This window comes from Flagellimonas flava, assembly GCF_900129665.1.
Classification (GTDB): domain Bacteria; phylum Bacteroidota; class Bacteroidia; order Flavobacteriales; family Flavobacteriaceae; genus Flagellimonas; species Flagellimonas flava.
Genome location: NZ_FQWL01000002.1, coordinates 115,344 through 173,014, shown reverse-complemented (window position 1 = coordinate 173,014; position 57,671 = coordinate 115,344). Strand labels below are relative to the sequence as shown.

Annotated in this window: 51 protein-coding genes (2 of these 51 cut by a window edge); 35 read left to right on the top strand and 16 right to left on the bottom strand. The window is 41.3% G+C overall.

Going from position 1 to position 57,671, the window contains the following annotated elements:
• Positions 1-386 carry the 5' end (the start) of an IPT/TIG domain-containing protein gene (locus BUC10_RS06570; RefSeq protein ID WP_073177591.1) on the bottom strand. 1,174 nt of this gene lie to the left of the window's left edge, so the window shows 386 of its 1,560 coding nt (coding positions 1-386); its start codon is at positions 384-386; the stop codon falls past the left edge of the window.
• Between the two features lie 329 nt (positions 387-715).
• Between BUC10_RS06570 and BUC10_RS06565 the strand changes: the two genes are divergently transcribed.
• Entirely contained in the window at positions 716-1,771 is a 1,056-nt protein-coding gene (locus tag BUC10_RS06565; protein WP_073177589.1) for an NAD(P)/FAD-dependent oxidoreductase, read from the top strand.
• Here BUC10_RS06565 and BUC10_RS06560 read toward each other — a convergent pair.
• Positions 1,759-2,151 carry a DUF983 domain-containing protein gene (locus tag BUC10_RS06560; protein WP_073177586.1) on the bottom strand — a complete coding sequence of 131 codons (393 nt, stop codon included), beginning with the start codon at positions 2,149-2,151 and terminating at the stop codon, positions 1,759-1,761. The two genes, BUC10_RS06565 and BUC10_RS06560, sit on opposite strands and share 13 nt — an antisense overlap.
• A 98-nt stretch (positions 2,152-2,249) precedes the next feature.
• On the opposite strand from BUC10_RS06560, the gene BUC10_RS06555 reads away from it, so the two are divergent.
• The 6 genes from BUC10_RS06555 (at position 2,250) to BUC10_RS06530 (ending at position 11,293) form a co-directional block, all read left to right on the top strand.
• A complete protein-coding gene (locus BUC10_RS06555; RefSeq protein ID WP_073177584.1) occupies positions 2,250-4,160 on the top strand; it encodes an ABC-F family ATP-binding cassette domain-containing protein in 1,911 nt (636 codons plus the stop codon).
• A gap of 137 nt (positions 4,161-4,297) precedes the next feature.
• The gene (locus BUC10_RS06550) at positions 4,298-5,182 is read left to right on the top strand and encodes a leucine-rich repeat domain-containing protein (RefSeq protein ID WP_073177582.1); all 885 of its coding nucleotides are present in this window, start codon (positions 4,298-4,300) and stop codon (positions 5,180-5,182) included.
• A gap of 155 nt (positions 5,183-5,337) precedes the next feature.
• A complete protein-coding gene (locus BUC10_RS06545; RefSeq protein ID WP_073177580.1) occupies positions 5,338-6,474 on the top strand; it encodes an efflux RND transporter periplasmic adaptor subunit in 1,137 nt (378 codons plus the stop codon).
• Entirely contained in the window at positions 6,471-9,761 is a 3,291-nt protein-coding gene (locus BUC10_RS06540; RefSeq protein ID WP_073177578.1) for an efflux RND transporter permease subunit, read from the top strand. Before BUC10_RS06545 ends, BUC10_RS06540 begins: the two co-directional genes overlap by 4 nt.
• The gene (locus BUC10_RS06535; protein WP_073177575.1) at positions 9,762-11,081 is read left to right on the top strand and encodes a TolC family protein; all 1,320 of its coding nucleotides are present in this window, start codon (positions 9,762-9,764) and stop codon (positions 11,079-11,081) included.
• Positions 11,082-11,107: 26 nt separating this feature from the next.
• Positions 11,108-11,293: a CPXCG motif-containing cysteine-rich protein gene (locus tag BUC10_RS06530; protein ID WP_073177571.1), complete on the top strand. Its 186-nt coding sequence runs from the start codon at positions 11,108-11,110 to the stop codon at positions 11,291-11,293.
• Between the two features lie 5 nt (positions 11,294-11,298).
• Here BUC10_RS06530 and BUC10_RS06525 read toward each other — a convergent pair whose 3' ends face one another.
• The gene (locus tag BUC10_RS06525) at positions 11,299-12,387 is read right to left on the bottom strand and encodes a LytTR family transcriptional regulator (RefSeq protein ID WP_073177569.1); all 1,089 of its coding nucleotides are present in this window, start codon (positions 12,385-12,387) and stop codon (positions 11,299-11,301) included.
• 236 nt (positions 12,388-12,623) lie between these two features.
• Here BUC10_RS06525 and BUC10_RS06520 point away from each other — a divergent pair, with 236 nt between their 5' ends.
• The 8 genes from BUC10_RS06520 to BUC10_RS06485 all read left to right on the top strand — a co-directional run bounded on the left by BUC10_RS06520 (position 12,624) and on the right by BUC10_RS06485 (position 17,066).
• Positions 12,624-12,992 (top strand): hypothetical protein, encoded by a 369-nt coding sequence (locus BUC10_RS06520; RefSeq protein WP_073177567.1) that lies wholly within the window; start codon positions 12,624-12,626, stop codon positions 12,990-12,992.
• A 7-nt stretch (positions 12,993-12,999) separates the two neighbouring features.
• Positions 13,000-13,563 (top strand): YceI family protein, encoded by a 564-nt coding sequence (locus BUC10_RS06515; RefSeq protein WP_245812792.1) that lies wholly within the window; start codon positions 13,000-13,002, stop codon positions 13,561-13,563.
• The gene (locus tag BUC10_RS06510) at positions 13,560-13,943 is read left to right on the top strand and encodes a hypothetical protein (RefSeq protein ID WP_073177565.1); all 384 of its coding nucleotides are present in this window, start codon (positions 13,560-13,562) and stop codon (positions 13,941-13,943) included. The genes BUC10_RS06515 and BUC10_RS06510 overlap by 4 nt, the downstream gene beginning before the upstream one ends.
• Before the next feature lie 12 nt (positions 13,944-13,955).
• Positions 13,956-14,801, top strand: coding sequence for a DUF5777 family beta-barrel protein (locus BUC10_RS06505; protein ID WP_073177563.1), 846 nt, complete (start codon positions 13,956-13,958; stop codon positions 14,799-14,801).
• A gap of 10 nt (positions 14,802-14,811) precedes the next feature.
• Positions 14,812-15,093 (top strand): hypothetical protein, encoded by a 282-nt coding sequence (locus BUC10_RS06500; protein WP_131819057.1) that lies wholly within the window; start codon positions 14,812-14,814, stop codon positions 15,091-15,093.
• Between the two features lie 69 nt (positions 15,094-15,162).
• Positions 15,163-15,612: an OB-fold protein gene (locus BUC10_RS06495; protein WP_073177558.1), complete on the top strand. Its 450-nt coding sequence runs from the start codon at positions 15,163-15,165 to the stop codon at positions 15,610-15,612.
• Entirely contained in the window at positions 15,605-16,159 is a 555-nt protein-coding gene (locus BUC10_RS06490) for a YceI family protein (protein ID WP_084732577.1), read from the top strand. Before BUC10_RS06495 ends, BUC10_RS06490 begins: the two co-directional genes overlap by 8 nt.
• On the top strand, positions 16,149-17,066 hold the full coding sequence (locus tag BUC10_RS06485) for a DUF5777 family beta-barrel protein (protein ID WP_073177556.1): 918 nt from the start codon (positions 16,149-16,151) through the stop codon (positions 17,064-17,066). Before BUC10_RS06490 ends, BUC10_RS06485 begins: the two co-directional genes overlap by 11 nt.
• Here the strand turns inward: BUC10_RS06485 and BUC10_RS06480 are convergent.
• A complete protein-coding gene (locus tag BUC10_RS06480; RefSeq protein WP_073177555.1) occupies positions 17,063-18,061 on the bottom strand; it encodes a helix-turn-helix domain-containing protein in 999 nt (332 codons plus the stop codon). The two genes, BUC10_RS06485 and BUC10_RS06480, sit on opposite strands and share 4 nt — an antisense overlap.
• 233 nt (positions 18,062-18,294) lie before the next feature.
• Here BUC10_RS06480 and BUC10_RS06475 point away from each other — a divergent pair, with 233 nt between their 5' ends.
• From BUC10_RS06475 to BUC10_RS06440, 8 genes are all read left to right on the top strand, one after another.
• Positions 18,295-19,395: a DUF2911 domain-containing protein gene (locus BUC10_RS06475; RefSeq protein ID WP_073177553.1), complete on the top strand. Its 1,101-nt coding sequence runs from the start codon at positions 18,295-18,297 to the stop codon at positions 19,393-19,395.
• A 160-nt stretch (positions 19,396-19,555) separates the two neighbouring features.
• Positions 19,556-20,320 carry a 2-keto-4-pentenoate hydratase gene (locus tag BUC10_RS06470; RefSeq protein WP_073177551.1) on the top strand — a complete coding sequence of 255 codons (765 nt, stop codon included), beginning with the start codon at positions 19,556-19,558 and terminating at the stop codon, positions 20,318-20,320.
• Positions 20,317-21,090 (top strand): IclR family transcriptional regulator, encoded by a 774-nt coding sequence (locus BUC10_RS06465; protein ID WP_073177549.1) that lies wholly within the window; start codon positions 20,317-20,319, stop codon positions 21,088-21,090. Before BUC10_RS06470 ends, BUC10_RS06465 begins: the two co-directional genes overlap by 4 nt.
• Positions 21,087-22,535: an aldehyde dehydrogenase gene (locus BUC10_RS06460; protein WP_073177546.1), complete on the top strand. Its 1,449-nt coding sequence runs from the start codon at positions 21,087-21,089 to the stop codon at positions 22,533-22,535. Before BUC10_RS06465 ends, BUC10_RS06460 begins: the two co-directional genes overlap by 4 nt.
• A 19-nt stretch (positions 22,536-22,554) precedes the next feature.
• Positions 22,555-23,622 carry an amidohydrolase family protein gene (locus tag BUC10_RS06455; RefSeq protein WP_185116256.1) on the top strand — a complete coding sequence of 356 codons (1,068 nt, stop codon included), beginning with the start codon at positions 22,555-22,557 and terminating at the stop codon, positions 23,620-23,622.
• A 2-nt stretch (positions 23,623-23,624) separates the two neighbouring features.
• Positions 23,625-24,881: a kynureninase gene (gene kynU, locus BUC10_RS06450; RefSeq protein WP_073177542.1), complete on the top strand. Its 1,257-nt coding sequence runs from the start codon at positions 23,625-23,627 to the stop codon at positions 24,879-24,881.
• A gap of 5 nt (positions 24,882-24,886) precedes the next feature.
• Positions 24,887-26,230 carry an FAD-dependent oxidoreductase gene (locus BUC10_RS06445; protein WP_245812791.1) on the top strand — a complete coding sequence of 448 codons (1,344 nt, stop codon included), beginning with the start codon at positions 24,887-24,889 and terminating at the stop codon, positions 26,228-26,230.
• Positions 26,230-26,640, top strand: a complete 411-nt coding sequence (locus BUC10_RS06440; protein WP_073177538.1) for a RidA family protein — start codon at positions 26,230-26,232, stop codon at positions 26,638-26,640. The genes BUC10_RS06445 and BUC10_RS06440 overlap by 1 nt, the downstream gene beginning before the upstream one ends.
• A 25-nt stretch (positions 26,641-26,665) precedes the next feature.
• Here the strand turns inward: BUC10_RS06440 and BUC10_RS06435 are convergent, their stop codons facing one another.
• The 5 genes from BUC10_RS06435 to BUC10_RS06415 all read right to left on the bottom strand — a co-directional run bounded on the left by BUC10_RS06435 (position 26,666) and on the right by BUC10_RS06415 (position 31,909).
• Positions 26,666-27,487 (bottom strand): GNAT family N-acetyltransferase, encoded by an 822-nt coding sequence (locus tag BUC10_RS06435; protein ID WP_073177536.1) that lies wholly within the window; start codon positions 27,485-27,487, stop codon positions 26,666-26,668.
• Between the two features lie 35 nt (positions 27,488-27,522).
• Positions 27,523-27,933 carry an ACT domain-containing protein gene (locus tag BUC10_RS06430; protein ID WP_073177534.1) on the bottom strand — a complete coding sequence of 137 codons (411 nt, stop codon included), beginning with the start codon at positions 27,931-27,933 and terminating at the stop codon, positions 27,523-27,525.
• 9 nt (positions 27,934-27,942) lie between these two features.
• Positions 27,943-28,173, bottom strand: coding sequence for a CBU_0592 family membrane protein (locus BUC10_RS06425; RefSeq protein WP_073177490.1), 231 nt, complete (start codon positions 28,171-28,173; stop codon positions 27,943-27,945).
• A gap of 22 nt (positions 28,174-28,195) precedes the next feature.
• The gene (locus tag BUC10_RS06420) at positions 28,196-30,811 is read right to left on the bottom strand and encodes a DUF5916 domain-containing protein (RefSeq protein WP_084732576.1); all 2,616 of its coding nucleotides are present in this window, start codon (positions 30,809-30,811) and stop codon (positions 28,196-28,198) included.
• A 207-nt stretch (positions 30,812-31,018) separates the two neighbouring features.
• The gene (locus BUC10_RS06415) at positions 31,019-31,909 is read right to left on the bottom strand and encodes a LysR family transcriptional regulator (protein ID WP_073177487.1); all 891 of its coding nucleotides are present in this window, start codon (positions 31,907-31,909) and stop codon (positions 31,019-31,021) included.
• A 136-nt stretch (positions 31,910-32,045) separates the two neighbouring features.
• Here BUC10_RS06415 and BUC10_RS06410 point away from each other — a divergent pair, with 136 nt between their 5' ends.
• The gene (locus BUC10_RS06410; RefSeq protein ID WP_165614870.1) at positions 32,046-34,010 is read left to right on the top strand and encodes a fasciclin domain-containing protein; all 1,965 of its coding nucleotides are present in this window, start codon (positions 32,046-32,048) and stop codon (positions 34,008-34,010) included.
• Between the two features lie 266 nt (positions 34,011-34,276).
• Here BUC10_RS06410 and BUC10_RS06405 read toward each other — a convergent pair whose 3' ends face one another.
• The 5 genes from BUC10_RS06405 to BUC10_RS06385 form a co-directional block, all read right to left on the bottom strand.
• On the bottom strand, positions 34,277-34,897 hold the full coding sequence (locus tag BUC10_RS06405) for a hypothetical protein (protein WP_222843715.1): 621 nt from the start codon (positions 34,895-34,897) through the stop codon (positions 34,277-34,279).
• 129 nt (positions 34,898-35,026) lie between these two features.
• The gene (locus tag BUC10_RS06400) at positions 35,027-35,836 is read right to left on the bottom strand and encodes a glycosyltransferase family A protein (RefSeq protein WP_073177481.1); all 810 of its coding nucleotides are present in this window, start codon (positions 35,834-35,836) and stop codon (positions 35,027-35,029) included.
• A 276-nt stretch (positions 35,837-36,112) separates the two neighbouring features.
• A complete protein-coding gene (locus BUC10_RS06395; protein ID WP_073177478.1) occupies positions 36,113-37,015 on the bottom strand; it encodes a LamG-like jellyroll fold domain-containing protein in 903 nt (300 codons plus the stop codon).
• Positions 37,016-37,282: 267 nt separating this feature from the next.
• On the bottom strand, positions 37,283-39,451 hold the full coding sequence (locus tag BUC10_RS06390; protein ID WP_073178824.1) for a M1 family metallopeptidase: 2,169 nt from the start codon (positions 39,449-39,451) through the stop codon (positions 37,283-37,285).
• Positions 39,452-39,513: 62 nt separating this feature from the next.
• Positions 39,514-40,335: a LolA-like protein gene (locus tag BUC10_RS06385; RefSeq protein ID WP_131819056.1), complete on the bottom strand. Its 822-nt coding sequence runs from the start codon at positions 40,333-40,335 to the stop codon at positions 39,514-39,516.
• Positions 40,336-40,415: 80 nt separating this feature from the next.
• On the opposite strand from BUC10_RS06385, the gene BUC10_RS06380 reads away from it, so the two are divergent.
• The 10 genes from BUC10_RS06380 (at position 40,416) to BUC10_RS06335 (ending at position 53,085) form a co-directional block, all read left to right on the top strand.
• The gene (locus BUC10_RS06380) at positions 40,416-41,258 is read left to right on the top strand and encodes a helix-turn-helix domain-containing protein (protein WP_073177473.1); all 843 of its coding nucleotides are present in this window, start codon (positions 40,416-40,418) and stop codon (positions 41,256-41,258) included.
• 78 nt (positions 41,259-41,336) lie between these two features.
• The gene (locus tag BUC10_RS06375) at positions 41,337-42,854 is read left to right on the top strand and encodes a serine hydrolase domain-containing protein (RefSeq protein ID WP_073177470.1); all 1,518 of its coding nucleotides are present in this window, start codon (positions 41,337-41,339) and stop codon (positions 42,852-42,854) included.
• Positions 42,855-42,869: 15 nt separating this feature from the next.
• A complete protein-coding gene (locus BUC10_RS06370; protein WP_131819055.1) occupies positions 42,870-43,577 on the top strand; it encodes a hypothetical protein in 708 nt (235 codons plus the stop codon).
• A 2-nt stretch (positions 43,578-43,579) separates the two neighbouring features.
• On the top strand, positions 43,580-45,067 hold the full coding sequence (locus BUC10_RS06365; protein WP_073177463.1) for an amidohydrolase family protein: 1,488 nt from the start codon (positions 43,580-43,582) through the stop codon (positions 45,065-45,067).
• Between the two features lie 67 nt (positions 45,068-45,134).
• Complete coding sequence (locus BUC10_RS06360) at positions 45,135-45,959, top strand: AraC family transcriptional regulator (protein WP_165614869.1); 825 nt, start codon at positions 45,135-45,137, stop codon at positions 45,957-45,959.
• 91 nt (positions 45,960-46,050) lie between these two features.
• Complete coding sequence (locus BUC10_RS06355) at positions 46,051-47,196, top strand: DJ-1/PfpI family protein (protein ID WP_073177457.1); 1,146 nt, start codon at positions 46,051-46,053, stop codon at positions 47,194-47,196.
• Between the two features lie 11 nt (positions 47,197-47,207).
• Positions 47,208-48,575: a hypothetical protein gene (locus BUC10_RS06350; RefSeq protein ID WP_073177454.1), complete on the top strand. Its 1,368-nt coding sequence runs from the start codon at positions 47,208-47,210 to the stop codon at positions 48,573-48,575.
• Positions 48,576-48,743: 168 nt separating this feature from the next.
• On the top strand, positions 48,744-49,778 hold the full coding sequence (locus BUC10_RS06345; RefSeq protein WP_073177451.1) for a S41 family peptidase: 1,035 nt from the start codon (positions 48,744-48,746) through the stop codon (positions 49,776-49,778).
• Positions 49,779-49,782: 4 nt separating this feature from the next.
• Positions 49,783-50,244, top strand: coding sequence for a DoxX family protein (locus BUC10_RS06340; RefSeq protein ID WP_073177448.1), 462 nt, complete (start codon positions 49,783-49,785; stop codon positions 50,242-50,244).
• A 9-nt stretch (positions 50,245-50,253) separates the two neighbouring features.
• The gene (locus tag BUC10_RS06335; protein ID WP_073177446.1) at positions 50,254-53,085 is read left to right on the top strand and encodes a M16 family metallopeptidase; all 2,832 of its coding nucleotides are present in this window, start codon (positions 50,254-50,256) and stop codon (positions 53,083-53,085) included.
• A gap of 45 nt (positions 53,086-53,130) precedes the next feature.
• On the opposite strand, the gene BUC10_RS06330 is transcribed toward BUC10_RS06335, so the two are convergent.
• The gene (locus BUC10_RS06330) at positions 53,131-54,066 is read right to left on the bottom strand and encodes a TolB-like translocation protein (protein WP_073177443.1); all 936 of its coding nucleotides are present in this window, start codon (positions 54,064-54,066) and stop codon (positions 53,131-53,133) included.
• A 2-nt stretch (positions 54,067-54,068) separates the two neighbouring features.
• A complete protein-coding gene (locus tag BUC10_RS06325) occupies positions 54,069-56,240 on the bottom strand; it encodes a S9 family peptidase (RefSeq protein WP_073177440.1) in 2,172 nt (723 codons plus the stop codon).
• Positions 56,241-56,663: 423 nt separating this feature from the next.
• On the opposite strand from BUC10_RS06325, the gene BUC10_RS06320 reads away from it, so the two are divergent.
• Positions 56,664-57,671, top strand: partial view of an amidohydrolase family protein gene (locus BUC10_RS06320; protein WP_073177437.1) — the 5' portion only. 69 nt of this gene lie beyond the right edge of the window; the window shows 1,008 of its 1,077 coding nt (coding positions 1-1,008); the start codon lies at positions 56,664-56,666; its stop codon lies off the right edge, out of view.

The following is a 57,671-nucleotide window of genomic DNA, read 5'->3' as shown; positions in this document are numbered from 1 at the left end:
GGCTCCAATACGTCAAAATCTGTTGAGCTTTCCACTGTTTCCCCGTCTACGGTAACTGAAATGGGTCCGCTTTCTGCATTGTTTGGGACAACCACCTTAAGCGAAGTTGAAGAGACTTCATTAATTGTGGCCGACGTACCGTTAAACTCCACCGTGTTGTCTTCAATTGTGGAGCCAAAATTGGACCCGGAGATAGTCACTTTTATTCCAGGAGTACCTTGTGTTGGCTCAAATTGGGTAATGGTGGGTGGGTTGACTTTTGGATCATCATCGGTTATGCCAGAACCGTCATCCGTTGGCGGTGTTGTTCCGTCATCCGAGCCGCAAGCAATATAAAATAAGGTAAGCAGCACAAGAATGACATAGGTAAAAGTAGGTTTTTTCATAATAAACTGTTTTAAATGAACCTAAATAAACCATAAACGGCCCTGCCTTGCACCTCTAAATTCACGAATGCCCCTTTTCAATTGACGGATGGATGTTTTGGATTGACTCTTGGATAATTTTCAATTTTGGATTTTCAATTGTTTACATTCTTTCCAAGAACCAAGAACCAAGAACCAAGAACCAAGAACCAAGAACCAAGAACCAAGAACCAATTTTTGCTATCTTTCCCACTTCCTTAAATCGAAAAATCTAACAATACAAGAAAGAATTCAACCTATTGCCCTTCACCCTTTTTAATAATCTCACTAGGGATTAATATTTTTGCACCATGCACGACTATTTGATAGTAGGCCTGGGCCTGGCTGGAATCTCTTTTTGCGAAACCTTGGAAAAAAATGGAAAGACCTTCCATGTTATTTCCGATAATTCCCAGCAATCTTCCCTAGTGGCCGGAGGGCTCTATAACCCTGTCATCCTAAAAAGGTTTACTATGGCGTGGAACGCAGGGGAGCAAATGGGGGGAGCCTTGCCCTTTTACCGCCAGCTAGAGCAGAAACTGGAGGTGAAACTGGATTATAAATTGAGGGTTCTAAGACGCTTCGCTTCCATTGAAGAACAGAACACTTGGTTTGAGGCAGCGGACAAACCCGGATTGGATAGCTTCCTATCAACAGACATTCAGCAAAATAAAAACCCCCACCTGAATGCTCAGTTTGGTTTTGGTGAAGTGCTCCACACCGGTCGTATCGATACGGCCGCACTCTTGTCTTCCTACACCCAATATTTGAAAGATAAGGGAATTTTAACCCTTCACCCTTTCGTCTTTGATCATTTTAAAGCGTTTTCCGACCACATTTCGTATAACAACGTTAAGGCCAAGCGAATTGTCTTTTGTGAAGGCTACGGGCTTAAAAACAACCCATTTTTTGGCTATTTACCCTTAAATGGCACCAAGGGAGAGCTTTTAACCATCAAAGCACCGGATTATAGGGAAGAAAATGTCATCAAATCCGGCGTGTTTACCATCCCCATGGGGAATGATATGTATCGGGTTGGAGCTACCTATAAGTGGAAAGACAAGACCAATACTCCTACCAAAGAGGCCAAATCAGAACTCTTGGAAAAGTTGAAAACTTTTTTAAAATGTGATTTTGAAGTGGTGGATCATGTAGCTGGGATTAGACCTACAGTTGTGGACCGAAGGCCTTTGGTCGGGCAACATCCAGAACATGGAAATCTCTATGTGCTAAATGGTTTTGGTTCAAGGGGTGTGCTAATTGCGCCCTATGCTTCAGAACAATTATATTGCCATATTGAAGAGGGCCGACCCTTGGATTTGGAAATCGATTGCCAAAGGTTTACAAAAAAATACTATTCCAACTGACCCTTAACCGCTGGAGGTTCGTACTTAAAAAAGAAATTGATCCAAATATTTCGGGACAATCGTACAATGATAGGGAGAAAGACCACCAAAGTGAGCACAATGGCAATAAAGGTGTTTACCAGCGAAGTACCCAAAACCAGAAAGGAAATTACAAATGCCGCTGCGGCAAAAGCAATCCCTACACCATAGCTCACATACATGGAGCCATAAAAGAACGAAGGTTCAATTTTGTACTTGGTGCCGCAATGCGAGCAACGCTCATGCATCTTGAACAATTGGGAAATGGCATAAGGATTGGTGTTTTGGTACATGCTCTCCTGATGGCATTTGGGGCAACTTCCTGTTAAAATACTGTAGAGTTTGTTTCCTTTTTTTAACATTTGCAAGGCTTTTGACAAAAGTAAGATTTGCAGTTGTTTTTACGGTTCAACGGTAATACCAAAAGTTGATTTTAACATAATGAATTTTTATTATAAGTATGCTTAATATCCATAACCTTTCAGTTGCTTTTGGGGGCGAATATCTTTTTGAGGAAATCGCCTTTCGTCTCAACGGCGGTGACCGGGTGGGGCTTATTGGCAAGAATGGAGCTGGAAAGTCGACACTCTTAAAGTTGCTCTCCAAGGAAATGGCCCCGGACTCGGGAACAATTGCCACCGAAAAGGATATTAGGATCGGTTTCTTAAAGCAGGACATTGATTTTGAACAAGGGAGAACGGTACTTGAAGAATCCTATCAGGCATTTGCCGAAATCAAGGCCCTGGAGATGCAATTGGACAAGATTAACCAAGAACTTGCGGAACGGACCGACTACGAGAGTGAGTCCTATAACCAATTGATGGTGGATCTCACGGAAGTAACCCATAGATACGAGATTCTTGGAGGATACAACTATCAAGGAGATACTGAAAAGGTATTGATAGGACTCGGATTCAAAAGAAAGGATTTCGATAAGCTTACCGATACGTTTTCCGGCGGATGGCGAATGCGGATTGAACTGGCCAAATTGTTGTTGCAAAACAATGATGTACTGCTATTGGATGAGCCTACCAACCACTTGGACATCGAATCCATTATTTGGTTGGAGCAATTTCTGAAAAACTACTCAGGAGCGGTGGTTATTGTCTCGCACGACAAGATGTTCTTGGACAATGTTACCAATAGAACCATAGAGATCTCGTTGGGTCGAATCTATGATTATAACAAACCCTACTCCAAGTTTTTGGAATTAAGGGGAGAGATTCGAGAGCAACAGCTGAACGCCCAAAAAAATCAAGAGAAACAAATTCAACAGACCGAAAAACTCATAGAAAAGTTCAGGGCGAAAGCGACCAAAGCTTCCATGGCGCAATCACTTATCAAGAAATTGGATAAAATTGACCGAATCGAAGTGGACGAAGAAGACAACAGCGTCATGAACGTGCGTTTCCCGGTCTCCGTTACCCCAGGAAAGGTCATTGCGGAACTGGAAAATCTGTCCAAAAGCTATGGGGAGAATGAAGTACTGAACGGAATCAATCTGTTGGTGGAACGAAGTAGTAAGACTGCCTTCGTGGGTCAAAATGGACAGGGAAAGACAACCTTGGCCAAAATTATGGTAGGGGAACTGGACCATGAGGGGATGGTGAAGATTGGACATAATGTGCAAATAGGGTACTTCGCCCAAAATCAGGCCGAGTATTTGGACGGGAACAAGACCATTCTGGATACCATGATCGACGCTGCGAATGAAAAGAATCGGAGCAAGGTCAGGGATATTTTGGGCTCTTTTTTGTTTAGGGGAGATGAGGTGGACAAATACGTTAAGGTGCTCTCAGGAGGTGAGCGTAACCGATTGGCCTTGGCCAAAATGTTGTTGCAACCCTTTAACGTGCTGGTCATGGATGAACCTACCAACCACTTGGACATTAAATCCAAGAACGTATTAAAGCAGGCGTTGCAAAATTTTGAAGGGACTTTGGTACTGGTCTCCCACGATCGTGATTTTCTTCAAGGGCTCACGGATAGGGTATATGAGTTCAAGGATGGAGGTATAAAAGAATACCTAGGCGATATCGATTTCTATCTGGAACAGCGCAAAGCTGAGGATTTTAGAAAAATAGAAAAGGGCGAACAACAAATTCAAGTAAAGAAGGAGAAGCCCAAGGCAAATGACTACCAGACCCAAAAAAAGCTTAAGTCCCTAAAGAATAGGCTTAGTGGAGTGGAAAAGAAAATTTCGCAATTGGAAAAGGACATTGCGACCATAGATCATGAATTATTGATGGATTATGACTCCACCATTGCCAAACCGGGCTTTTTTGATGATTATCAAGGGAAAAAGGACAATTTGGAGACCTTGATGGAGGAATGGGAAAAACTCTCTAACGATATGGAACAACTGGACTAATACCTTTTTCGGAGTCCTACACCACGCTTTTAGACCACTTTACAACATTTTTCCAGAGCTACACCTAAATAATTTGTAGGGTTTTGGCTTCTCATCGTTATTTGTAAGTAAATTCTTATGAATTGAAATAATTGTTCATGATAAGACAAGCGATTTACTGCCTTTTTATGCTCGTTTTGGGAATTGGAATCTCATATGGTGAAGTTTCCCAAAAGGAGAAAAACGCATTGTTGGACCTTTACCACAACACCAACGGTGAAAATTGGAAGGCATCCTGGGATTTGAATGCCCCGGTAAGCACCTGGAAAGGTATAGAGGTTAAAGAAAATCGTGTTGTTGGGATTAATTTGTTCATGAATAACTTGGAGGGAGTGCTTCCCGAGAGTATTGGGAAGTTGAAGTACCTAACACATTTAAACCTTGCTTTTAATGGTATTACGGGAGTATTACCGAAAGATATCGTTAAACTAAAGAGCCTAAAAGTACTTCGTTTGGAGATGAACCGTATTAAAGGTTCTATTCCGTTGGGAGTTGGGCAAATGCAGGAGCTAAGGGTATTTTCCATGTTTAATAATTTCTTGAGTGGCTCCATACCCAATACCTTCGGAGAATTGGAACACCTGAGGGAACTCAACCTATCCAGCAACAACCTTAGGGGTATTATTCCGGCTTCTATTGGCAATTTGACCAAACTGGAAGCTCTTGGACTCTTTGAAAACAATCTTGAGGGATCCATTCCCGAGGAAATGGGCAATCTTTCCGAATTGAAGGAGTTGGTCTTGGCCAACAATCAATTGGGCGGTGAGATACCGTCTGAATTTGGGCAATTGGCCAGCCTTAAAATATTACAATTACAGAATAATCGGTTCAACTCGTATAAAGGACTCCAAGAAATGGACACAAAACAGTTCTTGGTCTTTGATACCGATGAAAAATCATTAAATCCAAAATTCAACGAACTGCAATTGCAGCGCACCCGAATGGCGGATACAAAATTTGAAGATGTTGACGAAAATGAGTAGTTAGTTATACTTTAGTTTGTTTGGTTTGGGGATACAGGCGTGTATCCCCTTTTTTGTTTCCACATATTTCTTTTTACGTTAACATTTTATGAAATATTTAACCAAGCAAACCTTCCTTAGCCAATAGCTTTGCAGGGACTAATTCGCTCCTAAACATGCGCAAGCTCATTATTTCGGCCGTTGCTGGCGGCATTGTAATCTTTTTGTCCATATTTCTTGCCAAGCTTATTGTGGGAAGCAAGAAAAGTCGAAGACCACAATCCCAAAAAGTGGTCAAAACCGTATTTGTGGACACGGTACGCAACGCAACCATCCCTATTGTAGTTCCTGCAAATGGAAATCTAAGGGCGAAAAAACGGGTTGAACTGTTTTCCGAAGTACAGGGTGTTTTCAGACAGGGAAGCAAATTGTTTCGGACCGGACAGGAATATGCCGCGGGCCAGACCCTGATACGAATCGATGCCAATGAGTATTATGCCTCTGTCCAATCGGCAAAAAGCAATCTGTACAATCTATTGACATCCATAATGCCTGATTTGAGGTTGGATTATCCTGAAATATATGCCAAATGGCAGGACTACCTCAATAATTTTGATTTGGACAAAACCACTCCAAAACTTCCGGAAATGGCCTCTGAAAAAGAAAAATTCTTTATTTCGGGAAGGGGGGTGATTTCCAGTTACTACAACGTCAAAAATTTGGAACAACGACTTTCAAAATATACAATATCTGCCCCTTTCGGAGGGGTGCTCACAGACGCCTTGGTCACAGAGGGAACCTTGATTCGTGTAGGACAGAAATTAGGAGAGTTTATCAATATAGGAGTGTACGAATTGGAGGTTGCCGTGAGCAAGACTTACGGAGACTACTTAACCGTGGGCAAGCGGGTTGAACTTTCCAATCTGGAGAAAAGCCAAACCTTCATGGGCAAGGTAATAAGGGTGAATGGTCGGGTAGATCAAAATTCACAGACCATTACTGTATACATTGAAGTAAGTGGCGATAACTTGAAAGAAGGACAATACTTGGAAGCGAATTTGGAAGCCAAAGAAGAGCCAGATGCTATTGAAGTAGATAGGTCCTTGCTGCTGGAAAACAATCAAATCTTTGTGGTTCGCGATACCATATTGGATGTCATCGATGTACATCCTGTGTATTTTACCGACAGGACCGTGGTCCTAAAAAATGTACCCAATGAGGAGGTTATCGTATCTAGGCCGGTTTCTGGAGGTTATGCAGGAATGGAGGTAAAGGTTTTTGATGCCAACAACAGCAAAAGAACCAAATCGTGAGAAAGGTAATAGCCTATTTTATCAAGTACCATGTTGCGGTCAATGTGATCATATTGGCCTTCTTCATCTTTGGGATTGTGGGAGCCTTGTCCCTAAAATCCTCGTTTTTTCCTTTGGTCGATTCCCAGAACATTGTCATTAACATTGCCTATCCCGGAGCTTCGCCATTGGAGGTTGAAGAAGGGATTGTGCTAAAAATAGAGGACAATCTAAAAGGTTTGCAAGGAGTAGAGCGTGTTACCTCTACCTCTAGGGAAAACAGCGGAAACATCAATGTGGAGATTGAAAAAGGAAGGGATATAGACTTCATGTTATTGGAGGTCAAGAACGCCGTGGATCGGGTGCCCACATTTCCTGTAGGAATGGAACCATTGATCGTGTCCAAGCTAGAAGCGGTTCGCCCAACGATTAGTTTCGCGGTCTCTGGGGAAAACATACCGCTTGCAACATTAAAACAGATTGGGCGACAAATTGAAAATGATTTACGGGCCATAGATGGGATTTCCCAGATAGCAATTTCTGGTTATCCGGAAGAGGAAATTGAAATTGCGGTAAACGAAAACAGCCTTTTGGCTTATAATCTTTCCTTTAATGAGGTGGCCCAAGCAGTTTCCAATGCCAATATTTTGGTGACCGGGGGAAACATTAAGACCAACGCAGAGGAATATTTGATTCGAGCCAATAACCGCTCTTACTACGGGGATGAACTCTCCAATGTGGTTGTAAGGGCTGATGCATCCGGGCGATCTGTCCGATTGAAGGATGTGGCCATCATAAGGGATCGATTTTCGGAAACCCCCAATGCTTCCTACCTAAATGGCGAACTATCTGTAAATATAACGGTAACCAGCACCAATACGGAAGACCTAATTGGTTCTGCTGAGCAGGTGAAGGACTATGTCGCAGATTTTAATGAAAGATACTCCAACGCCCAGTTGGAGGTTATCAGCGATCAATCAAAGACATTGACCCAACGTACGGACCTTCTTACCGAAAATGCAATCATCGGGATGGCGTTGGTACTTTTGTTCCTCTCGTTATTTCTGAATACCCGATTAGCTTTTTGGGTGGCATTTGGACTTCCGGTTGCGTTTTTAGGGATGTTCGTTTTTGCCCCCATGCTCAATGTGACCATCAACGTGCTATCCCTATTTGGGATGATCATTGTGATAGGGATTTTGGTGGATGACGGGATTGTTATCGCTGAAAACATCTATCAACACTATGAAAAGGGTAAAAGCCCCATACGTGCGGCCATAGATGGGACAATGGAAGTGATTCCGCCAATTCTATCCGCGATAATTACCACAATTCTGGCGTTTTCACTCTTCCTTTTTCTGGATGGGCGAATTGGGGATTTCTTTAGCGAAGTATCAGTAATCGTTATTTTGACCTTGGTCGTTTCCCTAGTTGAAGCATTGATTATTCTTCCGGCCCACTTGGCGCATTCCAAAGCCTTGAGACCAAAAAGTCAGGACCCAACCTCCGGTCTGGGAAGGATATTTGCCAAGCTTAGGGTTATAAATAAATTAGGGGATCAGGCCATGGCATACATGCGCGATAGGTGGTATAGTCCTGTGTTACGATTTGCCTTGAACTATAAATTTCTAACGTTTTCCTTTTTCTTCATGGCCTTGGCATTGACCTTTGGTTCCATTGGGGGCGGGATTATAAGAACTGCATTTTTTCCAAGGATTGCCAGCGATAGGATTGCCGTTGAACTTCAGATGCCAAATGGTACCAACGAGAAAGTTACGGATTCCATTATCACCCTTATTCAGGATAAGGCAGAAATTGTAAACCAACAACTTACTGAGGAATATTTGCAGGGCTCGGACAAGATGCTATTTGAAAATATGCTAAAAACACTGGGTCCAGGTTCTTCAACGGCGACGCTGATCATTAATTTGTTGCCTGGAGAGGAACGCCCTGATGAGATTGTTGCCAGTTTGGTAACCGGAAAGTTACGGCAGTTGGTAGGACCGGTTATTGGTGTGGAAAGTCTGATTTATGGCTCTGGCGGAAACTTTGGGGGAGACCCGGTTTCAGTTTCACTTTTGGGGAATAATATTACTGAGTTAAAGGCAGCGAAAAATGAGCTTAAAACAGCCATGTTGAACAACTCACTGCTAAAGGACGTTGCTGACAACGACCCAGCAGGTATCAAAGAAATTCGATTGCAGCTCAAGGAAAATGCGTATTTGCTCGGTTTGGACTTAAGAACGGTCATGAATCAGGTTAGGGCCGGATTCTTTGGGTCTCAGGCCCAACGATTTCAACGAGGACAAGATGAAATTAGGGTTTGGGTGCGCTATGATCGTACCAACCGATCTTCACTTACTGATTTGGACGATATGCGCATTTTAACGCCTTCGGGTGATAGGATTCCGTTAAAGGAGATAGCAACCTATTCTATCGAAAGGGGAGATGTGGCCGTCAACCATTTGGACGGACAAAGAGAGATTCAGATATCATCGGACTTAACAGATCCTGAGACCACCAGCGGTACCGATGCCATGGCATGGATTCGAACTGAAGTCATGCCAGATATTCTTTCAAGATACCCTTCAATCACCCCTTCCTATGAAGGCCAGAACAGGGAATTCAATAAATTCAACAATTCACTAAGATTTGCGGGATTGACCGTGTTGATTCTGATTTTTATCACCATAGCCTTTACGTTTAGAAGCTTTAGTCAGCCTTTGTTGTTATTGCTTTTGGTTCCTTTTAGCCTTACTGCGGTTGCGTGGGGCCATTGGATCCACAGCTTTCCAATCAATATTTTATCACTTTTGGGAATTATAGCGTTGATCGGAATTATGGTCAATGATGGCTTGGTGCTGATCGGGAAGTTCAATAATAATCTAAGGAGCGGACTTAAATTCGACGAAGCCATTTATGAGGCAGGACGATCTAGGTTCAGGGCCATATTCTTAACATCCATTACCACAATAGCCGGTTTGGCACCGCTTCTTTTGGAGAAAAGTAGGCAAGCACAATTTCTAAAACCAATGGCACTATCCATTGCCTACGGTATTGGATTTGCTACTATCCTCACTTTAATAATGCTTCCGATTTTCCTTGCTTTTGGAAATAATGTAAAAGTTGGAATTAAACAGCTCTGGACAGGTAAAAAAGCATCACGGGAAGAGGTGGAGCGCGCCATAAGGGAGCGAACTGAGGAAGAGAACATGGCAGATGAAGGACTGTATCAACAAAATGGAAGTATTCAACATAACGGTACCCAAGAGAAAGAAGCTTCACAAGTTTTAGAAGGCACAACATAAATGAGACGCATACTTTTTACGCTACCCCTGTTTTTATTCACTTTTATCGGTTTGGCACAGGAACAAATGCTTGGCAAGGAAGAGGCCATAGCAATGACGCTTGCCAACAACCTCGGTATTCAGGTAGCAAGGAACACACAAAAAATAGATGAGAACAATGCCAATATCCTAAACTCAGGGTATCTGCCTTCTGTAACTGCAAACGCGGGCGGGAGCATAGACAAGCAGAATACCGAGGGACAGCTTGCCAATGGAGAAACCCGAACAGCGGATGGGGTTGAAACACGGAGGTACAATGCTTCGGTAAATGTAAACTACACCCTTTTCGATGGTCTGGGCAGGTATTACGACTATAAAAGCTTTAAGGAACGCTCGCTCCAATCCGAACTTGAAGTGCGGCAGACCATTGAAACTACGGTCCTTCAACTGTTCACGGTATACTATGAGGTGGCAAGATTGACCGAAAACACGCAAAATTTGGAGCAGGCTTTGGCTATCTCAAAGGATAGACTGACGCGGGCCCGCTATCAATTTGAATACGGACAGAATACCGGTCTTGATGTACTTAACGCCGAGGTTGATATAAATACTGATAGTATTAATCTGTTGAATTCACGTCAGCAGCTGCGGAACACCATGAGAGATCTCAACCTAATTTTGAATCGAGAACTGTCTACTGCATTCTCGGCAGATACTACGGTGAACTTTGTGTCTGGCTTGGAGATGGAGAATATGCATAATGAGGCGAAGACCAACAATGTACGACTTCAGATTGCTGATCGGCAAATGAATATCAATCAACTTAATATCAAATCGGCCCGTAGCGCATTTTTGCCTACCATTGGTTTGACCGGTTCCTATGGTTGGAATGAGTCCAATAACAACAGTCCCTTGGCATTTACCGTGCAGAACTCTTCTACCGGTGTTTCTGGAGGGATTAATCTAACTTGGAGCCTTTTTGATGGTGGTAGGGCCATAACGGGTATCAAGAACGTCAAGATTGGATACGAGAACCAAGAGCTACTACAAAAACAAATTAAACTTGAGGTGGAGCGGGATATCCGAAATGCATGGGATAGTTACACCAATGCGTTATATGTATTGGAGGTTCAAGAAAAAAACCTGCAGACTACCCTGAATAATTTCAATAGGACCGATGAGCGCTATAAACTGGGTCAGATTACCTCCATTGAGTTCCGACAGGCCCAACTCAATCTTTTAAATGCGGAATTAGCTCAAAGCCAGGCCAAATATAGCGCCAAGTTGGCGGAATTACAGATGCTTCAAGTTAGTGGGCAACTGTTGAATGTTGAGTTTTAGTGGTGTAATTCGTTTCTGTTTCAACCATGTTTGAACATTTTTTTCAATGTCCGTATTGCTGGGAGGAGATTTCTTTTCTTCTGGATACTTCAGTTTCCCAACAGTCCTACGTTGAGGACTGTGAGGTATGTTGCAATCCGATCGAAGTTAGTGTCCGTTGTGCTCAAAGGGAATTGACAGACTTTCAGGCAAGGGAGTTGGGTCAGGGATAATTACCTCAAAGGTTTAGCCATTGTTTGAACTCGGCAGCCTTGTTTTTACTGATAATGATATTTTGCTCAGAATCTGGATTGACCAAAATTTTCAATTGGTTGTTCCCATAGCGTACAATTTTGTCGATACTGGAAATGGCAATGATAAACTGCCTATTGGCCCGGAAGAAATGGGCATTGTCCAATTGGGAAAACAGCTCGTCCAAACTGGAATTGGAGGTGGTCCTTCTTCCGTCAAAACAAACTACGTAGGTAATTGTGTTTTCGGTATAGATTTGGGCAATCTCTTCTGTGGGTATTGGGAGAAGTTCGTTTCTCACATAGGTTAAAATTCTTCTTTTGGATTGTTGATCGGAACTTTCTTCTTGATTTACCTTTTGCTGGTAATCACCAACAGCTCGATTCAATTTGGACAGATTCACCACTTCATCCTCCAACTGTTGGTTTTTCAACTCCAATCTTTTTTCATACTTGCTTCCAATCCATCGTACTGTTAGTACATAGGAAAGGACAACAATAAGTCCCATGACCAGGAAAATGAGATAAAATCGATTTTTTAGTTCATTCAGCCGGAGGTGGATTTTATCTAGTCCAACATGGACCGCCACAATCCAATCTGTCCCGGCAACAGGATACAAATGAATGACCTCAGATTCGTTTTCAAGGTTTGCCGTTCCAATTTCGTCCATTCGTGTTTTTAATTGCTCGTAAAAACTGGTAAGGGTCAGCTCCTCTGTCACGGAAGAAACAAAAGATTCGGATGCCCCGGCCATTTGCCCCACATTTTTGATGTCTGGATGACAAACAATTTTCCCGGACCAGTCCAAAATACTTAGATAGCCAATATCTTGATCAGTTTCCTCCAAACTCTGCTGCACATTTTGTATCACTTTTGCTTTATCTGGATTGGTGTTCATCTGATGACTTACCAGGGTGGCGAAGGTCTTCGCTTCATTTTTACTGAACTCCATATAGGTTTGCAAAAGTGTAAGTGTTCCTGACTTGTTTAAGTAATGGAGCGCAATGCTGGAAATGAGCGCATAAATCAACGCTATGGAGATAAAAGTGAGGAAATAGAGCCGGTCTTTTCGCATGGGGTCAATGCCAATTTTTTTCTCAAGATATAATGATTTTGCAAGCCTGCAAAAATCGGTTCAAGGAATGTAATGTTCCTTTAAAGTGTCAAATTCCCTTTAAGGCCAAAAATTCCCTGTTAAACCCTAATATTCCCCTTCACCAACATTTTGTCGATTTAAAACTTTGATTATCACGTGCTTTGATTTTATCAAACACAAAAGACAATTATCATTAACCCTTTAAAAATTTAATCATGAAAAAGAGTTTGATTTACTTTTTAACCATGACATTCATGGTTGTTGTTGCAAGTTGCTCCAGTGACAGTGAGGAAGATCTGGTGCCAACCGATGATGACCCTACAAACGGAACAGTAACCTATGAAGACAATATTAGTTCTTTAATTGGTGGAAGTTGTTTGGGGTGCCATTCTTCGCCTCCCACGAATGGGGCTCCGTTTTCATTGACCACCTTTTCCGATGTGGAAAGCAGGGCCAGTGGGATTTTGACCGCCATAAGTAGACAGACAGGTGAACCAAGGGCAATGCCCCCTGGTGGAAGATTGCCACAATCCACAATAGACCTAGTAGACGCATGGATTGACCAAGGAACCCCTGAAAACTAATTTGGAAATGCCAAAACAGATGTTGAAAGGAGTATTAGGTTTTGTATTGGTTTTTCTTGGATTGATTGGTGTAAATGCCCAGGAAAAATACATTGATAAGAATGGGATAATCATTTTTGAAGCCTCTGAGAAGTTGTTCGAGGAGGTGAAGGCCACCAATGAGACCGTTACCACCATTTTTGATGCCCAGACCAATGATATAGCTTCCTTGGCCCTTGTAAAAGCCTTCCGATTTAAAAATGCGTTGATGCAGGAACATTTCAACGAGAACTATGCGGAATCCGATAGTTACCCCAAGGCAATTTTCAAAGGAAAGTTGGTCGATTTTAAGTTGGAGGAACTTCAAACTGAAAGCTCTAAAGTTAATCTAAAGGGCAAACTAGCCTTCCACGGCAAGGATAAGGAGATTGAAACCATTGTCACCGTGCAACGAGCTGGTGATAAGTTGGCAATACTTGGTGATTTTATAGTTACTCCGGCAGATTTTGATATCAAAATACCGAAAATAGTTCGGAATAAAATTGCCAAGGAAGTGCAGGTGAAGATTGATTTTAAACTCGCCAAGAAATGAATCGCAGGAAATGGACTTTCGCAGTATTGGTTGCTTTTTTCACTCTCGCCATGGTTTGGCTCGGCTACGCATTCCTCTCGGGCGAGCATAGGAGTATTTCAGAAGAAGAAGCGGTCTTTGACCTCTCCGCTGAACAGCTATTCATGGATTGGAACAGGGAAGGCGGAAAGCGCTTTGTTGATCAAACCATTATAGCGTCCGGGACAATTACCGAAATGGAAAAGAATTCAGTCATACTGGACAACAAGATACAGGTCAACTTCATTGATATGGCATTGGAGCTCTCAAATGGGGATTCCCTGGCTATAAAGGGAAGGTGTGTAGGCTATGACGACCTGCTAGAACTTGTTAAAATAGACCAGGCAAGCATCGTAAACTAATCAAATAAACAAATGAAAAACATACTTTACACAGTGCTGCTGTTACCTTACTTGGTGTTGGGCCAGGATGCACTCCTTGATGAAATAGATACCGAGACCCCGCCAGATTATGAAACCGCGGCTTTCAAAGGGCTGAAAATTGTGAATTTCGAATCCACCAAAATGGTCTCGCAAAAAGAGCTCTATTTTGTGGTTTCTCACCGATTTGGAACCATTAAAACCGGAATAGAGGATTTTTTTGGACTAGATCAGGCGGTAACTCGGCTGAATCTTATTTATGGCATTACCGACGGTATTAACATCGGACTCTCCAGAAGTTCCTTTCAAAAAACCTATGAAAGTTCGCTAAAACTTAGGTTGCTACGTCAGAAAATTGGAGGTATGCCGGTTACTGTGGTACTCCATAACAGCGTGCTCCTGAACACTTCGCTAAGTGAGGAAACCTTGCCTCTTTTGGAGTTCAAACATAAGCTGGCGTATGCGTCCCAGCTATTGATTTCAAGAAAAGTGAGCAAAGACTTTTCGTTTCAGTTGGCACCCACTTTTTTCCATAACAATTTTGAGGCCTTAGACGAACAGGATAATTCGCAATACGCCCTTGGGATTGGTGGAAGGCACAAGCTGACAAAGCGATGGAGCCTGAATGTGGACTATGGACTCCATTTTAACAGAAGCGAGAACTCGCCCTTTAAAAACCCACTTTCCATAGGATTCGACCTGGAGACAGGCGGACATGTGTTCCAATTGCATTTCACCAATGCCCAACCCATGAATACCAATTATTTCTTGGGTCAGGCAACCGGAGACTGGGGTGAAGGGGATATTTTCTTTGGATTTAATATATCACGTGTTTTTTAAAACTGCCACCATGAAAAAAAGCTTAGCAAGAATTATAGTGGAACCGGGATTTTGCATGGATTGCGGTTCGGAAATGGTAAAAGAATTGATGGGCATTGATGACATCACAAATGTATTTGCCTATCCCATGGAATCACTGGTCGTTTTTCAATTCATAAAGGCCAACGAGCTGTCCTTGGCGCTCAATAAACTAATGGAAATGGGTCATCCCCCCACGGGTGATACCATCAAGGAAGAAAATTATGTGCCGCCACTATGCCGATGTAACGGTATGGGAAGCAATGCGGCTTAAGGCTTTTGAAAAGGGAAATTAGATTTAGTAGATTTGGCCCGGGGTTGTATTGCTATGCCCCGGGCTTTAATGAAAGTAACATTGGGTAACGTAAAAAACATCTTTGGGGCAAGATTTTGGTTCATTGTCCTAGTTGTGGCCTTAGTGGCTTCCGGACTCTGGTTTTATTTCAATCCTATTGAAAAAGATATGGCCAAAGTGGAACCCGAGTTTTTTTACAAAGCGCCCGATCTGATTTCGACCTTGACCGGAGACCAATCGGCCCAAAAAAATATCAAAGCGGAAAAAGTGGTGGAAATCACTGGTGCTGTGAAAGAAGTCAACGACCGAAACGACCGCATCACGATAATTCTAAGGGCGGGTTTGGAGGACCACCCGGCGGTGATTTGTGATATGCTGAAAGGGGAGCGAGAGTCTGTCAGGAAGCTCCAAATGGGGGATACCGTAAAAGTAAAGGGGATATATAAAGGATTTTTAAAAGACGCAATTTTTTTGAATTGTGTAATCGTCGATGAGTAAAGTAAACAAGCTTTTTCCTGTTTTTATGTTTTTTGCCATGTTTGCGCATGGTCAGGAATCTGCTAGGGTTATTGCAAGACAAGGCCAGGTCTCGTTCTTTTCATATACCTCGGTAGAGCATATCAAGGCAGAGAATAATCAGGTGTTGGGCATCATTGATTTGACATCAGGGGAAATTGCGGTGAGCATGCTCATGAATGCCTTTATCTTTGAAAAGGCATTGATGCGGGAACATTTTAACGAGAGCTATGTGGAATCGGATATTTATCCAAAAGCCTCTTTTGAGGGTCAGATTCAAGGGTTTGATTCCGGTTTGGAAGGTGAACAAACGCGCATTGTGAAAGGAAACTTTTCCATGCATGGCGTTACAAAAGTTTTGGAAATTAAGACGAAAATAGAACGCAAAGACCAGATTTTTGTACTGTCCGGAACCTTTGAGGCACTGGTACAGGATTATCAAATTAAAATACCGCCCTTGTTGGCCGGTAATATAGCAAAGACGATTTCAGTGGATTTTAGATTTGAATGCGAACCTTATGCGAATTAGGGCAGTTTTTACTTTTTGGACGCTTGTGGTTATGGCCGTTCCGGTTTTGGGACAGGAAGGCTTGCTGGATATTTTGGAGCAGGAGCACAAGGATACGGTTCCTACCTATGTATCCGCAACTTTTAAAACGACCAGAATTACCTATGGGCATTCCGTGGAAACCCGTAAAAAGGGAATTTTGGAAATCATGCTGTCCAACCGTTTTTGGAATACTCCGGCCTTGCAATCCCAAAGTTTTGGAGTGGATAAAATGAACGCCCGTATTGCGCTGGAATATGGTATCAGTGATCGGTTGTCCACAGGGTTTGGTGGATCCACCTGGGATGGACTCTTTGATGGTTATCTCAAATATCGTTTGGTTCGCCAACGACCTAAGGGAGAGGGTTCCCCGTTCAGCATTACTATTTTTCAAAATGCGAGTTATTTTAGTGAAGGCCTGATCCTGCCCGATGTTGATGATAGCTTTTCCAATAGATTATCATATACCTCCCAGTTGCTCATCGCCAGAAAATTTGGCCCCAATTTCTCCCTGCAGTTGACACCTACCTTTGTACATAGGAGTGTTCGTTACGGTGATATTGACGCCCGTAACCATATGGCCCTGGGGATTGGCGGCAGATATAAGCTAAGCCATCATGTGTCTTTGGTGTCCGAGTACTACACGGTTTTCAATCCATTGGACAGTTTTGATACCTATGGTCCATTTGGGTTAGGGGTGAATTGGGAAATTGGGGATGTCATGCTTCAATTTATGTTGACCAATGCCCCGAGTATGGTGGAAGATTCTTTTATAACGGGAACAAAGAACAACTTCAACTTTAAAAACCCCAACCTCAATTTCGGATTTAACTTCACCTATGTGCTTCACCTGAAACGCAAACTGAAAGGGTTAAAGCAAAAGGACTAAAGTCCTTGAGCCATCTTCTGTTGGTATTCACGCGGAGACATATCAGTTTCTTTTTTAAATACCGCATAAAAGGTGGAAATATTCTTAAAGCCTACATCGTAAGCCAATGTCTCTATCTTATCGTCCTGATTTAGATTGTGCTTAAGTTTTTCCAGAATATCCTGAATTCTAAAACTATTGATGGCTGCATGGAACGATTTGCCATATACTTCTTTGATCGCTTGGGTGATAATATACTTGGGTATACCTAGTTGTTCCGAAAACGAATGTAGGGAGAAAGAAGCCTCCCTATAGTGCAATCCTTGCTCCAGTGTCTCAATAATTAGACGTGCTGTTTCTGGGTCCACGCCTTGCTTTTTTTCTAAACTTGACAGTTTTGGGGCATACTTTAAAAAAAAGAAGAACATAAAGCATATCACAAGTGAAGCAATTGCGGTCCCCAAAGAATAGGACTCGTTGTACGGAATGATGTAGGGTAAGGTAAATGCGGCAAAAAGGAATAGTAAACAAACAAATAATACATGTTCCCATTTTCGTTCCTGATGGCCTATTCCCGATTTTCTTTGGGATTGCAATCTCCACGAGGCCAGTAGGTACATTCCCATGCTTGCCAAACACAGAAGGTACAAAAGGGAAACATAGTAAGGAAAACCTATCAAAAGCGATAAGCCTATTACTGGGAACACTAGGTGCAGCAATTGTGTGGATATCTTGGACTGGGAGTTTTTTCCCAAGATTGGCCTATAATAGTTGTAAACGAAAGGCCCAATCATTGAAAACCCTACAAAGCCCCAGACCAAAAACCATAACTGCAATTTTGGATAGAGCAAAAAATAGAAAGCGGACTTTGAAATTCGTAAGGTGATGGCCAATAACAGTAGAATCAGGGCGGTTTTTTTAATGGTGCCTCCTTTGGAAACAAAAAATAGGTAAGCAACCATAAAAAACGACATGCTAGCGGCAACGGACGTGAACACAATTAGGGCCAAATACATGGTATAAAACTATAATTATAACTAAAGATAAATTTATGACCTTTCAATTTGTTGATAGGTTTAGTATGAATCGCAACCTTCCTTCATTTTTGATGACTTGCAAATTAGCTCTTGATTGGTCTTGGTCCGATGTCATTGCCCTGTTAAAATTATCATAATCTTATTCTGCATTTTCAAAATCTAGAGGTTCTCATAACGATTGGAGCATAGCTTGGCGCATCAAACCCTTTAAGATGAAAAAAATAGTATTGGGCCTTTTGGGCCTGTTTACCATGTCCGGTTTTGGGCAATCCAATCCCTTTCACACGATGACCTACCCAACATCTAGCCCAATGGTGGTTGAAATGCAACGTTTGGGAGTCACAGAAATCACTATAAGCTATCATAGTCCTGCACTTCGGGAGCGTGATGTTTGGAACAATCCGGATGTCATTCCGCAGAACGGCACTCCAATGGCATGGCGGGCCGGTGCCAACATGAATACCATCATTGAATTTGGCACGGACGTTACCATTAATGATAAGCAATTAGAGGCAGGTGCCTATGGTTTTCATGTAATTCCCAGGGAGAATACCTATACCCTGATTTTTGCCCATAACAGCAATCAATGGGGTAGTTACTATTTGGATATGGAAAATGATGTCGCACTCACCATAGACGTGAACAGCGCAACCTGTCCAAATACGGAGCAGCTCGACTTTGAGTTCATCGACCGAAAAGATGACAGCGTTGTGGTGGCACTGGAGTGGGGTACCAAAAGGTTACCGTTCACTGTTGGTGTAGATTTGAACAAAACGGTTGTAGAAAGCTTTAGAAATGAACTTAGGGGAATAAACACCTATCGTTGGGAAGCTTGGGACGATGCAGCCAATTGGTGCTTGCAACATGATACCAACCTTGAGGAAGCGCTCACCTGGGCCAACCGTTCCATAGATGGTGGATATAATGGCTTTGCGGCCAATAAGAACCTCTCCAACTTAACAACCAAAGCCCGACTACTGGATAAACTGGGTAGGGATGAGGAATTGGCAAGTACAGTTTCTGAAGCCAGTAAGTTATCAGCGCCAGCCTACGATTTCAATGGGTTTATTATCTTTTTGTTGAGGCAAAAGCAATATGAGCAAGCGTTGGCCATGAGTACCTCTAGCCTTGAACAGCACCCAGATACGTGGTATTTGCAGCTGAACAAGGCTATAAGTCTATATCATACCAAGAAAAAGGGCAAGGAAATGTTGCGACTTCTAGATAAAGCCCATAAAGGTGCTCCAGATAATTTCAAATCCAGAATCGAGGAAATTTCCGGGGAAGTAAAAGATGGCACTTATGGGATATAGACATGAAACTATAGTTGTTTAAGCTTTTGTAATTTAATAGAGCCTCCTGATCAGGAGGCTTTTTTTATGCTTTTTGCTTACCTAAGTTTAACCTTAATTTTTTTGAATCCTGAGAATTATATTCCTAAATTTATCACATAATGAAACCTTATTTCATTTAATGAAACACAATAATCTAGCCCATAATCTATATGAGGCGGTAAAGCTTCGTCTCCCTATTACTCAAGTTAAGTATGGAAACGAACTGGGCCTTGAGGATGCTTATGCAATCCAGCAACAGATCATTGATCTTAAGTTGGAGGAAGGGGAGCAGCTGTCCGGAATAAAAATGGGCTTTACCAGCAAACCCAAAATGGAGCAGGTTGGGGTCAATGCCCCCATTTGGGGAAGGCTAACCAACACAATGATGATCCCGAATGATGGGGTGCTACATCTTAACAACTATATACGACCAAGGGCAGAACCCGAGATAGCCTTTCTTTTAAAAGAAGACCTTACTATGGAACATTGCGGTCTACCACTGGAAGATTTGGCTTCCGGCGTAGCGGTTGCCATGGAAATCTGCGATTCCAGATATAGGGATTTTAAGTTTTCGCTTTGGGATGTGATTGCTGACAATTGCTTTGCGGCTGGATATGTTCTTGGCCAATGGAAAACTCCAGAAACGGGTATTTCTGATATAGCAATGACCTTGAATTGTAATGGTAAAACTATGGAATCGGGTAATTCGAATAGTATTTTGGGCAACCCGTTGACATCTTTATGGGAAGCCATCAAGCTAACAACTCAGTATGGTTTTGGCCTAAAAAGGGGCATGGTTGTTTTGGCTGGTGCGGCCACTCCTTCCATTTACCTTAATAGTGGTGACAAGGTTGAGGTAACGGCAGAACAATTGGGAAGCGTAAATATAAAGGTTGAGGCATGAAATCCTTGAAAAGTTCAGTCAACAAAACCTTTGCTATACTGGAGCACTTTACGATAGAGAAACCGGAATGGAGCGTTACCGAGCTGGCAAAAACAATGGATTCCAGTAAAAGTACCGTATATCGGTTTTTGTCCGACATGGAAAAAAGTGGAGCCATGTACCAAGATCCAGATTCAGGGAAATATGGATTGGGCTTAAAACTTTTTGAGCTCGGAAATCGGGTACGCATTCAGTCAGCTTTTGTGGACAGGACCCATCCAGAACTGGTAAAAGTTGCCGAGAATATTACAGAAACGGTTCATATTGCTATCTTACGGAATAAGCAGGTCTATTATGTGGATAAGGTGAAAAGCCCTCAGGGATTAACCATTAATTCCTCAATCGGTTCTTCAAAGCCACTACATTGCTCCAGCTTGGGTAAGGTGTTACTGGCGTTTTCCTTTTCTGGTTATCAAGAAATAAGGTCAAAAAACATCTTAGGTCCAGATTTGGAACGGTTTACGGATAACACTATCGCCGACCACTTTGATTTGGAAAATGAACTTATAAAAATCAGGGCCCAGGGGTATGCCATTGATAGAGAGGAGTATGAGATTGGGCTGATTTGCGTTGGGGTTCCCATTTTCAACCAACGAAATGAAATTGTGGCCAGTTTAAGCGCGGCGGGACCGGCAAACAGATTTAAAATCAATGAACTCAAAAATTATGTAGAAATCCTTAAATCCGGTGCGGATAGGATTCGAGGAAAAATAGGGGAATTTAAACCATGAAGACGATTTTGAATTACATAGGAGGGGAGTTCACTAAGCCAAAAGGCAATAGCTATTTGGATGTATATGATCCCTCCAATGCCCAGGTGTATGCAAAGGTCCCAGATTCAGATGAAGCGGACATGCAAGCCGCCATAGCCGCTGCTGAAAAGGCTTTCCCCTCTTGGTCTGCAACCTCTTTGGAAGAACGGCATGAGTTTTTAATGCGAATTTCCAAACGCGTAGAAAAGGATTTGGAAGAATTGGCATTGGCAGAAAGCATGGACAACGGAAAACCGCTAAAATTGGCGAGAACGGTTGATATTCCGAGAGTAGCATCAAATTTTAGGTTTTTTGCGACGGCACTTATGCAATTTTCCTCGGAATCCCATGAAATGAATGGGCAGGCCATTAATTATACCCTTCGAAGACCGCTTGGGGTGGTAGGATGTATTTCCCCATGGAATTTACCCTTATACCTTTTCAGCTGGAAAATAGCGCCTGCTTTGGCAATGGGGAACACTGTTGTTGCAAAACCCTCGGAAGTGACCCCAATGACAGCATTTTTGTTGGCTAAAATCTGCGATGAGGTTGGATTGCCCAAGGGCGTTTTGAACATTGTGCATGGGCAGGGAACCAAAACAGCTGCTGTTCTGAGTACACATAAGGCTGTAAAGGCAGTTTCCTTTACCGGGAGTACCAAGGTGGGCGTTGACATTGCAACTAAAGCCGCACCCCTCTTTAAAAAACTTTCCCTGGAAATGGGTGGAAAAAACCCCAATATCATTTTTGCCGATTGCGATTATAATAAAATGCTCCAAACTACCCTCAGGTCCTCTTTTGCCAACCAAGGTCAGATTTGTTTATGTGGTTCTAGAATCTACATTGAAAAATCGATATATGAAAAGTTCAAAACCGATTTTGTACAAAAGACCAAAGCATTAAGGATTGGACATCCTTCTGAGGAGGATTCGGATTTGGGCGCCATTGTTTCCAAGCCTCATTTTGACAAAATCATGGGGCACATAAAATTGGCAGAACAAGAAGGGGGAAGAATACTATGCGGTGGAAAGCCGGTTCACCCGGATGGAAACACAGATGGATGGTACATTGCTCCCACCATTATTGAAGGATTGGTTTCAGGCTGCATAACAAACCAAGAAGAAATTTTTGGTCCAGTGGTTACCCTTACACCTTTTGAGGGCGAACAAGAGGCCTTGGACCTCGCTAACAATAGTGATTACGGGTTGTCGGCAACAATTTGGACCCAAAATTTGGGAAGGGCGCATCGCGTTGCACGTGACCTGGAAGCTGGGATAGTCTGGGTTAATACCTGGCTCCTAAGGGATCTAAGAACCCCATTTGGTGGAATGAAAAATTCAGGAGTGGGAAGGGAAGGTGGTCTTGAAGCACTTCGTTTTTTCACTGAACCTAAAAATGTTTGTATAGATTATTCTAAAACATAAAAGCATAAGCACAGAAACTATGAGAATCAATGGTCATTCGCACTTGCTTCCCTATCCGGAGCAGATTCCATCCTACTTAAAGGAAAAGGAGATTTTTTGGATTGATGAGGACAGGGAATACATGCTACAGAAGGATTGGAAGCGCCCGGTTACTGATTCCAGCTTTTTTCTCAATGAGAAATTGGAATGGATGGGAAAAAACGAGATTGATCATGCTGTGGTCCTTAATCTTTCCCAATTGTATGGCAATGGGCTTCGCATTCATGATATGAAATATGCGCTTCGTTTTCAAAACGATTTTAATGCCCAGGTCCAAAAGGATTATCCTACCAAGTTTACCTGTGGTTTTGTGGTTCATGCCGGATTCATTGATGGGGCTTGTTGGGAGATAGAGCGTTGTGTGGAAGAGCTGGGTCTTCAGGTACTTTGCCTGCCCACCCACTATATGGATTCTATTGGCACTTGGCGAGGAATTTTTGATAAGGAAACAGCACCCATCTTTGAATTGGCCAATAAGTATGAACTGGCCATAGAGATTCATCCCTATGATGGTGAAAAATTTATTCAGTTGCAGAACAAATCCTGGCGCTTCCATTTGATTTGGATGTTGGCTCAATGTGCCGATGCCTATCACTTTTATACCTTGGATGGGTTATACGATAAGTATCCCAATATTAGGGTATGCTTTGCCCATGGGGGACAGCTGAACCATCTGAACATTGGCAGAAGAACCCAAGGTTTTGATGGTAGACCTGACCTTTTTGAGGGACAGACGCGCCCCAGAAAGGCAATTGGACACCCCAATATTTATTTTGACACTCTAGTACATGATACCTTTTCCTTGGAATTGATGGTAAGGCGTCAAAAAGGTACGGATCAGATTATTTTGGGATTGGATGACCCATACCCTTTGGGAGAAATGGAAAGTGAAAGACAATCCTCGTACCCTGGAAAATTACTGGACTTGGCAGTGGATGAAGGCATTATCACCCAAGAACAACATGGACAGATTTGGGATGATAACGTGGTGCGATGGTTATGCGGAGATAAGGTGGAAAAGTTTGCAAAACGTATTGGAAAGAATTAAAAATGGAGAAAACACTTGAATACGCTTTCCAACTCGATACCGAAGACAGTTTAAAATCTTACAGGGATCAGTTTCATTTGCCACTGCGAACCAACGGAAAGCCCTATATCTATTTGTGTGGTAATTCTTTGGGCCTACAACCCAAGAAAACCGCCGAATATGTACAACAGGAGTTGAAAGATTGGAAAAACCTTGGGGTAGAAGGTCATTTTCATGCGCAGAATCCTTGGTTACCCTATCATGAGTTTTTAACGGAAAAAATGGCCAAAATTGTTGGGGCAAAACCTTTGGAGGTTGTGGTCATGAATACTTTGAGCGTCAATTTGCATCTGCTCATGGCGACCTTTTATAGACCAACCAAAGACCGTTTTAAAATTCTAATTGAATCTGATGCATTCCCATCCGATAGATATGCCGTGGAATCCCAATTGAAATTTCATGGGTATGGGAATGGACTGTTGGAATTGAAGCCACGAAAAGGCGAAGTACTGCTGCGTGAGGAGGATATTGAAGCTACAATTAAAAAGGAAGGTGAATCTATTGCTTTGATATTGATAGGGTGTCCGAACTATTACACCGGACAGGTTTTTGATATGAAAAGAATAGCGGCTCTTGGTCATGCCAAGGGATGCACCGTAGGGTTTGATTTGGCTCACGGTGCAGGCAACTTACCGCTCGAACTGCACGATTCAAACATTGATTTTGCCGCATGGTGCACGTACAAATATTTGAATAGTGGCCCTGGAAGCGTTGGCGGATGTTTTATTCACGAACGACATGCCCATGCCTTTGACCTTCCAAGGTTTGCAGGTTGGTGGGGACACAATAAGGAAACCCGATTTGGAATGCGGGATGATTTTGACCCTATTCCGGGTGCTGAAGGTTGGCAGTTGAGCAACCCGCCCATACTTTCGTTGGCCGCAATTCGAGCATCATTGGATGTTTTTGATGAGGTGGGTATGCCGGGATTGGTTGAAAAATCCAGAAAACTCACGGGATACCTCGAGAAATTGTTGGAAGACATGAAAGATAGTGTCAAAATTATTACACCTAGGGATGTGAGGAAACGAGGATGTCAACTTTCCCTCCAGATTACCAAATGGGGCGGCAAGGATATTTTTAAAACCATAACGGATAAAGGGGTTATTGCAGATTGGCGAGAGCCAGATGTAATTCGTATTGCTCCGGCCCCACTCTATAACAATTACAGCGATGTGTTCAAATTTGTAACCATTTTAAAAGAAGCAATAAACGGATAATAACGGTGAAAAAGGATAAGGTACTTATTATTGGGGCAGGTCTATGCGGTTCCCTATTGGCAATAAAAATGGCACAGAAGGGATATCAGGTGGAAGTACATGAAAAACTTCCCGATATGAGAAAACATGATTTGGATGCTGGAAGGTCCATCAATCTAGCACTTTCGGATCGTGGACTTAGAGCCCTAAGATCCGCAGACTTGGAACATGAGGTGCTGTCCCAATGTATAGACATGAACGGGCGCATGATCCACAATGTTGATGGGAGTACCCGGATGTCAAACTATAGCGGGCGCCAAGGGGAAAAAATAAACTCGGTGTCACGACCTGGACTCAACAAACTGCTTTTGGATAAGGCAGAGCATTTTCCTAATGTGGACATACACTTTAATTCGAAGTGCAAAGCTGTTGATTTGGTTAAACCAGCAGCTTATTTTATTGATAAGGGAGGGGATGAAACAGAAGTGGGAGCAACCGTCATTTTGGGAACGGACGGAGCAGGTTCTGCGGTTCGAAGGAGTATGATGGCCCGCACACCTGAGCTTCTGTTCAATTTCTCACAGAGCTTTCTGCGTTCCGGATACAAGGAATTGGAGATACCACCCACCGCATCGGGCGAGTTTAAGATTGAAAAAAATGCCCTGCACATTTGGCCCAGAGGTAAGTTTATGATGATTGCACTTCCTAATTTGGATGGCAGTTTTACCGTGACTATGTTTCATCCTTTCAAAGGTGAAGGAGGGTTTGAGTCTTTGGATACCGAGGAAAAGCTGTTGGACTTTTTTAGGACGCATTACCCTGATTCTTTGGAGCATTTTCCCAATCTGGCCGAAGAGTATTTTAAAAATCCCGTTGGTATTTTGGGTACCATTAAATGTTATCCATGGCAAGCGTTTGGCAAAACCCTTTTGTTGGGGGATGCTGCCCATGCCATAGTACCATTTTATGGTCAGGGAATGAATGCCTCTTTGGAAGACGTTCGGCTTTTGGATGAGATGCTTGAAAAAAACCGGGGAGATTGGTCGGTTACCTTCAACGAATTTCAAGAATTCCGACCAGAGAACACCAATGCCATTGCGGATTTGGCGGTGGATAATTTTTATGAAATGCAGGATAAGGTGGACGATGGGGACTTTATCAAAAAAAGAAATCTGGAGATGCTATTGGAGCAGACCTACGAGGACTACTACTCCAAATATTCTTTGGTGACCTTCCAAGAAGACTTGCCCTATAGTGAGGCGATGCGAAGGGGAAGGGCTCAGGATGAGTTGTTAATGAAAATCTGCTCGGATCCAAGCTTGGAGGATTTGCCTTTGGAGCGTATCTATCAACAGTTAAAACAAATCTAATGAAGGGTAAAATTGTACCGAAGAGTGCCAAACCCCTGGGCAACTACCCACATGTGAAACGGGTAGGGGATTTCATTTTTGTTTCTGGAACCAGCAGCAGAAGAACGGACAATACCCATGTGGGGGCTGACCAAAATGAAGACGGAACCTGGAATTTGGATATCCGATTACAAACGGAGGCAGTACTCCAAAATATTCAGAAACTAATTAAGACCATGGATGCGGATTTGGATGATATCGTTGATATCACCACTTTTTTGGTGGATATGGAGGATTTTAAAGGGTATAACGAGGTTTACGGAGAATTCTTTGACCATACCGGACCTACGCGAACTACTGTGGCTGTTCATCAGTTGCCACACCCAAACCTATTGATTGAGGTAAAGGCTGTTGTCTATAAGCCCCTTTAGGACAATCAATTACTTTGCGTTTCTATTACAGGTTTAATTCCATCTGATATTGGTCAATGGTATTTTTTAACCCAAAGCGCTTTAGGTAAAACAGTTTGTCATTTTGCATCGCATCCACATTATTTGTTCTAATGGTTTTGCAAACTCGCCCCATAGCCGAGAACAATCGTTCCCAATGCTTTGCATTATTCTCAAACACATCAAACTGGGCCAGATAATTTGTTTGGGGATTGATAATAAAATATGCTGCCGGAGCCTCCCCATTAAACACAGCGTAAAACTCAAAGTTACCCTGTTTTAAGGTTTCGATGTCGTTATCCCAAGAGTATACCGTTTGATCTATCCTATTCCAATCGAAAAAGTCCATACCCACTTTCTTCATTTTAAAATCTGTTCTGCCCAGTTCCGTGTTGATGTCTCCATCATAGCATTTAAAGTCTTTAACAATGGTAAATCCAATCCGTTCGTAAACCTTCAGAGCAACTTTGTTTTTTGTAATGACCTCTAGGGTACATTTCTCGACTCCCTTTTTCCTTAAAATGGGAATAGCGTAATCATAAATGGCATCAACAATTTGTCTGCCCCTGTAATCAGGTACCACCCCGGTTCCTGTATTGTGGGCGATCCTATGGCCGTTTCTATGATTGACTGCATTGATAATAAATCCAACTAGCATGTCTCCATTGAACATTCCAAAAGACAGGTCATAATCAACCTTTGCCATATCCCACCGATGTCTATAATAGTCCACCTCCGTAGGCATTTTTACAAAATACCCATCAAAGGCCTTTAGGAAAACAGCTAGGAACTCAGAAAAATTAATGGTCTTCAAACTTCTAATTTGCATATCAGTTTTTTAAATTGAACAGGGGAGGCATAGCCTTATGTTCCATTTTTATGCCTTTTGGCGAGCCTTTTAAGTGTTTTCACAGTTTTTTTGGTGTCCTTTTGATCCACAAAAATATGATCATGGTAATACCCAGCTACAACATTACAGCTAATACCGAATTTGGCCAATTCTCCCGAAAACGCAGCAGTCAACCCAACGGCATCCAAAGCGGAGTGGATTTGCAAGGTGATCCACGAGGCAACAAATTCAAAAGACAATCCGAGTTCTATGGCTTTGTCTCTTTTTATGATCAACGTTGTCCCTTCTTTCTCTCTAAAGCCGCAGATGACATCCCCACTGTGTATACCGTTATAGTTTGATACGGAAACAAAAACATATTCACCCTCGTTTACAATTGGGTCCATGCCTGCGATTAGCTTGGATAAGTTAGTTTCTCCTGTCATAGTTAAATGCTATTTTTTGTTCACTAGAGTTTTGAATGAAATAAGGGACCAGATGGCTTCAAGTATCATAAAGGGCCAAAATCGTAGCAAGCAAGATGCCACAAAGGCAATTGTGGCTCCGGTAAAATTTAAGATTTTGTATAACAAATCATTCGTGTCCACTTTTCCGGTAGTGTTCAGGAAATAGGCCAATAGTATTTGCGAAACGCCAAAAAACCCAACCCAATCTGCAATTTCCATATTTTACTTTAATTTCTGTTGTTTATCTGTGAAATCTGTAGGTTAGTTTGATCAAGAAGGTACTTTCCAAGGTTCTTGAAAATAGCTGTTCATCCAGGGATGAAACTAGTCCGTCCATTGGAAATGCAGTATTATTCAGGCCTTGCGACCAAACCAGAAATAGTTCGGAACCTGGCCTGTACTCCCATCGATATACCAAGTTTGATCTGAACTGTGCGAATGAAAAATCTGGAACCCTAATTGAAGTATCGCCTAAATTATCTCCATCCAGGTCCACTTCATAGTTAGCCCCTGCAGCTTCTCTGCCAAGGATGTTCAATGGTTGCAGTTGGCCATCCCCAAAGGATTGTAGAGGATTTTGGACAAGGCTGAACTGATTGTATCTTCCCTGCGAAATAAAAGGCTCGGCATAGTACTGCAGTGCCATGTTGGGAGTTAGGGTCACATCCGCCCGAAGAACCAAGCTCAGTGTTTTTTGATCCAAGCGGGATACTACAAAATCAGTATCCGCGCCATTGGTCAAGTTCTGATTGAATTGAAGTCTATGCCCAATTTGTGTGAGTTTTGGGGTAACCGAAATGCGAAACCTATCCAGTGGTTGGTAATTGATACCTATGTTGTTTTCAAGAAGATAATAGCTCCCAGGTCCTCCGGTTTTGGTCCACCCAGAATAGTTGATAAAGAACTTCTTTCGTGAATCCGTGCTTAACGCCCACCAAAATCCATATTGGTCGCTAAGTTTGATCCTTGGTCCGCCCTGTAGCAAGGACTTGGAGAAAATATGTGGTTGGGAAAAGTATCCAAAGGTGGCCGACCAATTGTTCTGAAAGGTAGCCTCGCCAGAGACATCCCAATCCACATAATTAAGCTTACCTTCAAAATCAAAATTGAACCAATGCTTATAGCTTACCTTGGCATTTCTGAAAATCCCAAATGAGTTGATGGATCGATAGGACACCCCAGTGTAGTGTTGGAAAATATCCGCTTCCCTTAGAAAACCAATATCGTTAAGGTCAAGCTCCGGAGAACGCCAGGTAAACCCCAATTCCCCCTGGATATTCCCCTTTCCTGCTTTTCCCAGTTTAATATCGCCTCCACTACCGGTTAAAGAGGTTCTTGTGGAATCTACTTGCAAATGACCCGCTCCCCTCTGGAACAAATGGGGAATAGAGAGTTGGGTTCTATGTATGGCTTCTCTAGAACCGCTTACATGGCTCATTACAACATTGGCACCCAAATACCAATTCCGGTTACGCCATTGATGAAGAAAGTCTATTCCCCCTGTTTTGGCAGATTTGTGTAAATGGTCGGTTTCGGGAGATGCTTCACGTATCACAGATGTAAATATTCCGCCCAAAAATGTCTTCCTGTTATTGAGATCCTTTAATACGCGGGCTACAAAATAATTGGTCTGGGGCTCGATCAATTGCGAACTGCCATCACTTATTTCTGCATATATTCTCGGTGTGAAACTTTCCAGCACTCCAAAGGACAGCCCGTTTTTGGTTTTACCACTTAGCTTTACGGCACCAAGAATTGTGGTCCTTTGTGGGATATCTGCAAATTGACCCTCTTCCAAAGAGACACTTCCCTGTGGCTGTCGACCAATTCGTCTTGAGTAAAAAAGGTTATCGGAACTGTAGGGCCCACCAATGATTGGGGAGGAGAAGCGATAGTCAAATACGTTTTTGTTCTCAATGAAAAAGGGACGTTGTTCTTGAAAGAACAATTGGAAACCATCTAGGGCAATTGCGGCAGGATCAGCCTCCACTTGGCCAAAGTCTGGATTTATGGTAAAGTCTAGGGTTATATCGTTGGTAATACCCACCTTTCCGTCCACACCAAAGTTAAAATTACGAATGCTACTGTTCCGGAAAGGATTTTCAGGGTTTTTTTCAAAAGTTTCCAAGGTGCCCACAATGAAAGGCTGTATTTCCAACTGTTTTTGCGGTTTGGTGGAGTTGATTCCTGTAAGTCCGCCAAATTCACTGACCCATCCTGGGGCATCTTGGGGAACTCGTTGCCATACCGAAAGTTCTTCGTTTCTTAGGATTCTTCGCTGGACCTGTAACCCCCATGTTTGGGTCTCCTCTTCGCTGAACCGCAGCTGACTTAAGGGGATTTTCATTTCTGCTATCCAGCCTGTCGGACCCATTCCACTTTGTGCATACCAAATGGGGTTCCATGCTACATCCTCTTCGGCTCCGTTTAGGGTAATATATTTATCGCTCTTAACTCCTGAAGAACTCAATGTGAAGGAAAAGGCCGTACGTTTGTCATGGTAGGTGTCCAGAACAATTTCTACCCAGTCCCCAGTGTATCCATCTCTTCTGGACATCCAGCGATTCACCTGCTCTTTTTGATCGTCGCAAAGAATGGCTACATAAAGGAATTTGTCATCGTGAACGACTTTAAAATGCGTTTGGGCCGTTGGTGAGGCTCCTTCATTGGGCAATCTTTGTACAAAATCTGAACTCCACCCATCTACCAATACAGACCATACTTCATCATCCAACGACCCATCGATGGTGGGTGAAGTGGTTATCCTTGTTGCTTTGTAGTTTCGCAAGGTAATCTGTGAATACCCCAATAAACCTGTAAGCATGAGAACTATAAAAATGATAAATCTATTTTCCACGTCCTTATTTTTTTGGTGCACCAAAGGACGGAAGGGTACTATTTAAACCCTAGTTTCATAATTGAAATGTAACGATGGGACAAGATGAAATTTTTTCAAGTTGCAAACGGTTTATCGCCTTTGGATAGAAGTAGCTAGGAGGATGCAAAGAAGAAATCCCAACTCTACAAATGCGAGGAAATGAAGGATGAATGAGTTGGGCGTTTTCTAAAGGTTTAAGAAGTCTTCCTCAAAACTGGAGATAAAATCATGAATATATTTCTTGTTCCTGTTGGCTTTTCGTACCACCAGATAATGGTCACGTTTAAGACCATTTTTGCCAATGCGCTTAAATACAATATCCTGTGAAAGTTTGAAGGACTTCAATTGCCATTTTGGAGTGCACATGATTCCCATATTAGCCTCTATTAGGGATAAGCTTATCTCGGTAAAGGGAATGGCGGATATTTTAGCCGGATTTATTCTGTTGGGCTTTAAAAGATGCTCATAAATAGAAACTCCTTCCATGGGAAACGAATTGATCAACAAGTGAACTGAAGCAAAGTGGCTCGCCTCCAAAGACGCCATTTCGTTCAGTGGATTTTCTTTGTGCATGACAGCGAATATTTCGTCCTCATGAACCTTAATGCTCATTAGTTCTTCCGAAGCTGGTTTTGTGGTAACAATGGCAATGTCTATATCATTCGACAATACCTGTGAAATGGTCTGATGTGTGGCCCCCAAGGTGAGATCAATGTCAATTTCCGGATATAAAATTCCCATTTTTTGGATAAAACCGGGTATGGTATGAAAGAAGGATTGACATTCCGCACTTAGTTTAATGGAACCTCTTGAACCCTCTTTAATGTGTTCAATATTACTGAAGCCCTCATCTATAGACCGGAACAGTTTATTGGCGAGCCGATAAAGTTCATGACCCTCTTCTGTTAATTCCCACTGATTGCGCGTTCTGTGAAAAACCTTGAAACCCAAACGTTCTTCAAGATCTCTAAGTTGATGGCTCAGGGCAGATTGTGTTAAAAACAAACGTTCGGAGGAATTGGCCAAACTGCCTTCCTCCGCTATGGTCTTAATAAGTCTGAAATACTTGAGTTCCATGTGGTAAAGATACAATAAGACCCTATGGGTAGTAGTTGAAAAATTTTCAATGATAGAAGGAACAGCATTCAATCAAATTACTGTTTGAGCCCAATATCCGATAATACTTTTGGTGATGAATTCTAAAAAAAAACAAATGAAAGCTATAAGAAATTCCACTAAACTATTTTGGTTAGTGCTCCTAGCTGTTTTGGCTGGTTCATGTGGTAAGGACGATGCCCCTAAAACTGAACCGGAACCAGAGGCAATACTCACAGTTTATGGGGTGATTTCCCAAGAAACTGAGTTAAGTATTTTGACGGAAGCCTTGGAAAAACTTCCATTTTTACGGAATCAACTGGACGATGGAACCGGGTTTGGCGCCTCCAAAAATGGTTACACGGTTTTTGCACCTAACAACGACGCTTTTGCATCTTTTCTTTTGGAAAATGGATATGATGGAATCGCTGCCATTGATGCTGAAAATCAGGCAGATATTGATTTTTTGACCAGCTATGTTAGAAACCATATCCTGATCGAGAAACTGGATGAGGCCAACTTAGAGGCAGAGGAAATAGGATTTCTGGTTACCCATACCACCCAAGGAATTAACCTGTTCTTTAATGCATTGGAATCTCCCATAACCTTAAATGGAAGTTCCAAGATAACCAATACGAATCTACAGGCCACAAACGGAATTGTGCATATTGTGGACGCTGTGATTCCCTTGCCTACTTTGGCCACTTTTATTGCGGTACACCCCGATTTTGAACATATGGAGGAAGCAATTGAGCTGCTGGAACCAGAGGATTCGGAAGTTAAGGACGCATTGACCGATGCCGCAGAATTTACCCTTTTCGTTCCAACAAATGCCGCTTTTGAAAGCTTTTTTGAAGAGGTTGAACTTGATATGCTGGAGGATTTAGGACCTCACATTTTGAAGTATTTTGTGGAAAGCCATGCCATTCCAAACAATATTGTTGATGCCTCCGAAATCGAGTCCACTATTGGCAATTCAACCGTGAATACCATGAACATTGCTTTAACAACAGGAAAAGAAAATGATGTTTTGACCCTGACGGATACACAAGGTCGACTGGCCCATATTGTTATGGAGGATGTAAAGACCTCAAACGGGATCATACATGTCATAGATAGCGTAATACTGGGGCTTGGTGAACCCAGTCCAGAACCGGAACCAACGCTCTATGAAATCATTTCCCAAAACCCAGATATGACAACTTTTAAGGCGGCATTGGAGAAGTTACCATCCCTTCGCGATGTATTAAATGATGATTCCAACGTGGCGACCTTGGCCGATAATTTTACCGTATTTGTCCCTTCGGATATTGCTTTTGATGCTTTTTTACTTGAAAGCGGTTTTGATGGCATTGAAGCTATCGATATGGAAAACCCCGACCACGTAGATTTTCTGGTCACCTATGTATACAATCAAATTGCGCTTGAAAGTTGGCCGAGAGCAATACTGGAAATTGAAGGGGTAGGGTTTCTTTCGACAAACACGCTGGAGAAAATACAAATGCTCTTCAATACGGCAGGGGGGGAAATGGTTTTAAACGGGGCCGCCACCGTAATCTCAGGGACCTCCGCCAAAAATGGCATGGTTTATCTTGTGGACAATGTTATTCCCCTACCAACGGTGGCCACTTTTATTGGGGCACATCCAGATTTTCAAACTATGCAGCAGGCTTTGGAAATTGCAGAAAGTGAATTGGGGTCCAATATTAAGAACGATATGGAAGTAGTGCCCTCCTATACTACTTTTGTTCCAACCGACACAGCCTTTAATGACCTACTTGATGAAATTAATGCTAATGGTGGTTTGGAGATTGAAACAATTGAAGAGCTGGCTCCAAATATTGTAGAAGATATTATCGAAACTCATGTCATTCCGTTTAATCTGGTTGACGCTTCGGATATTGAAAATGCGTCCGGAGGAACAATTAACACCCTAACGGATGAACTCCAGGTGGATGTGTTAGAAGGAGGTGTTATTAGGTTGACGGACCCTCAGAACCGAGTGGCCAACATAATTTGGACAGAGATAAGGGCCTCCAATGGTTTTATCCATGCTATTGATAGGGTTTTATTGGGGAATTAAGATTTTTGGATTAGAAAGAGAAAGGGTTTTCAATTAGGCACTAAGAATAAAAATGGTGTGTATGATGGAGGACCCTTTCAATTTGACAGGTTACGCAGATTGCAAATTTGGATTTCTTTTTTGAAACCGTTTTTAGCTTTTAGCTAGATGAAGATTCTCATCTATGGATTTTCAGAGGCGACTATTTTATTAAGCTTTCCAGATGAAAAACCTAAAATAGTCAATGTTGGATTAAAGTTTAAACAGTTATTTGAGTTGATTGTTCTTTATGGAGAAACTGCTATAGTTGCATTGCCATAGAAGTAAAAAAACCAACTAACTATCCCAACCATCTTGAATCCATCTTCAAATAAGTAGGGATTTAAGTAAGGAATTGGAAACACATCTAGAATAACCGAGAGCCCAAAGAAAAAAAATGCCATTAAAAGCAAAATGTAATCGGTTTTTACAATAACCGAGTAGAAATTCACTATCCAAAAAATTATAATCAAGGCATAGATAACGTATACCGCTTTTTCCGGTATGCCGAGAAATGGATATAAAACTTCGTGCATTAGAAATACGTCATCAAAACATAGAAGCAGTGTTAATAATCCAGATAGGTAGAGAAATCTTTTAAATCCTAAGATTTCATGGCGTTTTAAGTCCATGTTTGCACCAAATATGCACAAGGTTGATGCTGCAATCCAGAAAAAAATTCCTAATTGAGAAAAAAAGCCTGTATAAATAGGAACTTTAGCGGTACTAGCTATATCACGTGTTAGATTGGCTATGGGGACCTCTTTCCATGCATGCAATAATACTACCGGGCTTATAAGGAATATTGATATAAGCAGTATCGTTAGAATTTTCAATCGATTTGATTGCACTTGAGATTTTATTTTCATTTTATTTGGTTTCATTGATTCTGCACAAGTTATGTTCCTTGCTTGTGCTCAATAGTCCCAGCTATCATTTTATAGAGAAATCACATTTTTTTTAATACGCCACGGAGCCACTCCCAATACTTGGCATGGCTATTTATATTTTTCTTCTGCATTAAGATAAAAGTTGAATTCCTTGCGTAAACCAGGAGTAATGAATCTTACACGGTAATTTCTGATTTTACTCCATAACCGCTTAAAACTCTGTGCGGAAATCCAATTGCCATGATTATTGATTTTTACAACGTTTTGGAAAGACATAAAAATATTCTCACCATTTCCTATATTATAAATACCTGCAGGAAAAGGAACTTTTTTCAATTCTATGTTTGAGTCAAGTGTGGTTAAAAAGTGATTAAAATAAATGTTTATTTCGCCCTCATCAAAAAAATGTCTTACGAGGTTTGGCTTAACAATTACACAGCTTCCGCATAAACGATTGAATCTTGTTGTAACGACCATAAAATTCTTCCATTTGAAACTCAAATAACCTTTTCCAATATACCAACCTGGTAAATCATTTCCACTGTTATTTACAAATGCAACAATCCTATTACTGATAAAATCATCAGAATCTACTAGCATTACATAATCCGTGTTGAATTTTTTACTTGCAAAGGCAACACCAAGTTTAATTTTATTGCCTTTATCTATTCTTTGTTTATGAAAATACTCCTGGGGAATGGTATTGCCTTTGATTGGCGGCCCGAAATCTGGATGAACAAAATATAGATTTTTATGAGTATAGCTTATATCGGGAATTTCATGACAAACCACAACAATCCTAAAATTTGAATCCGTTTGATTACAAATTGACTTAAGAGTCCTCTCAAATATTTGACTGAAATTGGTCCAGTCTGAAGCTACTGACTTACTCTTTACCGGTATAACAAAGGTTAACATATACTAATAGGGCAATAAACAATTATTAACTAAAAGGCAATCTTACTTATTAAAACCGAAAAGTTAAGGCTAAAAAAGTTCTTTTGGGCTAAGAAAGACATTGCGCATAGATAAACTCCGCTGTATAATAAGGTATTCATAATCTTCTTGAGAAGGACTAATGCGAGTTGAGAGGAAAAGAAAAATGCAATATATGCGTCAGTGATTCAAGAAACGAATACGGTTCATGTCCGCACAGAGTTTTAAGGGGTTTGGCCATAGTAAAATAGAATCTTTTTACTCTAAAATGACTTTTACACCACCTTCCATAGCGTACAGCTGCTTGATTTCTTTTTCTGTCAGATTTCTATTAAAAATGGATAAATCATCCATAAGCCCAATATAACTCAACCCGAGATAGATATTGGACTTATCCAACTCCCATGTAAAAGAATCGGTTATGTTTGTTCTTGAACCTTTTAACTCCCCATTTAAATAAAGTGAGGTTTCTCCATTTTCGGTATTCAATCCAGAAAAGTTAATAAGTACATGGGTCCAATTGTTTGTGGTAAATGGAGGGTTGCTAACAGGGACTAGCTGGGGAAGGAAAAGGTTATCTTCATCTTCCAATCCGTCGGGGTTCCAGATATCTCGATCCCCGATAACACCTAATCTAAAATCTCTGGGATTATCCTTTGTGAAATCGACCCAAATCGCCGCATCGTTGTAGCTTACATCGGTAATCTGTATAGGATCGCAATAACCAGGTTCCAAGTCTGTCGCAGGATCAAGGCTCAACCAAAAAGATATGGCCCCGTTCCAGTTCTTATTCTGGTAGGCAATGTTTTTAGCACTAGCATAATAGATGGATCCTTTGCTACGTTTTGCAAAGTGCAATCCAGACCCGTATTTGCCCTTACCCTCTAGGCGGGCAATATCGGATTTATGAAGACCTGCCATTGCAGAATCCAGAGCACTTCTATTGGGAACAGTATACATGAGGGAATCTCCTAATGCATAATCCGCATTTATCCCTTTGTCAAATGATGCGTAAAAGGTCAATGCCTGTTTTAAATTGTCATAGGATGCTCCCTCTTCGACCACTTTTTCTTTGCTGCCTTTCTGCTTGCATGAGCCCAGCGAGAAAATACACAATGCAACAATAACCGCGATATATTTATTGGAATACCTTTTAGTCATTTTTTTGTAATTGAAACCTTAACCCTCTGCAATGTACATAAATAAACATCCATTTTAGAGGTCTTTATTTAAAAGTAAAGGTGTTTGATCAGCTTTTGAAATGGACTTTTTTTAGATATAATCCTTACAATTGCCTATGGCTGGACCGCGATTTGGAACCTCCTTGCGGCCATACAAGTTTTTTTCGTTCCTAGCTCTACGTATGATTTTAAGGCCATTTAGAAAAAAGTCTAACTGAAACTGGAAATATTTCAACCTATAAATCAGTCAATCCTTTACTTTTTGTTTGAACTTCTCGAAGTTGGACGTTGCTTCTTTACGCGGGAAATTGTTGTTTTCTGTATTGGTATCCGATGTTTCATTGTTTGGATCCAATTGCACCGCTCTAACCTTTTTATCAAAGTAAAACATTTTGCTAATGGAGTTTTCATTAGTTCTCCAAATCTCAGCTGGAATTTCGATTTTCTTTTTTGACCCATCTTCAAATTCAAACTCTAACAGCAATGGCATTACTAATCCTCCCAAATTGGAAAAAGTAAGTTTGTAAAATTCTTTTTGCTCATATTTCGCTGTAAAGGCATCCTCATCATACCTTCCCCTAAATTCTCCATATGAGTCTTCTGAAGTGGACAGGACCTCGAAATAAGATGGGTTTTCGAGTCCCTCCTCTGTAGCATTGGTTTCGGCTCCAAAGCGATACCATGCCACATTATCAATACTAATATCTACATGGTCATTGGTATAAAACCAACCTCTCCAGAACCAATCTAGGTCAATTCCTGAGGCATCCTCCATGGTTCTAAAAAAGTCGGCGGGTTTAGGGTGCTTGAAAGCCCATCTTTCGGAATAGGTTTTTAAAGCAAAGTCAAAAAGCTCTGGTTTCATAACAGTCTCCCTAAGAATATTTAAGGCAGTGGCCGGTTTGCCGTATGCATTGTTGCCAAGTTGCAAGACTTGCTCAGAATTTGTCATTATGGGTCTCATGCCTTCTATATCACCTTGCATATAGGGAATGATGGAAGTTGCGGGTCCTCTCGTGCTTGGAAAGTTCTCGTAACGTTCTTGTTCAGTTCTAAATTCAAGGAAAGAATTTAGGCCTTCATCCATCCAAGTCCATTGGCGTTCATCGGAATTTACGATCATTGGGAAAAAGTTATGTCCCACCTCATGTATAATTACCCCGATCATATTGTGTTTTATCCTGTCGTCGTAAGAACCATCTTTCCTAGGACGTCCAAAATTGAAACAGATCATGGGATATTCCATACCTATATCCGCTGCATGAACCGAGATAGCCACTGGATATGGATAATCAATGGTGTACTTGGAATACGTTTCCAAGGTATTGACCACTGCTTTGGTTGATTCTTTTTCCCACAATGGGTTTCCTTCTTTAGGGTAAAAAGACATGGCCAGAGGTTCCCTGTCCCCAATTTTTACCGCTTGTGCATCCCAAATGAACTTTCTCGAGGAGGCAAAGGCAAAGTCCCGTACGTTTTCGGCCTTAAACTTCCATGTCTTTGTCTTAATCAACTTAGATTGCTCCCGAAGTTCGGCCTCTTCCTGAGTTGCCACAACAACTGGTCTATCATATGAGGATTTGGCTTGTTGAAGCCTTACCAGTTGTTTTTTGCTCAATACTTTTTCTTCATTTTGAAGTTCACCCGTTGCTGCGACCAAATGATCCGCGGGAACCGTGATTTCCACATCAAAATCACCAAAGGTCAATGCAAATTCCCCGCGACCTAAAAATTGTTTGTTCTGCCAGCCCTGGTAATCATCATAAACACATAATCTGGGATAAAACTGTGCTATGGTATATACATAATTACCATCCTCCGGGAAGAATTCATAACCGGAACGACCGTAATCTTCGTTTCTGTCATTAATATTATACCACCATTCCATACTAAAACCAACTGACTGCCCTGGCCGCAAACCCACCGGTAGATCTATCCGCATCATGGTCTTGTTTATCGTAAATTTTAATTTATTGCCATTGCTATCCTTTAATGCGGTTATATGCATTCCTCCGTCCGTGGTCCAAAGATTCATTCCATAAGTAAGAAACTTTGAGTTTGTTTTGGAACCAGGGTTAATCTGTGAAGTCGTAGTTGTTATTTTATCACTGTCTTTTTGCCTTATGTTTTGATCCAATTGCACCCATAGATACTTCAAGGTCTGGGGTGAGTTGTTGTGGTAGGTAACATGTTGGGAACCCCTAATTCGCTGTTTTGTATCGTCAAGGACAACGGAAATCTTATAGTCTACCTGCTGTTGCCAATATGAGGGTCCTGGAGAACCATCCGAAGCTCTATATTGATTTGGTGTGGGTAGAAGCTGTTCCAGTTGTTCAAATTTGCCCTTCCAGGTTTGGTGCTGTGCCCAACTGGCTTGAATGGAAATAAGAATTATAATCGTGATAACTCGACTCATGGTATAGTTGTTTTTAGGATTAATCACCAGCAGCACTAAATAGTTGGAGGTGTTGTGAATTTTTATGGGTAGTTAAACCAGTATACTTTTCCGAACTGGTCGGGATCGAAAACGTGGTCATCCAGCTTAGGTTCCACATCTATTTGTGTGTATCGCTCGGTTTGAATGAGCCGACCGTCTCTGTAAAATTCAATCCAAGTTTCAATCCAATGGCCATCAATGTTTTTGTAATCATCATAACGCACTTCGTATAGATTTCCTTGATTGCTCTTACTAAACCTCCTTACCACAAAAAGGTTTTCCTTATCCAACCAGATTTGTGGTTTTTTAATTTCGCCCGGAATTGCACCAATAATTAGGACCGATTTACCATTATAAGAGGATTCTGATAGCACGGCAGTATCTATACCCAATCCTTTTAGCCGTTCTATAGTTTCGGAAACCGAATAATAAAAAATACCTCCTTCCAGAATTAGAAATTCTTGAATCTCAGGACCGCTATGAACCATTTCATGGTTTCTATAGACATAAATGCTGTCATTTCTATTGATGTTGGCGTTACCGGCATCAGGATTTCCAAAATCAATCCTAAATTCCTTGGGATATCGTATGGCTTCGTGCCAAACGGAGGTGTCCCTAACTGCTCCATCCTCTTCAAAATGAACCGTCTGCTGAACAAATGTAAAGGCCTTGAGATGTCTCTTTTCGCCTCTTTTTTTCATCATTTCAATCAGTTCCGAGCTAGTTTTAACCGTGCCATGATTCTCTTTTATCTGTCCGGTTTTGGGTTTGGTGTTACAATTGATGCCCAGGAACAAACAAAAGAAAATAAGACTCGTTAAAAGTGCTCGTGAGCGGAATGCCCGTTTTGTTGGAGTAATCATAAATGGTTGTTAAAGTCGCTAAAATAAAATGTCCAAGTAGTAACAAATTGTAATTTTTAGACACTATTGGAAAAAAGAACATGTATATAAAGGCCTATAAACCCAACCTTTTTATTTCCGAGTTTATCTCCTGTTATTTTGAAGTGGACATGGCGCAGATTGCCGGAGAAAGTAAGGAACTGGTATGGCCTGATGGCACCTTTGGACTACTTTTTCTAGAAAAGAACAAAGAAGTGTACCGCAACTTGGATACAAATACCGAGCTGCTCAATATATCCAAAACTTCATTTTTTGGACAGAAAACCAAGCCGGTAAACTACCAGTATTTACAGGGCAATAAAACTTCTTTTGGAATTAAGATCAAACCTAAGGGAGTACCATTGTTTATTGATGACAGTTTAGGTTCTACGAAGGATTGTTTTTTTGAAGTGGATATTATCAGCAGGAAACTAAGCATTTTGGAATCCAAGATTTTTGATTCAAATTCCATACAGGAGAAAATCGCAATAATCGATGATTTCATTTTTAAAAGTCTTAAGCTTAAAAGTTCCGAATCCGATTATATCCTGTTTTCAAAGATTACAGGGCATATTGACCAAAAAAAGGGTGATATAAGCCTTAGCGACCTATATGAAGAATTCAATCTTAATTATAAGAAAGTGGAAAGGCTGTTCAACTTTTACTTGGGCGTAACTCCAAAAACCTACTTGCGAATTGTTCGGTTTAACAATAGCATACAACTGCAGTCCCAGCTAAAAGAATTAAATCTAACACAGTTGGGAAACGAGCTAGGTTTTTATGACCAATCCCATTTTATAAGAGAATTCAAACGGTTTTCCACACTTACGCCCAAGGATTTCTTTAGAAGAGAACATACCGAATCGGAAGAAACGCTGTTAAGCATCATTTCCAACAAATGGTGATCTTTTCTGTCTATTTTATACAATTAAACAACAGCAGGCAGTCTTAGTTTAGCGGTACGTAAGAATTAAATCTTTTTTATGCGGACCACTGTTGCATTAATTCTCCTATTGGGTAGCGCCATTTTTTATCCTCCTACAGCCAATTCCCAAAACTTCTATGAGGATTTGACACAAGACTTGCAAAAATGTCTGGACTCCCTAATGGAGAGCCATGCAATTCCAGGAGCCACATTTTCACTTCGCTTTGACGAAACACATGAAATTCGATTGGCATCGGGATTCAAAAACCCCCAAAAACAAGAAACCATGCAACCAGAAACAAGTATGTTTTCGGGCAGTACGGGCAAGCTTTTTTTTGGAGCGGTTGCGTTAAAACTGATTCAAGAAGAGTATTTGGCATTGGATGACCTAGCCTCAGAATATCTGACCGATGAATGGTTCTCAACCTTTCCAAATCATAAAGATATTACGATTAGAAGCCTATTGAATCATACCAGTGGATTACCTAGACATCTTTTTCAAGAGGAGTTCCTGGAGGATTTTGTGGAAAACCCCAAAATAGCTCGACTTCCTGTCGATTGCATACAGAGCATAGCCAATAAGCCGGCAGTACATCCTGTGGGGAAAGGCTGGGCTTATTCAGACACCAATTTTGTGCTTTTGGGTTTAATTGTTGAAAAAGTAACTCAGAAGAAGTATTATGACCTCATTGATGAGTTCCTTCTAACACCCTTGAAATTGGACCATACTTTGGCAGCTACCGGTAGAAAATACAACAATCTCGCACAGGGACACATTGGTGGACAAAATCCTTTTCAGTTACCGGAAACAGTGGTTGACGAGAACGGGATACTTGTTTTAGACCCATCATTTGAATGGGCCGGAGGGGGTTTTGTGACGAATCCCTCGGATTTGACCAAGTTGGTAAAACATTTGCAAGAAAGTGATTTTCTTTCCGAACATATGAAACAATTAATGAGATTCCCAGTAAACTTGGGCTCGGGTTTGCCATACGATAATGGATATGGCCTCAGTACATTTGTTTGGAGCAAAATGGAGGATACCCGATATGGGCATTCAGGTTTTTTCCCAGGATACCTAACCCATGTTGAGTACTCGGCAAAGCGTCAATATGCCATTTCCCTTCAAGTGAATACCGATGGTGTTTTTTCATATATGCAGCAATTTACCTATCAGATGGAAAATGTTGTGAATAAGTACTTGGACCATATTGATGCGTATAATATTCGACAAAATTTTAAACGACAGGAGTTATGTTGGAACCAAGCCAATATTGAATGCTACATGAAAGCCTATGCATCAAGTGAACCCATTCAGACTATATCTCGAGGTGGTGTGACCTATGACTATGACAACATAATTGGTGACTACAAGAAGTATTTCCCAAAAGAGCGGATGGGCCAACTTCATTTTGACAATATTAAAACACGTAGACTGGCGGATGATCTTTATTTCGTAACCGGACGGTTCAATTTAAAGTTTCCCAATAGGGAAGAACTAGTTCAAGGTTGGTTTTCGGTGAATGCCAAAAGAATAAATGGTCATTGGTACATGATTACAGACCATTCAAGTTAAATCAAAAACGACATCATGAAAACCCACAAGCAATCTCTCTTAGTCTCTGCACTATGTATAAGTATTTCCCTCTTTGGTCAGCAAAACAACTTTGAAAAAGAAATGGAAGCTGCCCTGCAGCTCCATGTTGAAGCCAAAACTTTTGAAGGTGAAAAAGCTGCCGAAAAAGCATTTTCCAATATTGGTCAAGACTATAACAATTGGTTGGCCTACTTTTGGGGAGCATATATCAACACACAACTTGTAAATGCTTTGGGCAATCCAAACGCAAATCCCCCTAAAGATGCAGACCCAAGCACATATCTAAGTCGTGCGCAAAAGTTATTGGATAAAGCAGCGCAACTTGTGGACAACAATAGTAAAACACATCTTTCAGATATAGGGGCGCTCCAATTGCTGGTGTATCAATTTCAGTTTAGGTTTGCCATAGAAGATTCCGAAAGAGACCAACTTAAGGGTCAAATAGAAAAAACCCTGAATGATGCTGTGGCTCTAAACCCAGATAATCCACTCCTCTACGTTCTTGTTGGAACCAATATGGTCCGAGCTGGAGAAAAGTTGAGTCATGTCCTATCTGGCAGGGCTTTGCTGAAAGAGGCAGATCGACTTTTCAAGGCCAGAACCATAAGTAGGAGCATCTCAACCCATTTCAACGAGGAATGGCTTGCCGTATTTTGGTTGGATTTTGCAGATAAAAAGTTAATGTCAAAAGTCACATCTTAACTATGAAAGGTATTCTTCGAGGTATTTTCTTGGCAATTCTTTTTGGATCCACCTCCCTTTCCTGTAAGCACAATCCGAAAATAAAAGGTGATCTGCTGTTAACCAATGTGAATATAATAGATATCCAATCCGGTGAGATAGATTATGGGCAGCAGGTGGTAATTGAAGGCAATAGGATAACACATAGGCTGGAGGGGCATGAGGAGTCGGATTTTGAAGCCATAAAAACCGTTAATGCCGGCAACAAATTCCTCATTCCCGGATTATGGGACATGCATACCCATCCCGATGATCCAGAGGTATGGCGCATGCAACCTCCAATGGAAGCTAAGGATCGATTGCTGCCCCTGTTTGTAATTCATGGTGTTACAGGTATCCGAGATATGGGAGGTGATTTAAATCTAGTAAAAAGATGGAGAGAGCAGTATTCCGATGGGAAACTGTTGGCACCTAAAATATTTGCGTGCGGACCTTTGTTGGATGGTCCAAATCCTATGTGGGATGGTTCCGCTGGAATAGATGGTCCAGAAAAGGTGGAACAAGTTGTAGATTCTTTGATGGCAGAAGGGATTGATTTTTTAAAAGTTTACTCGCTCTTACCAAGAGATACATACATGGCGTTGAGCAGGTATGCAAATTCCCTTGATTTTCCATTTGTTGGTCATGTGCCATTTACTGTGCTTCCTTCGGAGGCGGCCAACACTGGTATGAAAAGTCAGGAGCATCTTTTGGAAATCCTAAAGGAATGTTCTGCCCAAATACCTGATAAATTGCTCAAGGAGATCCGAGGCATGAAAGATGGGGTTCAAAAGTCCGTTGCGGCTAACAATTTTAGAATAGGCTCGTACGATGCCGGGCAGGCCAATGCACTTTTTGGCCTATTTGCGGAGAAGGAAATTTGGCATTGCCCTACGCTTAGCATGTGGCAAAAGAATGCTTGGTTTGAAGAAGAATTAAAAAAGGACAAAGAACTCTTCGCCTATTTGCCAAAATACCTGCAAGCATACTGGACACCTAAATACAACGATCATTTACAGAATCGGGATAATCAGGAGTATATTAATGTAAAAAAGAGGCTCTATCAGCTTTATCTTGAAATGGTTCGGGATATGCACAACAAAGGAGTTATGCTTCTTGCAGGAACCGACATGGGAGCCAACCCTTTGTGCTTTCCCGGTATTGGACTGCACAATGAGTTAAAGACCCTGGTCCAGGCCGGACTTTCACCTCATGAAGCTCTTAAGACCGCAACCACACATCCGGTAGATTTTTTGGAAATTGAAGAGGACTATGGTAGTGTTGAGGTTGGGAAGGTGGCCGATTTAGTTTTACTTGACAAGAACCCATTGGATAATATAGCCAATCTTCAATATGTGTTTGCTGTTTTGAGGGATGGAAAATTCATTGGACCTAAAGAAATCCAAGAAATCAAGACCTCAACTAAAGCCGTAAATGCTGCGGGTGATTGGACCGAGGATGAACTTAAATAGTTCTATTGGGTATGAAATCAGCCCAATTTTTGCTTTATCTCAGGACAATAATTAAAGGGTAATGATTATGCAAAGGGACATTAAGGTTACACATTGGAAATCCGATTTATGGGAGAACCTTACCTTCTCTACAACCGAATATAAAAGATTTCAGTTTGCAAAGCATTTCCATGATTACTATAGCCTCATTCACATCATGCAGGGCATAAACAATGGTTTTACCCAAAAGAGCCCTTATCGCATTGGGCCAGGAACCACATTGCTTATCAACCCCGGGGAACTTCATGCTGGGAACTCAATTCATGAAAGTAAACTTCGTTTTGTGTCCATACTCTTCTATCCGGATTTTTTAAACAAGGTTGCTGAGGTACTCCATGTTAATTTTAGGCCTAGTGTCACCTTTGTAAATAAGCCCCTTAATAGTCTTAAGTTAAATAGGACAATAAGTAATCTGATAGGATTAAGCAAAGAAAGCCAAGATATGCTTGCCCAAGAGTGTGCGGTCCTTCAACTATTTCACCTTTTGCTTGATGGATATACTAATTGCTGTCCTAAAATAGATAGGAAACCTCCTAGGCCGTACCTGGGAAAGGCAGTTGAATTTATCAAGGAAAATTGCAACACCAACTTTTCCCTAGATCAGTTATCCCAATATTCAGGTATAAGCCAGTATCATCTGATTAGGGAATTCAAAAATACCTATCAGCAAACACCTTATCAATTTTTAAGAAACATACGAATTGAAAAATCCAAGAGGCTCTTGATAAAGAAAATACCCATAACCCAAATCGCTATGGAACTAGGTTTTTTTGATCACAGCCATTTCACTAAATCCTTTGTTCGGAATGAGGGAATACTCCCTTCTGTATATCAAAATTTGAGTATGCGCTAGCAATTTATTTTAGGAAGGTTTAACATATATAGCAATCATATACAAGCTAGTTAGATCGCTATTCCATTTTTTTGGTTAAAAACTAGAACTCATGGAATTTAAGTTGACCATACTTCTAATTTGCCTTCCCTTGGCAATCTTATTTGGGCAATTAAAACCTATTCGAAACCTGCCCTATAAGGTGGAATATTATTGCCCTCCCTGTGGATGTACACATGATGATAAAGTCTTTGAGGGGGCCGGTGTATGTGATTCCTGTAACATGGCTTATAATTCAAGAATAATGGGCTTAGAGGATAAACCTGCCGAGCCCGTTCCAACTCCAATAGTGGGCATCTTATTGTTTGATGGAGCCGATATTATGGATGTCACAGGTCCTATGTCGGTCTTCGAACATGCAGGATTTCGGATGTTGACAGTAGCGAAGGACAAAAACCCAAAACAGATAGGCAGGTTTGTGCAATTTGCACCAGATTACGATTTTGATTCCCTTCCCAAGGTCGATGTCCTTGTAGTGCCTGGAGGAGGACCAGCAGAAGCAAATCAAGATATGGACATTGTGGCATGGATAAGGCAAAAAAACAAAGAGACCGATACCATGTTTTCAGTATGCAGTGGGGCCTTTTTTCTTGCACATGCTGGTATTTTGGATCAGAATGAGGCCACCACCTTTGCGTCGTTAATTCCACAACTTAGAGATGGATTTCCAAATGTTACAGTTTTAAATGACGTGAAATATACGAACAACGGACATGTAATTACATCGTCCGGTCTTTCTTCCGGAATTGACGCTTCTTTTGAAGTGGTAGCCAAATACTTGGGTGTTGGCAGGGCACAAGATATTGCCAATCATATGGAATATCCTTGGAAAAGGCGAAATGATTACGCACGCAGCCAACTGGCAGACAACTATATCCTAAGCCTAAATAATTTAATACGTCCATTTGCCGCAAAGTATACGTTTTCTGAAGGAAACCATGATCGCTGGGAATATCAGTTTTTACTATGGACTGGGGTGGATTCAAAAGCATTTTTAACTTTTATATATACCCAGCTCACAAAGATGGAGAGTTTTAATACCGGTCATTTGGACTCCAACTCAATTACGGCAGAAATTCGCCATAAAGATTTAGGCAAAGGACACATCAGCCTGCTCCTAACAAATACAACCGAGGGGCCTTTGCTCAAGGTAATTGCCAGAAGAAGCTCCTCTTTCAACATTTCCAAGACCAACTAAATCCTGACATCATGAAAAAGTCCAATTTAAGCTTAATACTGGTTTTTAGACTCCAAGTGACTTTGCTGGCTATACCGGTTCTAATTTCAGGTTTTCAATGTCATGCCCAATCGTCTCAAAATGAAGTAAGCATGGTAAACTTGGATAAAGATAATGACATGACGCTGGAAGGGAACACCAAAATTGTATCCCAATTCTCCAATTTGCCTCTTGTGGAACCCACAATTGCCGCACATCCTTCCGATGAGAACATTTTGGCTGCCGCGGCGATGGTTGTCACTGATGTGAACAAACCGTATCAGAGCTGTAGGTTATCGAGTTTCATCTCCTTGGATGGTGGTAAAAAATGGGAAGAAACCGCACATGATTATTGGGGTTATGACCCTTGGATAGCCATGTCGGAAAATGGAAAAACAATAATGAGTTGGCTTGGAACGCCCGGTAATTTTCAACATAGCTTCCCTCTAAATGTGTTTACCTCCAATAACGGCGGAGTATCCTGGTTGCCAAAAGTACAACTGTTCAAGGGGAAAGGTCATGGACACGATGGAACCAAATTGGTGGGTCTTAAAAAAACTTTCTACCTCACCACGGTTCGGTTTAATGCCAATATGGGTGCAGATGTGGTCTTATATGAATCTAATGGAGGTCCATTCAATGAGGTTGGAGTGATTTCGGGAGAGGGGAAACGGCTAAATTTTTGTGAACCGGCCATTCTTACCAATGGCCATGTAGTAGTGCCTTCGCTACACTACAATGGAAAGGTTTGGGCCCATATTTACAACCCAAAGGACAAGTCCATTTCAAAAGCCCATGAAGTCTCGCAAAATCCGAAAGTTGGCAGAGGATATGCGAGAATGGCTGCGGACACAGGTCTAAATTCCGCTTTCAAGGATAACGTTTACTTTGTCCGCGCCGTAGCTGATGGTAAAAGTTCTAAAGGGGTTTGGTTAAATACATCAACAAATGGGGGTAGGTCCTGGAGTATCGAAAAACGAATCGATTTGTTTGAAAATCCTAGACAAAGTAAGGCCAATGTAGCGAGTATTGCTGTTAATAAAAATGGGGTCATTGGTATTTCTTGGGTGGATGCACAGCATGATACTGGACAACTTGCGTATGACGTATATTTTACGATATCCAAAGATGGGGGAAAAAGCTTTCAAAGACCCCTTAGGGTGACACCGGTGAGTTCAAATCCAAGAACCACCAAAAATGCAGATGTGGCCAATAAATTTATTGGGGGCGGGCACTATTTAGGTCTCACCTCTCGAGCAGACAATAACTTTCAACTTTTGTGGAGTGATAGTAGACAGGGTTTTTTCCAACTGCAGACCGCAACGATAAAAATTAAGCAGCGCGAGTTGGATGTTGAGTAAATGCAATGAAGCCTATCGGGGCGATAGTTTGGTATTAAGTCCCCAACTTATAGTGAAGTCATGACCTGCCCCAAAGGCTTTGGCAAATACCCTGTCTATTATTTACAATTATAGCACCGTAGGGGATTATATATTTCCCATGCAAAAAAAATCACAAAAATCAATTTTATGCATTACGGTAAACCAATCCTTCGTGGAAGTCTAACTCAATTTCAAGAAGGTACAGTTTTAAGAACCTGTTTTGTGTCATTTCTTGCTCTTTTTTATGCCACATTTTTGATGGGACAAAATACTGGTCTAACTCAAAATCAGATAAAAAGTATTGTAGAAAAAAGTGGAGAGCTATTTTCGAAAAATTATGTGTTTCCCACCAAAGGGGATGCTGTAGCGTTAGCACTAAATACTTCATTAGGTAAGGGGTTCTACAAGAACATCACCCATTTGGATAGCTTGGTAATGCAACTTAAAAGAGATATTTCCAAAACTTTAAGTGACAAGCACGTTAATTTTATTGTCAAGCCAGATAAAACAAAAGTTTCCCAAGAGAATCAGGAAGACCCAATGCTGCAGTTCTTTAAATCGTTGGAAAATTTTGGGCTCACCAGAGTAGAAGAAATTGAAGATGGAATCGGTCTTTTGGAAATTAATTTTTTCTTCCCTATCCAAATGGACGAAAAGTCCAAAGAGGCAGCTTCCAAAGCGATGAACAGTTTTAAAGATTGTCATTCATTAATCTTCGACCTTAGAAATTGTAGGGGAGGAAATCCCGAAATGTTGAACTATTTGGTCACCTACCTATACCCTGAAAAATCCAAGATTCACCTTAACGATTTCTATTTTAGACCTGCTGATTCCACTGAAAGTACCTACACCTTAGATGAGGTGCCCGGACAGCGGTTACCCGATATAGATGTATTTGTACTTACAAGTGGCAAAACCTTCTCGTGCGGGGAAGAGTTTGCTTATGATATTAAGCATCTGAAAAGAGGACAAATCATTGGTGAGGTCACCGGTGGTGCCGCCCATCCTGTACAACCCTATGATGTAAGTGAAAGACTTCAACTGCTCCTGCCCACCGGTAGGGCCATAAACCCTATTACAAAAAGTAACTGGGAAAGCGTTGGTGTCAAGCCCCATGTGCAGGTTGCTGCAGATAACGCCCTAGAGAAGGCCTTGAAAATAATTCATCAAAACCAAAACTAAGGCAATGAAAAATAGGTTTTCACAGATTTTATCAACCCATTCGGATTGGAGTTTTGCTATCATAAGATGGACCTTGGGGGTGGTAATTTTCGCTCATGGAGCGCAAAAACTGCTAGGGATTTGGGGTGGACATGGTATGTCTTGGACTGTTGAGGCTTGGGAGCAATGGTGGAATGTTCCATCTCTATTCACCTACATCGTGATTTTCATAGAATCTATAGGAGCACTTTTGCTCTTTATTGGGTTTTTAAGCCGCTTATGGGCCTTTTTTATTGGAATTATCATGGTAGTCGCCGTATTGCTAGTTCATTTCAGATGGGGTTTCTTTATGAATTGGTATATGCAACCTCAGAGTGGTGAGGGCTTTGAATACCATCTTTTGGTGTTGGCCATGGTCTTGGTCATTGTCATGAAAGGAGGCGGGAAATTTTCCCTCGATTATTATATAACTAACAGAAAAAACTAAATCTTAAATATGAAATGTCCAATTAGACTTTTATCAGGAATTTTGCTTCTGGCAGTTTTATCCTGTACTTCATCCAATCAAAACCATAACTCTCAGAAAGAGCTATCCATTAAGTATGAAAAATACGAATTGGAAAATGGGCTGGACATTATTCTTCATGAAGATAAATCGGATCCTATTGTGGCCATAGCGGTTGAAATTCACGCGGGCTCAAACCGTGAAAAACCTGGTAGGACCGGTTTCGCCCATTTTTTTGAGCATATGTTGTTTAAAAAATCGGAAAACGTTCCTGAAGGGTATTTCTGGGATAAAATACCTGAATGGGGAGGTACTTTTAATGGTACCACGAACAAGGATAGAACCCTCTATTTTGAAACGATTCCAAAAAACGCTCTTGAAAAGTTATTGTGGATGGAGGCAGATCGGCTAGGTTATTTTATCAATGCGGTGGACCCCAAAGGTTTTGAAACCGAAAAGCAGGTAGTGAAAAATGAGAAAAGATACCGTGTAGACAATAATCCTTATGGGCATAGAAATTATACCATTATAAAAGCGATGTATCCCGAAACCCACCCATATAATTGGACAACAATAGGAGAGTTTGAAGATTTGCAAAATGCGACATTGGAAGATGTGAAGGAATTTTACGATCAATGGTACGGCCCACAAAACGCCACATTGGTCATAGCAGGGGATTTTGATAAGGAGCAGACCAAAAAATGGATTGAGAAATATTTTGGCGAAATTAAACCACATGGGGAAGAGGTGCGTGTAGAGCCCAAACCTATTCAGCTGAGTAGCTCCAAATTGCTTTTCCATGAGGACAATTTTGCCAAATTACCGCAGCTAACCCTTAATTTCCCAACGGTAGAGATATATCATAAAGATTATTGGGCAATCAATACGTTGGCTGAAATCCTAACGGACGGTAAAAGCTCACCCCTGTATAAACAGCTAGTGCTTACAGACAAGCTTACCCCGGATGTCTCAGCTTATCATTTCGCCCAAGAAATGGCCGGTAACCTGCGAATTCTGGTCAATGCTAATGAGGGAGTAGACTTGGATGAGGTTAGGTCAAGTATTGCTAAGGCTTTTAGGCAGTTTGAAACGGATGGCGTCTCGGAAGTGGCCCTAAATAGGGTCAAAACCAATTTGGAACGCCAGTTTTATGAGGCTATCGAAAGTGTGCAAGACAAGTCGTTCCAGTTGGCACATTACAATACTTTCAAGGGGAATCCGGGTTTTATCGAAACGGATATCAAAAATATTCAAAACGTTACGGCTGAAGAAGTTTACCAAGCTTACGAAAATTATATCGCCGGGAAGAACCTAGTTGCAACCAGCTTTGTTCCCAAAGGACATCCCGAATTGGCCCTAGAAGGTTCCGAAAGGGCATTTGTGAAAGAGGAAACGCAAGAACCCTATCAGCTCAAGGATTTACCAGAATCCAACATGGGCTACCAGAAAACCCCTTCTGCTTTTGATCGGACCATTGAACCAGATTTTGGCCCTGACCTTGTGGTAATGGCTCCCACGATTTGGTCCCGGAAATTGGGTAATGGAATGGAGGTTTATGGAATTCGTTCAGATGAGCTCCCCTTGGTTTCTTTCAGTATAAGACTTAAAGGGGGGAAACAATTGGATGATCCTGACAAAGTGGGGGTCGCTAATTTAATGGCCGATGTAATGATGGAAGGAACGCAATCCAAAACCCCTGAACAATTGGAGAATGCCATCAGAGATCTCGGTGCGGAGATTTACATGTCCACAGATCACGAATACATAACTATTAATGCAAGTTGCTTGTCCAAGAATTATGAACAGGTAATCGGGCTTGCAACAGAAATCCTGCTGGAACCCCGTTGGGATCTTGCAGAATTTGAACGGATTAAAAAAGAAACCTTAACCGCAATTAAACAGCGCGATGCAGACGCGGGTTCTGTTGTGGCGATGGTACGTAACAAAATCCTTTACCGCGGTAATATTATGGCCCATCATCCTTTGGGAACCGAAATCTCTTTATCCAATATAAGTATTGATGATTTAAAAGGGTATTACGATTCCTTTTTCGTTCCCAATGTATCCGCATTCCATATTTCTGGTAACATAGATGAAAACCGGGCTTTGGCTTCACTAACTGATTTGTCGGAAAAATGGAGTTTTAAAGAAATAGAGATGCCAGAAGTAAAGCTTGCATCACTTTCGGACCAAAGGTTCTTTTTTGTTGATATTCCTGAATCAAAACAATCCCAGCTCAATATGATGTCCGTGACAGTAGACGGAAATGATGATAGTTATTTGCCAATTTCCATAGCCAACTATCAGCTTGGAGCCGGTTCACATGGCTACCTCAACAAAAAACTGCGTATAGAAAAAGGATACACCTATGGTTCCGCTTCATTCCCTATTAAGCGTATTTCCAAATCACATCTATTGGGTTTCGCAGCGGTCAAATCCAACGTGACCAAAGAGTCCATCGAAGCCTTTAATGAAGTGGTACAATCCTATAGGGATAACTATGACTCCAAAGATTTGGAGATTACCAAAAACTCTATGTTACGGGAAACGGCCAGGGACTATGAAACCTTGGACGATCTTTTGGGAATTTTACACCAAATAAGCACTTACAATCTTCCGCACGATTTTATTGAACAGAATCAACAGGTCATTAAAAATATATCCATGGAGGAGGTTAGGGCTTTGATCAAAGAATATATAGATACAAAAAAAATGATTTACCTAGTGGTTGGCGATAAGGCTACCCAGTACAATAGATTGCTGGATATGGGCATGGGCGAACCCATTGAATTGGACATGTATGGAGAATATATGATTGAATAAACTGTGATGGTTGGTTTATTTTTTGTTTGTTCAAAAAGGGAGTCTTCATTGATTCCCTTTTTTTACGCCTTTGGATTTCAATCTAGTCGAATTATAGGCATCGAAATAATTGGTCAATATGGTTTTGAACCTAACCCTAACGAATCTATAATTTTTTCGATAATAAATCCATTCCCCATCTGGTGAAACACAGGGAGAGAAATCGGGTCCATCACCATTTAGTTCTTGCAAAGGTATTGGGGAAGACCAAGTGTCTTTTTCACGAAATGAGATGTTCAGGTCACAGCTCCCTTGCCAGTCAGTAGGTAGATATTTTGTAAATATCAAATAATCTCCATTGGGAGAAATCCAAGGGTCGCCCATTTCTGCTGTTCCACCAAGAATGGTTATTGGTTTCCCTTTCTTGGTCCTAACCCCTTTGAATTTGGTTTGATAGAGTGTGTACTTGGATTTCCCTGCCACAACTTTTTCTGCAACATAAACCATGATCCTATTTTGGGATACGGTAGCATAGGACTGTTCCAGCTTGATTGTATTCAACTTTGAAAGTGGTTTTGGGCTTTTCCACTTACCACGTTTAAATCTTGAAAACCAAATTCCATTTCTTGGTAATGGCTTATCTCCTTTTGATGGCCTATTTGAGTTGAAAAGTAGGAGCAGGCCGTTAGGGGAAATGGAAGGCTCATAATCTTTATATAATCCAGAAAATGGAAGCAGATTGGGTTTGCCCCAGATACTCCCATTTTTTTTGGCCTTGTACAGGGCAAGGCGAGGGGCTTCGTCAGCCAGAGTAGAATCCTTAGATTTTAACAAGTACTCCTTGTGGGGCAATGTAAAATATAAAATCTTGGAATTGGGTGAAAAACCAATACCCTGCACTAGCCTCTGGTGATGTTGGCCATAGGGTTTAAATTCTTGAGACAGAACTTGAAGCTGGCAGAGAAGAAATAGAACGGGACCATACTTAAATGCAGCAATCATAATTATAGCTTACTAAGAATGAAATCTGTCATTTTTTGATACAAATGTGGATACGCATTACGCTCGTACATGCTATGTGTGCGATCAGGGTATAAGAAGACCTCAAATTGCTTGCCCGCGGCAATTAGAGCATCCTGTAAGGCAATCGAATTCTGTAAATGGACATTGTCGTCCCCGGTGCCATGAATCAACAAATAATGGCCTTTTAACTTGTCAGCATGAAACAAAGGTGCATTTTCATCGTAGCCCATGGGGTTGTCTTTGGGCATTCCCATATATCTTTCGGTGTATACTGTATCATAAAACCTATAGCTGGATATTGGGGCGACAGCTATGGCCGATTTGAAAATTGAGTTGCCCCAGAACATACTTAACGAGGACACAAAACCACCATAACTCCATCCCCAAACACCCATTCTGGCACCATCAATAAACTCTAGATTACTAAGATGTTTTGCGCACGATATCACGTCCTTTGCCTCATATTTTCCAAGTTGTCCGTAAGTCATTTTCTTAAAATCGGCCCCTCTGCCCCCAGTTCCTCTAGTGTCCACACAAGCAACTACATAGCCCTTCTGAACTAACAATTGATGCCAATAGAAATGTGGCCCTCCCCAGGAGTCCGTAACATTTTGACTGCCAGGGCCACTGTATTGAAACACCAATAAAGGATGTTTTTTTTCCAAATCCATGTCGTTGGGCCTAAGTAAATATCCATGCAATACTTGACTGTCTTCGGCTTTGAACTCAAAGAACATTTTATCTGCCAAGTTATATTCTTTGGCTGCATTTTTAAGTCTGTTGTTCTCAGCCAAGGTTTTTATTTTGCGGTTCCCATCAGTATAATAAAGTTCAACCTTGAGCGGAGTATTACTGTCACTGGAATAGTTTATATAGTATTGAGTGTCATTGCTCATATCTATGCTAGTGGTTCCTGTTTTATTGGAAAGTAGTTGCTTACCACTTCCGTTTAGGGCTATTTTATGGAAAGTGGTGGTAAGCGGAGAGATTTCCTTGGAAGTATAATAAAGTGTTTTTGTTTTTCCATCAACGGCCACAAACTGATTTACCTCCCAATCTCCATGGGTAATCTGGTTTTTTAGTCTTCCGTCCATGGCATGGAGATAGAAATGTTTATACCCATCTTTCTCGCTTGAAATTATAAAGTGCTTTCCATCATCCAAATAAAAAAGGTCATCACAAAAATTTTGATCGATATATGAAGATGAACTTTCAGTAAGGACTTTGTGAACGTTTCCTGAACCCACATCAAAATGCAACAAATCCATTTGGTTCTGTTTTCGGTTCATACGCTGGATGGAGAGTATTTGATCAGACTTGGTCCATGTTATACGCGGCAAGTACGTATCCATATTTGACCCTGTTTTCAGTTTCAGTTTTTTATGGGATTGTACATCATATACCCAGACCTCAACCAAGGAATTGGCAGTACCCGCCTTTGGATATTTGTAGGTATAGTTTTCCGGATATAGTTGCCCTTGGTTCCAGCGTTGGAGTGTATATTCCTCAACGGGGCTTTCGTCAAACTTGTAGAATGCTATTTGTTGGCCATCACGGGACCAGAAAAACCCTTTTGTTACATAAAATTCTTCCTCGTAAACCCAATCGGTCGCACCATTGATGATTTCGTTTTTTTGTCCATCAAATGTCACTTGCACCTCCTTGCGGTTTCTTAAATCCAAATAGAAGATATTATTGTCACGAACAAATGCAATCTTGCTACCATCAGGAGAAAACGTGGGGTACATTTCTCTTGCGCTTGAGAGTGGAAAGTGTTCCTTTGTTTGTAAATCATAAACATAGGTTTTATTGGAATAGGACCTTCTATAGATATAACGAGGGTCTGTTTTCAATAAAATTTTGGTTTCGTCATCATTGAAACTATATTCTGACAATACTTCTTCGAAACCTAGGTTGTCGGCATCAACAAGCACTGCAACCGAGGTGCCCAGACTAATGTCGTTTTTATAAATCTTGTTGTCTTCAAGAGAGGTATAAAATCTACCGTTGTTCATCCAGTTAATTTCATGAACACTTTGTTGTGCAAAAACACCATTCTTGTATATATCATCGACCGTAATTACCTTTTGGGTATAGCATAATTGGGTTAAAAGAAGTAGGACTGATAACGGATGGAGTAATTTAGTGGCCATAGTATTGTATGAAAATACTCCGGTAGACGTTTAATAAAACCGGGGTGTTTATTGGAAAATGGTTAAATTATAATGGGATGAAGGTAGTAGGGTTGGCACTTCAAAAATTGTATAAAACAGACATTTGATAGCGCAAACAAAAAGTAGTTTTTTATAGAACGAAGTAGGTATAACCCAGTTCCTAATCGTCTTTATCATAAGACAACTAATCAATTTAGAATATAGCGTAATCTATCTGATTTAGTTTGAGCTTAGTTAGCTTAGTGTAAAGGAGGGGAAACTCTCCTTTACTGGTTTTAATGTACTCCAAAGTTTGGCATATAATCGTTTTAGTTTAACGAGCCAAGGAGGGGCTTTTGATCAATTCATTTCAGAAAAGCCTACTATTGTTTGTTCAAAAATGCTATTTAGGATTGTCCAATTATGAAAAACATTATTTACTTTTTAATTGTTGCATCCAGCCTTCTAGCCTGCAAATCAAAATCTCACGAAGAAACCCAAGCTGTTTCCGTTAATCATCGTACAATTAGAAAAATTGATATACATTCCCATTTCCGATATTCCCGTAAATATCTGCCAGTTTTGCACAAGAAATGGAATATGCGTTCTGTGTTGGTCGATGTTTCCATAGAAGATTCCATTGGAATTGCTAGAAGTTGGCAGCCTTATTTGACCCACTCACAAGCTCATCCTGATTTATTCTTTCTATGTTCCTCTTTCATAGGCGTGGATATCGATTCTCCAAATTTTAGGCAACGAATTATTGAGCAATTAAGTCAAGAGATTAGTTCTGGAGCCAAAATGGTCAAAGTATGGAAGAATTTTGGAATGGTAACAAAAGATTCGTCTGGAAACTATATACAAATAGATGACGCTAGGTTGCAGCCTATTTGGGATTTTCTAAAAGGCAAGGGAATTGCCGTTATGGCACATATTGGGGAACCTGAACAGGCATGGAGGTTACTTGATCCAGATAATCCGCATTTTGGATACTATAAAAACAATCCCCAATACCATGCCTTTAATATACCCGATATTCCTTCCTATGATTCAATCATTGCGGCGAGGGATAGATGGATTGAAAATAATCCAGATTTAAAGATTTTATGCGCTCACCTTGGAAGCATGTCCCATGATGTTGATATGGTAGCCGACAGACTTGACAATTATCCTAATATGTATGTTGAGCCTGCGGCTCGTTTTGGAGATTTGGCGCGTCAAAATCCTAAAAAAGTAGGTGCGTTTTTCGCAAAATATCAGGACAGGATCATGTTCGGTACCGACTTTGGGAATTCGAATCCAGAAGAGGCTATGACCGATGCTGAACTTGAACAGGAAAAAGAAGAACTTGATGCCAATTACACCCTGTTATGGGACTATTTAAGCAGTACTGATACATTGGAAATTAGGGGACAAACAACAGTTGGGTTA

What these genes read in the sequence shown, in the direction of transcription:
- BUC10_RS06565 (WP_073177589.1), top strand. Translation starts at nt 716, where the DNA reads ATGCACGACTATTTGATAGTAGGCCTGGGCCTGGCTGGAATCTCTTTT.
- BUC10_RS06560 (WP_073177586.1), bottom strand. Translation starts at nt 2,151, where the DNA reads ATGTTAAAAAAAGGAAACAAACTCTACAGTATTTTAACAGGAAGTTGC.
- BUC10_RS06555 (WP_073177584.1), top strand. Translation starts at nt 2,250, where the DNA reads ATGCTTAATATCCATAACCTTTCAGTTGCTTTTGGGGGCGAATATCTT.
- BUC10_RS06550 (WP_073177582.1), top strand. Translation starts at nt 4,298, where the DNA reads ATGATAAGACAAGCGATTTACTGCCTTTTTATGCTCGTTTTGGGAATT.
- BUC10_RS06545 (WP_073177580.1), top strand. Translation starts at nt 5,338, where the DNA reads ATGCGCAAGCTCATTATTTCGGCCGTTGCTGGCGGCATTGTAATCTTT.
- BUC10_RS06535 (WP_073177575.1), top strand. Translation starts at nt 9,762, where the DNA reads ATGAGACGCATACTTTTTACGCTACCCCTGTTTTTATTCACTTTTATC.
- BUC10_RS06530 (WP_073177571.1), top strand. Translation starts at nt 11,108, where the DNA reads ATGTTTGAACATTTTTTTCAATGTCCGTATTGCTGGGAGGAGATTTCT.
- BUC10_RS06525 (WP_073177569.1), bottom strand. Translation starts at nt 12,387, where the DNA reads ATGCGAAAAGACCGGCTCTATTTCCTCACTTTTATCTCCATAGCGTTG.
- BUC10_RS06520 (WP_073177567.1), top strand. Translation starts at nt 12,624, where the DNA reads ATGAAAAAGAGTTTGATTTACTTTTTAACCATGACATTCATGGTTGTT.
- BUC10_RS06515 (WP_245812792.1), top strand. Translation starts at nt 13,000, where the DNA reads ATGCCAAAACAGATGTTGAAAGGAGTATTAGGTTTTGTATTGGTTTTT.
- BUC10_RS06510 (WP_073177565.1), top strand. Translation starts at nt 13,560, where the DNA reads ATGAATCGCAGGAAATGGACTTTCGCAGTATTGGTTGCTTTTTTCACT.
- BUC10_RS06505 (WP_073177563.1), top strand. Translation starts at nt 13,956, where the DNA reads ATGAAAAACATACTTTACACAGTGCTGCTGTTACCTTACTTGGTGTTG.
- BUC10_RS06500 (WP_131819057.1), top strand. Translation starts at nt 14,812, where the DNA reads ATGAAAAAAAGCTTAGCAAGAATTATAGTGGAACCGGGATTTTGCATG.
- BUC10_RS06495 (WP_073177558.1), top strand. Translation starts at nt 15,163, where the DNA reads ATGAAAGTAACATTGGGTAACGTAAAAAACATCTTTGGGGCAAGATTT.
- BUC10_RS06490 (WP_084732577.1), top strand. Translation starts at nt 15,605, where the DNA reads ATGAGTAAAGTAAACAAGCTTTTTCCTGTTTTTATGTTTTTTGCCATG.
- BUC10_RS06485 (WP_073177556.1), top strand. Translation starts at nt 16,149, where the DNA reads ATGCGAATTAGGGCAGTTTTTACTTTTTGGACGCTTGTGGTTATGGCC.
- BUC10_RS06480 (WP_073177555.1), bottom strand. Translation starts at nt 18,061, where the DNA reads ATGTATTTGGCCCTAATTGTGTTCACGTCCGTTGCCGCTAGCATGTCG.
- BUC10_RS06475 (WP_073177553.1), top strand. Translation starts at nt 18,295, where the DNA reads ATGAAAAAAATAGTATTGGGCCTTTTGGGCCTGTTTACCATGTCCGGT.
- BUC10_RS06470 (WP_073177551.1), top strand. Translation starts at nt 19,556, where the DNA reads ATGAAACACAATAATCTAGCCCATAATCTATATGAGGCGGTAAAGCTT.
- BUC10_RS06465 (WP_073177549.1), top strand. Translation starts at nt 20,317, where the DNA reads ATGAAATCCTTGAAAAGTTCAGTCAACAAAACCTTTGCTATACTGGAG.
- BUC10_RS06460 (WP_073177546.1), top strand. Translation starts at nt 21,087, where the DNA reads ATGAAGACGATTTTGAATTACATAGGAGGGGAGTTCACTAAGCCAAAA.
- BUC10_RS06455 (WP_185116256.1), top strand. Translation starts at nt 22,555, where the DNA reads ATGAGAATCAATGGTCATTCGCACTTGCTTCCCTATCCGGAGCAGATT.
- kynU (WP_073177542.1), top strand. Translation starts at nt 23,625, where the DNA reads ATGGAGAAAACACTTGAATACGCTTTCCAACTCGATACCGAAGACAGT.
- BUC10_RS06440 (WP_073177538.1), top strand. Translation starts at nt 26,230, where the DNA reads ATGAAGGGTAAAATTGTACCGAAGAGTGCCAAACCCCTGGGCAACTAC.
- BUC10_RS06435 (WP_073177536.1), bottom strand. Translation starts at nt 27,487, where the DNA reads ATGCAAATTAGAAGTTTGAAGACCATTAATTTTTCTGAGTTCCTAGCT.
- BUC10_RS06430 (WP_073177534.1), bottom strand. Translation starts at nt 27,933, where the DNA reads ATGACAGGAGAAACTAACTTATCCAAGCTAATCGCAGGCATGGACCCA.
- BUC10_RS06425 (WP_073177490.1), bottom strand. Translation starts at nt 28,173, where the DNA reads ATGGAAATTGCAGATTGGGTTGGGTTTTTTGGCGTTTCGCAAATACTA.
- BUC10_RS06415 (WP_073177487.1), bottom strand. Translation starts at nt 31,909, where the DNA reads ATGGAACTCAAGTATTTCAGACTTATTAAGACCATAGCGGAGGAAGGC.
- BUC10_RS06410 (WP_165614870.1), top strand. Translation starts at nt 32,046, where the DNA reads ATGAAAGCTATAAGAAATTCCACTAAACTATTTTGGTTAGTGCTCCTA.
- BUC10_RS06405 (WP_222843715.1), bottom strand. Translation starts at nt 34,897, where the DNA reads ATGAAAATAAAATCTCAAGTGCAATCAAATCGATTGAAAATTCTAACG.
- BUC10_RS06400 (WP_073177481.1), bottom strand. Translation starts at nt 35,836, where the DNA reads ATGTTAACCTTTGTTATACCGGTAAAGAGTAAGTCAGTAGCTTCAGAC.
- BUC10_RS06395 (WP_073177478.1), bottom strand. Translation starts at nt 37,015, where the DNA reads ATGACTAAAAGGTATTCCAATAAATATATCGCGGTTATTGTTGCATTG.
- BUC10_RS06390 (WP_073178824.1), bottom strand. Translation starts at nt 39,451, where the DNA reads ATGAGTCGAGTTATCACGATTATAATTCTTATTTCCATTCAAGCCAGT.
- BUC10_RS06385 (WP_131819056.1), bottom strand. Translation starts at nt 40,335, where the DNA reads ATGATTACTCCAACAAAACGGGCATTCCGCTCACGAGCACTTTTAACG.
- BUC10_RS06380 (WP_073177473.1), top strand. Translation starts at nt 40,416, where the DNA reads ATGTATATAAAGGCCTATAAACCCAACCTTTTTATTTCCGAGTTTATC.
- BUC10_RS06375 (WP_073177470.1), top strand. Translation starts at nt 41,337, where the DNA reads ATGCGGACCACTGTTGCATTAATTCTCCTATTGGGTAGCGCCATTTTT.
- BUC10_RS06370 (WP_131819055.1), top strand. Translation starts at nt 42,870, where the DNA reads ATGAAAACCCACAAGCAATCTCTCTTAGTCTCTGCACTATGTATAAGT.
- BUC10_RS06365 (WP_073177463.1), top strand. Translation starts at nt 43,580, where the DNA reads ATGAAAGGTATTCTTCGAGGTATTTTCTTGGCAATTCTTTTTGGATCC.
- BUC10_RS06360 (WP_165614869.1), top strand. Translation starts at nt 45,135, where the DNA reads ATGCAAAGGGACATTAAGGTTACACATTGGAAATCCGATTTATGGGAG.
- BUC10_RS06355 (WP_073177457.1), top strand. Translation starts at nt 46,051, where the DNA reads ATGGAATTTAAGTTGACCATACTTCTAATTTGCCTTCCCTTGGCAATC.
- BUC10_RS06350 (WP_073177454.1), top strand. Translation starts at nt 47,208, where the DNA reads ATGAAAAAGTCCAATTTAAGCTTAATACTGGTTTTTAGACTCCAAGTG.
- BUC10_RS06345 (WP_073177451.1), top strand. Translation starts at nt 48,744, where the DNA reads ATGCATTACGGTAAACCAATCCTTCGTGGAAGTCTAACTCAATTTCAA.
- BUC10_RS06340 (WP_073177448.1), top strand. Translation starts at nt 49,783, where the DNA reads ATGAAAAATAGGTTTTCACAGATTTTATCAACCCATTCGGATTGGAGT.
- BUC10_RS06335 (WP_073177446.1), top strand. Translation starts at nt 50,254, where the DNA reads ATGAAATGTCCAATTAGACTTTTATCAGGAATTTTGCTTCTGGCAGTT.
- BUC10_RS06330 (WP_073177443.1), bottom strand. Translation starts at nt 54,066, where the DNA reads ATGATTGCTGCATTTAAGTATGGTCCCGTTCTATTTCTTCTCTGCCAG.
- BUC10_RS06325 (WP_073177440.1), bottom strand. Translation starts at nt 56,240, where the DNA reads ATGGCCACTAAATTACTCCATCCGTTATCAGTCCTACTTCTTTTAACC.